At 47.8% G+C, this 44,416-nt stretch carries 33 protein-coding genes; 21 read left to right on the top strand and 12 right to left on the bottom strand.

What is annotated here, in order from left to right:
* Window positions 1-22: 22 nt before the first annotated feature.
* From QM717_RS19410 to QM717_RS19400, 3 genes are read right to left on the bottom strand one after another with little or no spacing between them, the layout of a single operon-like run.
* Window positions 23-445 (bottom strand): hypothetical protein, encoded by a 423-nt coding sequence (locus QM717_RS19410; RefSeq protein ID WP_415040079.1) that lies wholly within the window; start codon window positions 443-445, stop codon window positions 23-25.
* Window positions 420-737 (bottom strand): hypothetical protein, encoded by a 318-nt coding sequence (locus tag QM717_RS19405; RefSeq protein ID WP_415040078.1) that lies wholly within the window; start codon window positions 735-737, stop codon window positions 420-422. Before QM717_RS19405 ends, QM717_RS19410 begins: the two co-directional genes overlap by 26 nt.
* Entirely contained in the window at window positions 728-1,855 is a 1,128-nt protein-coding gene (locus QM717_RS19400; protein ID WP_415040076.1) for a glycosyltransferase, read from the bottom strand. Before QM717_RS19400 ends, QM717_RS19405 begins: the two co-directional genes overlap by 10 nt.
* A gap of 41 nt (window positions 1,856-1,896) precedes the next feature.
* On the opposite strand from QM717_RS19400, the gene QM717_RS19395 reads away from it, so the two are divergent.
* Together QM717_RS19395 and QM717_RS19390 are read left to right on the top strand one after the other, a co-directional pair.
* Entirely contained in the window at window positions 1,897-2,985 is a 1,089-nt protein-coding gene (locus QM717_RS19395) for a glycosyltransferase (protein WP_415040074.1), read from the top strand.
* A complete protein-coding gene (locus QM717_RS19390; RefSeq protein ID WP_415040072.1) occupies window positions 2,958-3,395 on the top strand; it encodes a sugar 3,4-ketoisomerase in 438 nt (145 codons plus the stop codon). Before QM717_RS19395 ends, QM717_RS19390 begins: the two co-directional genes overlap by 28 nt.
* On the opposite strand, the gene QM717_RS19385 is transcribed toward QM717_RS19390, so the two are convergent.
* Window positions 3,372-4,301 (bottom strand): glycosyltransferase family 2 protein, encoded by a 930-nt coding sequence (locus tag QM717_RS19385; RefSeq protein WP_415040070.1) that lies wholly within the window; start codon window positions 4,299-4,301, stop codon window positions 3,372-3,374. The two genes, QM717_RS19390 and QM717_RS19385, sit on opposite strands and share 24 nt — an antisense overlap.
* 72 nt (window positions 4,302-4,373) lie before the next feature.
* On the opposite strand from QM717_RS19385, the gene QM717_RS19380 reads away from it, so the two are divergent.
* Genes QM717_RS19380 through QM717_RS19365 form a run of 4 tightly spaced genes read left to right on the top strand, consistent with a single transcriptional unit; the run spans window position 4,374 to window position 7,609 of the window.
* A complete protein-coding gene (locus QM717_RS19380) occupies window positions 4,374-5,492 on the top strand; it encodes a hypothetical protein (RefSeq protein ID WP_415040068.1) in 1,119 nt (372 codons plus the stop codon).
* Window positions 5,492-5,830, top strand: a complete 339-nt coding sequence (locus QM717_RS19375; RefSeq protein WP_415040067.1) for a hypothetical protein — start codon at window positions 5,492-5,494, stop codon at window positions 5,828-5,830. The genes QM717_RS19380 and QM717_RS19375 overlap by 1 nt, the downstream gene beginning before the upstream one ends.
* On the top strand, window positions 5,751-6,320 hold the full coding sequence (locus QM717_RS19370) for a 2OG-Fe(II) oxygenase (RefSeq protein WP_415040065.1): 570 nt from the start codon (window positions 5,751-5,753) through the stop codon (window positions 6,318-6,320). Before QM717_RS19375 ends, QM717_RS19370 begins: the two co-directional genes overlap by 80 nt.
* Before the next feature lie 35 nt (window positions 6,321-6,355).
* Entirely contained in the window at window positions 6,356-7,609 is a 1,254-nt protein-coding gene (locus QM717_RS19365; RefSeq protein ID WP_415040063.1) for a hypothetical protein, read from the top strand.
* Here the strand turns inward: QM717_RS19365 and QM717_RS19360 are convergent.
* Entirely contained in the window at window positions 7,606-8,289 is a 684-nt protein-coding gene (locus QM717_RS19360) for a cell division ATP-binding protein FtsE (RefSeq protein WP_415040061.1), read from the bottom strand. The genes QM717_RS19365 and QM717_RS19360 overlap by 4 nt on opposite strands.
* A 174-nt stretch (window positions 8,290-8,463) precedes the next feature.
* Between QM717_RS19360 and QM717_RS19355 the strand changes: the two genes are divergently transcribed.
* The 12 genes from QM717_RS19355 to QM717_RS19300 all read left to right on the top strand — a co-directional run bounded on the left by QM717_RS19355 (window position 8,464) and on the right by QM717_RS19300 (window position 27,915).
* Window positions 8,464-11,478, top strand: coding sequence for a tetratricopeptide repeat protein (locus QM717_RS19355; RefSeq protein ID WP_415040059.1), 3,015 nt, complete (start codon window positions 8,464-8,466; stop codon window positions 11,476-11,478).
* Between the two features lie 107 nt (window positions 11,479-11,585).
* A complete protein-coding gene (locus tag QM717_RS19350) occupies window positions 11,586-13,370 on the top strand; it encodes a TonB-dependent receptor (protein ID WP_415040057.1) in 1,785 nt (594 codons plus the stop codon).
* An 81-nt stretch (window positions 13,371-13,451) separates the two neighbouring features.
* Window positions 13,452-13,901: a hypothetical protein gene (locus QM717_RS19345; protein WP_415040056.1), complete on the top strand. Its 450-nt coding sequence runs from the start codon at window positions 13,452-13,454 to the stop codon at window positions 13,899-13,901.
* 25 nt (window positions 13,902-13,926) lie between these two features.
* Window positions 13,927-15,468, top strand: coding sequence for a hypothetical protein (locus tag QM717_RS19340; RefSeq protein ID WP_415040054.1), 1,542 nt, complete (start codon window positions 13,927-13,929; stop codon window positions 15,466-15,468).
* 172 nt (window positions 15,469-15,640) lie between these two features.
* Window positions 15,641-17,257, top strand: coding sequence for an asparagine synthase B (asnB, locus tag QM717_RS19335; RefSeq protein WP_415040052.1), 1,617 nt, complete (start codon window positions 15,641-15,643; stop codon window positions 17,255-17,257).
* A 74-nt stretch (window positions 17,258-17,331) separates the two neighbouring features.
* Entirely contained in the window at window positions 17,332-18,354 is a 1,023-nt protein-coding gene (locus QM717_RS19330; RefSeq protein ID WP_415040050.1) for a dipeptide epimerase, read from the top strand.
* Window positions 18,355-18,467: 113 nt separating this feature from the next.
* Complete coding sequence (gene gyrB, locus QM717_RS19325; protein ID WP_415040048.1) at window positions 18,468-20,408, top strand: DNA topoisomerase (ATP-hydrolyzing) subunit B; 1,941 nt, start codon at window positions 18,468-18,470, stop codon at window positions 20,406-20,408.
* Window positions 20,401-21,429, top strand: coding sequence for a DUF6588 family protein (locus tag QM717_RS19320; RefSeq protein WP_415040046.1), 1,029 nt, complete (start codon window positions 20,401-20,403; stop codon window positions 21,427-21,429). Before gyrB ends, QM717_RS19320 begins: the two co-directional genes overlap by 8 nt.
* Window positions 21,430-21,457: 28 nt before the next feature.
* The gene (mdh, locus tag QM717_RS19315; protein WP_415040044.1) at window positions 21,458-22,393 is read left to right on the top strand and encodes a malate dehydrogenase; all 936 of its coding nucleotides are present in this window, start codon (window positions 21,458-21,460) and stop codon (window positions 22,391-22,393) included.
* 386 nt (window positions 22,394-22,779) lie between these two features.
* Window positions 22,780-25,770, top strand: coding sequence for a protein translocase subunit SecDF (gene secDF / locus QM717_RS19310; RefSeq protein WP_415040043.1), 2,991 nt, complete (start codon window positions 22,780-22,782; stop codon window positions 25,768-25,770).
* Between the two features lie 209 nt (window positions 25,771-25,979).
* Complete coding sequence (locus QM717_RS19305) at window positions 25,980-26,720, top strand: helix-turn-helix domain-containing protein (RefSeq protein WP_415040041.1); 741 nt, start codon at window positions 25,980-25,982, stop codon at window positions 26,718-26,720.
* A gap of 34 nt (window positions 26,721-26,754) precedes the next feature.
* Window positions 26,755-27,915 (top strand): FAD-dependent oxidoreductase, encoded by a 1,161-nt coding sequence (locus QM717_RS19300; protein ID WP_415040039.1) that lies wholly within the window; start codon window positions 26,755-26,757, stop codon window positions 27,913-27,915.
* Window positions 27,916-27,995: 80 nt separating this feature from the next.
* Here QM717_RS19300 and lgt read toward each other — a convergent pair whose 3' ends face one another.
* The 5 genes from lgt to folE all read right to left on the bottom strand — a co-directional run bounded on the left by lgt (window position 27,996) and on the right by folE (window position 31,828).
* Entirely contained in the window at window positions 27,996-28,931 is a 936-nt protein-coding gene (lgt, locus tag QM717_RS19295; protein WP_415040037.1) for a prolipoprotein diacylglyceryl transferase, read from the bottom strand.
* 64 nt (window positions 28,932-28,995) lie between these two features.
* Window positions 28,996-29,244, bottom strand: coding sequence for a membrane protein insertion efficiency factor YidD (yidD, locus tag QM717_RS19290; RefSeq protein ID WP_415040035.1), 249 nt, complete (start codon window positions 29,242-29,244; stop codon window positions 28,996-28,998).
* Window position 29,245: 1 nt separating this feature from the next.
* Window positions 29,246-30,724: a cysteine--tRNA ligase gene (cysS, locus tag QM717_RS19285; RefSeq protein WP_415040033.1), complete on the bottom strand. Its 1,479-nt coding sequence runs from the start codon at window positions 30,722-30,724 to the stop codon at window positions 29,246-29,248.
* Between the two features lie 96 nt (window positions 30,725-30,820).
* Window positions 30,821-31,114 carry a four helix bundle protein gene (locus tag QM717_RS19280; protein ID WP_415040031.1) on the bottom strand — a complete coding sequence of 98 codons (294 nt, stop codon included), beginning with the start codon at window positions 31,112-31,114 and terminating at the stop codon, window positions 30,821-30,823.
* Window positions 31,115-31,156: 42 nt separating this feature from the next.
* On the bottom strand, window positions 31,157-31,828 hold the full coding sequence (folE, locus tag QM717_RS19275) for a GTP cyclohydrolase I FolE (RefSeq protein WP_415040029.1): 672 nt from the start codon (window positions 31,826-31,828) through the stop codon (window positions 31,157-31,159).
* A 157-nt stretch (window positions 31,829-31,985) separates the two neighbouring features.
* Here folE and QM717_RS19270 point away from each other — a divergent pair, with 157 nt between their 5' ends.
* Entirely contained in the window at window positions 31,986-38,366 is a 6,381-nt protein-coding gene (locus QM717_RS19270; protein WP_415040028.1) for a hypothetical protein, read from the top strand.
* A 1,051-nt stretch (window positions 38,367-39,417) separates the two neighbouring features.
* The gene (locus QM717_RS19265; protein WP_415040173.1) at window positions 39,418-40,653 is read left to right on the top strand and encodes a T9SS type B sorting domain-containing protein; all 1,236 of its coding nucleotides are present in this window, start codon (window positions 39,418-39,420) and stop codon (window positions 40,651-40,653) included.
* A 352-nt stretch (window positions 40,654-41,005) separates the two neighbouring features.
* On the opposite strand, the gene QM717_RS19260 is transcribed toward QM717_RS19265, so the two are convergent.
* The gene (locus QM717_RS19260; RefSeq protein ID WP_415040026.1) at window positions 41,006-42,202 is read right to left on the bottom strand and encodes a pyridoxal phosphate-dependent aminotransferase; all 1,197 of its coding nucleotides are present in this window, start codon (window positions 42,200-42,202) and stop codon (window positions 41,006-41,008) included.
* A 196-nt stretch (window positions 42,203-42,398) separates the two neighbouring features.
* Between QM717_RS19260 and QM717_RS19255 the strand changes: the two genes are divergently transcribed.
* Window positions 42,399-43,718: a PDZ domain-containing protein gene (locus QM717_RS19255; protein ID WP_415040024.1), complete on the top strand. Its 1,320-nt coding sequence runs from the start codon at window positions 42,399-42,401 to the stop codon at window positions 43,716-43,718.
* A gap of 34 nt (window positions 43,719-43,752) precedes the next feature.
* On the opposite strand, the gene QM717_RS19250 is transcribed toward QM717_RS19255, so the two are convergent.
* On the bottom strand, window positions 43,753-44,196 hold the full coding sequence (locus QM717_RS19250) for a DUF1573 domain-containing protein (RefSeq protein WP_415040022.1): 444 nt from the start codon (window positions 44,194-44,196) through the stop codon (window positions 43,753-43,755).
* Between the last annotated feature and the right edge of the window lie 220 nt (window positions 44,197-44,416).

Here is a 44,416-nt window from a genome sequence, read left to right as displayed (position 1 = left end):
TGTGTCGTGTTACTTCGTTCAGTTACGTATTGCTAAGGTTAATAGGGAAACACAATAGAATCCGAACAGCACCGATACCATCGTTTGCAACAATCGGCAAATACAACAAGGAAACGACCAGAACCACAGAAAATCCGGTTGCCAATTGCGGCCAAAGGTTCGCACGCCGGAAATACAAAATAAGCACATTGAGCGTCACAAACGGATACAAAAACGACGGCATCGCATAAAAACCCAACACCGAAGCGATCCCAAAAAACACCCAGTGTTTGCGGTTGTTTTCCAACTTGATTGTATCGAATGAAGCCTGCAAAGCCAAAATGAAAAATAAAGTCACGAGCGAATAACCGCGCGACATATAACTGTAATACAAATTCAGGAACAGCACCGACGAGATGGCCACCACCACGAGCGCCAGTTTATAATCGAAATGTTTGCCGCACAAAGCGATAGAGCAAAACCATCGAAACCAAATTCACGCACAACACCGAAATCCGCATCTTGAACAAATTGGAAAGTCCGGGCAAATGGTACGTCAGATTCGTAACCAACGAATGCAGGACATGGTTGTTCGGCGCGGGATAGTGCGAGGCCGAAGCGACAAAACCTTTCCGGGTGAAATTCAGGAAAGTCCACGCCTCGTCATAAGAAACCGGCATCTGTAAAGCATAATAAACCGAAGCGGCCAAAGGAATCGCAAGCAATAACGCTAGGTATTTCTTTTCCGTTATCGCCATGTATTGAGGTATTGCTGGGCGATTTGGATGTAATCGTGTTCGTTTTCGATGAATTGTCGGGCGCGTTTGCCGATGGCGGTGATTTCCGCTGGATTCTCAATGAGTTCCGACAGCGATTCCACAATCGAATCGACATCGGGGACGACATGGATGTTGACACGCTGGGTCAATCCGTAATGCGCGGTAAAATCTTCGCCGGCGCCCGTAAAAACGACTTTGCCACGCGCCATCGCTTCCAACGCATTGTAACCCTGGTCAAGCGAAAAAACCTGGTCGAGCACAATATGGGCGCGATTATACAATTGAATGTATTGTGCGTATGGAACGCTTCGGGCAACAATGATTTCGACCTTTTCAGGATATTTTTGACGGATGATTTCAAGCGCTTGTTCAAAATAATCCGAACCTTTCTTGTAATAATTCTCGGTGTTGATGCCGAGGAAAAGGACAATTTTATCCAAAGGCAAACTTTCAAAATCGAATTTCGTCACATTGACCGGATTCGGGACCAATCCCAAAAATTTCTGATTTCCCTTTAAGGCCGGGACATAATCGAAATCGGTCGCAATCACACCGGCAATATTGCGGTAAATGAAATCGTGCAGTTGCTTGAACCCGGGTAAACGGAATTTGAGCACATTGATGAATGCCTTGTCCTTGATTTTGCCCATCAAATAAGGCTGTACCACCGATTTTTGCTCGGGATGCGCAAAATTGTACGTTACATTGCTGTAATCGTCTCCGCACGACAAAAGGAACGTCTTTGGGTTGTTTTTGAAGATAAAATCGAGAATTTTACGCTCGTGTTTCGGGTCGCAATAAAAACTATTTTCGTTGATGAGCTGCACGACATCGAAACCTTGTAGTTCCTTTTTGTACCGAAGGAATTGTCTGTAAGTCCAATACGAACTCAAATCGAAGCCCGTCAATTTCAAAAACCCGAGCTTGATTTTCTTCAAAATCCCCGAATCCCATTGCTTATAGAGCGCAAAATCCACCGGATAATCCTTAAATCCGTCGTTGAATCCGAACAGCACCACCTGGTGGCCAAGGGCTTGCAAACCTTCCTTCAAAGAATTGTGCAGCCTGCTGTATTCGCCTATAAGTAAAATGTTCATATATCGTTATATTTGACAAATATATTTACAATTGCGCAATAATGGAGCAGCCCAAAAGCAAAATAGCACTCATTTCCCATTCGCTCGGCAAGGGCGGGGCAGAGCGGTTTGCGGCGGGTTTGAGCTTCCTGTTGACCGATTTGGGACATGAAATCCACCACCTCATTATTGAGGATGCGGTCGATTATGATTACGCAGGAAGTTTGTACAATCTGGGCGAGATTTGTTCCAATGACAACGCGTTCCAACGCAAAATCAACAAAGGAATTTTACTCAAAAAATATTTAGAGCAACACCAAATCGATGTAGTAATCGACAACCGCTCGCGCAACAATTTTATCCGCGAATGGTTTGCCCAACGCATTTATGGAAACCGCAAACGCATTTGCCTCGTGCACAGTTTCAAGCTCGATGAATATTTTCCGTCTTCGCCGATGCTGGCCAAAATCCTTTACAGCGACGCCGAGAAAATCGTCTGCGTTTCCCAAGCGATCGAAGCTGAAATCCACCGAAAATATAAACTTCGCAATACCGTCACGATTTACAATTCTATCGATTTTTCCAAATTAAAGGCGGAAAACAAACCCAACGAATTTGGAAATTATGTGCTCTATTTCGGGCGACTAGACGAGAAAGTCAAAAATTTCAGCCTCATGCTCGAAGCGTTTTCGCTTTCCAAGATTTATGAAAGTGGCTTTAAACTGTTGATCATGGGCGATGGACCGGATTCAGATTTCATCAAAACCGAAATTGCCAAATGGAATTTGGCGCAACATATTCAGTTGATCCCGTTTCAAAACAATCCGTACGCTGTGGTCGGTCAAGCCAAATTTACGCTGCTCACGAGTCGGCATGAAGGTTTCCCGATGATGCTGATCGAATCGCTCGCACTCGGCGTCCCGGTGGTTTCGGTCGACTGCCAGTCTGGCCCGAAAGAAATCATCCAGAATGGCCAAAACGGATTGCTCGTGCCCAACCACGATGCGCATGTACTGGCCCAAGCCATACACAAACTTGCGACTGATTCCAATTTATATGATATTTGCAAACAAAATGCAGCAACCAGCGTGGCGCATTTGTCCGTGGAAAACATTTCCCGGCAATGGCAGCAAATCCTAACCCAACCATGACCAGCCTCAACGACATCCGACTGATCGACATTCCCAAAATCCACGACGCCAAAGGCAACCTTTCGGTCGTCGAAGGACCAACCCTTCCTTTCGAAATCAAACGCGTGTATTACCTGTACGATGTGCCCAGCACGGCCGAACGCTACGGCAATGCCCACAAACTGCAGCAACGCGTGTTGATTGCGCTCAGCGGTAGTTTTGAGATTACGCTCAAAGATGGGAAAAATGAGAAGGTGGTCACGCTCAACAAACCCAACCAAGGCTTGTACATTCCGAACGGGATTTGGCGCGAGATGCGCAATTTTTCTTCGGGCTCGGTCTGTCTCGTGATTGCATCGGATGACTATGACGAAAGTGATTACCTGCGCGAATTTGAAGATTTTCAATCATTTAAAAACAGAACTTCCTAAACCGTTCTCGGCCAGTAACGTCTTGATTTTGACCAGCACCTGCAATTGGAAACGCGTCAAATGCAGTAAAATGCGTTTTTTGACGTTAAGGTTCTTGAAATCGATCGCGTCGTAGCATTTCCTGAAGTTCTTTTTGTCGCCCGCGAGCTTGCTTTTGATCGCGACCGAAAAACGGTTCAGGTCGAGAAATTTCTTGAGCTTCGGGTTCGTTTTTTCGGCTTCGGCGTATTTGGCGAAACTGCTTTCCTCAAAGAAATACTGCTGGCCGCGCGAGACGCTTTTGCCGTCGTAGACATAACGCGCCAGGATTTTCCAATCGAACACCACTTTAAAATCGAGTCCGACGCGGATCCACAAATCGGTGTCCTCTGCAAATTTAACATTCGTATCAAAAACACCCGATTGCTCGAAAACACTTTTGTGGAACACGGCCGCCGAGGTCCAAATGACGGCTTCTTTTGAACTCGCATCGAAGAAATCGACCACTTCGCAATAGCCGGTCTGTTCGATCGAATAGTCGGCGGGAAACACGTTTTTGGCAGTTTCGATTTCGATTGCAGAACTGAAAACCTTGTGTCCGGGCGCATATCGGCCGATGTTGCGGTGCATGGTCTGCAAAAAATCGGGATACCAGTAATCGTCCGAATCGAGAAAAGCGATGTAATCGGCATTCGATAAAGTGATTCCGAAATTGCGCGCCGCGGCGACGCCCTTGTTTTCGCGCAGGTAATACCGGATGCGCGGATCGTCGAAAGCGTTGACTTTTTGCTCACTCGCATCGGTCGAGCCGTCGTTGACGATGATGATCTCGAAATCGTCGAAAGTCTGCGCCAATACACTTTGGAGCGTCTGCGAAATGAAGCGTTCCTTGTTGTAAAGCGGGATGACGACGGAGAAAAATGGCATGTCCGAATTTTAAACCAAATATAGGCAAAAGTTGCGATTGCCGATTTTAATGTGTTATTTTTGTGCGACGCCATGCAAAACCGAACGCTACATATTGTCAGTTTCGACAATCCTTTTCCCCCGATTTATGGCGGAATCATCGAGGTTTTTTACAAGCTCAAACCGCTCAAGGATTTGGGCATTGCGGTGCATCTGCATTGTTTCGTCGAAGAAATCCCGACACGCGAAACCGAATTGGAACAACTCGCCGCGCGGGTTTATTACTACAAGAATTCGAAACATCCGTTCAGTTTTTTTTCGTGGCTGCCGTTCTCGGTGCAATCGCGCGACGACAAGACGCTTTTGAAAAACCTGCAGGCCGTCGACGCGCCGATCCTTTTCAAAGGCTTGAAAACGACCTATCTCGTTTACCGTGGCTTTTTGACCGACAGGAAGAAATTGCTGCGGCTGCACAACATCGAGCAGGATTATTTCGGCGGAATTTCGAAAAGCGAGACGCGTTGGCACAAGAAGTTCGTGTATTGGGCCGAAGCCATCAAGTTCAAGCGGTATGAGAAAATCATCGGGCGGTTCGAAAAAGTGGCGGCCTTGTCGAAATTCGAGAACGAATACATCAATGCGCAATTCGGCAATTCGGTGTATGTGCCCGTTTTCCATGGCAATCCAACCGTTTCGAAGCTCGATGGAGTTGGGAAGTACGCGATTTACCACGGCGATTTGCGCATGTCCGACAACATCCGCGTGGCCGAAAACCTGATCGATATTTTCAAGAAAATTCCCGATGTAAAATTGGTCATCGCCTCGAACAGCAATGAAGATCATTTCAATAATCTGATCGGTGAGGCGGCGAACATTTCCTATGTTTCCATCGAGAATTTTGAACATTTGAAACAATTGCTCGAGCAGGCGCACATCAACCTGATTTTTTCGTACCAAAGATCGGGAACCAAGCTCAAGTTGATGAATTCGCTGTATTACAGCCGTTTTTGTCTCATCAACCAAAACATCATGGACGATGAAAACGTGAGCCAATTGTGCGAATTTGCCAATTCCAACGAAGAAATTATCAACAAGGTCAATATTTTGAAGAATTTGGCGTTTAATGATTATGAGCAGCGGAAGCGGGTGCTCGAAACAGAAATGAACGACCATAAAAACGCGGAAATCCTTGCAAAAATAATACTCGGGTAATGGAATTGAACAGACAAAAACTTTCAAAGCTGATCGTAAGTTCGCTATCGGCCCACAAAGAGACATTGAAGCGGCAATATGCCGAAAGCCAATCGGGCATCGGTTATTTCTTTTTGGATGATGTTTTGCCCGAGGAAATCACGCGTGAAATCTTTGCGTTGTTTCCCGATCCATCCGAGATGAAACTCAAGAACACCATTCGCGAACGCAAGTACATTGCCGTGCAGATGGACCAATACCATCCGTTGCTCGAAAGAAATGGTCTATGCGTTCCAGGCGCCCGAAGTCGTCCGGATCGTTTCCGAAATCTGCCAGATCGAACATTTGATTCCCGATGAAAACCTTTATGCCGGGGGCATTTCGATGATGGGTAATGGACATTACCTGCATCCGCACCTCGACAATTCGCACGACAAGGACCGCAATTTCTGGCGCGTGCTCAACCTGCTGTTTTATGTGACGCCCGATTGGAAACTTGAAAATGGCGGCAATCTCGAACTCTGGCCCGATGGACTCGAAGGCAAGCCAATTACAATCACCAGTAAATTCAATCGTTTGGCCGTAATGGCCACGCACAACAATTCGCTGCATTCGGTATCGCCGATTGATTTCGAAGGCGAACGTTGCTGCGTGTCGAATTATTATTTTTCGGAAACGCCGTTGCTCGAGGACGATTCGTTCCATGTGACTTCGTTTCGCGCACGTCCCGGAAATACGATGACCGACGCCTTGTTGCAGGTCGATACGGCCTTGCGCATGAACCTGCGCAAATTGTTCAAGAAAGGCATCAAGGAAAATCCGCACGTCTACAAACGCAAGGACAAATAAGCGGTTTCATCCGAATATTATGCTATTTTTGTGGCATGCCAAACCTCGGGAATTCCTTTAGAAAATACCAGTTTCATTTGCTGCTCTTGGGCATTGGGCTGGTTTGGATTTCGGTTTTCGATCATTTGCTGCAACTGCACCTTCAGACGTATATTTCGCACGACGCGTTGAGTTACCAGCAATCGGCTGAAAATTTATACGTTTACCACCGCGGCCACAATTACCGTCCGATGTTGATGGCAGCCCTGACTGGAATTCCTTATTTATTCGGTGGCGGCAATGCATCGGTTTACCTGTTTTCTTATGGGCTTAATTGGGTTTGCTGGCTGGGTTCGATCTTGGTTTTGTTTGAAATATTGCGGTTTTTCCTGAAGCCGAAATTTGCTTTTGTTTTCACGTTAGCCAGCATTTTTTTGGTCGGAATCAATGCGTTGGTTTTTGAATTGTGCACCGAAATCATTTACTTGTTTTTGATACTGTCGGCCGTTTATTTCCTGTTCAAATACCAACGAACGGAAGTGTTCAAATATTTGGCTTTTGCCTTGTCGCTTTTGGTATTGAGTATGTTGATCAAGCCTGGCTCAAAATTCCTGGCCATCTTATTGACGGTTTATTTTGTCAAGCAGCTTGTTTTCAATTACGGCTCCAGATTTGCGTGGCTGCTTTACGGCAGTTATTTTTTGGTTTTGGTGCAATGCGCCGGGGTCAAATACCAATTCGGAAATTTCACTTTGGGCTACATCGATGCGGTCACTTACTACGATTATCTGGGCGCCAAGGCCGAAAGTTTGCGCACGAACCAAACATTTGAAACCGTCTGGAAACAACGCGCCGATTACATCTACAGCCTGCCCAATCCCGAGCAAAAAGTCATCGCCTCGCGGGATTTTACCGACCAATTGCAGTACAACACCGCGCACTTTTTCAGGGCCTATTTTTATAATTTAGGGGAAAATGCCAGCACGGGAAGCGTCAAGATCGCTATTTTGGAGAATCTTCAAGGAAAAGTAAACCATGGCACGATTAAAACACTGGGATACACGATTTCTGAGTGGCAGAATAGGCTTTTGTCTATCGTTGGTTTTTTGCTGTCCGTACTGCTTTTACTGAGGTTTAAATCGACAGAAAAACCATTATTGGTCACCGCTTTTTTTGTAATCTACATCATGTTACTTTCGGGCATATCGTGCAATGAAGGCGACCGTTTCCACATCGTCACTTTTCCATTCGTACTGATGCTCATCAGCCAATGGAGTTCTCGAAAAATAAAAGGAATCCGAATCGATTAAACGGTTCTTTGTACGACCTCAAAAATCTTGTGGTCCTCGCATTTGAGCGTTTTGGCCGGGAATTTCATGAGCGAAGCGTAATCGTGCGTGGCCATGATGACCGTCTTGCCGTTCTCGTTGATCTTGCGCAATACGTTCAGGACTTCCACGCTTGTTTGCGGATCGAGGTTTCCGGTCGGTTCATCTGCTAAAATAAATTCCGGATCGTTGAGCAGGGCGCGCGCAATGGCTACGCGTTGTTGTTCGCCGCCCGAGAGTTGGTGCGGCATTTTGGAAGCAATCGAATGCAAACCGACGCGTTCGAGCACCTCGTCGATCTTGTTGTCCATGTCGGCCTGGTTTTTCCAGCCGGTGGCTTTGAGCACGAATTCCATGTTGTCCTTGACGCTTCGGTCGGGCAGCAACTTGAAATCCTGGAACACGATCCCGATTTTTCTTCTCAGGAACGGAATCTGGCTTTCCTTGAGTTTGGCCAGGTCGAATTCCACGATGTGTCCTTCGCCTTCGGTCAGCGGCAAATCGGCGTAAAGCGTCTTGAGGAAACTACTTTTCCCGGTGCCTGTTTTTCCAATGATGTAAATGAATTCACCGTGGTTTACCTCGAGGTTGACATTCGATAAAATGACTTTTTTGTCCTGGTAAATGGAAACATTTTTTAAAGAAAGCACAGGTTGCGACATGGTAAGATTGCGTTTAAAACTGCGGTAAAAATACTAAGATAACGCGCGGTTTCAAAATAAATTTTAAAAGGTTATCAAGAGCCATTTGTTAAAAAAAATGTTCATAATAAAACGCTAAAAAGGTTCGTTATAGAAACGAGAAAAGATATTTTTGAAATTATTAAATCTACAGAAATGCGAAAACTACACTGGCTTTTCCTCTTTTTTTTACTGGTAAAAACGGCTTCGGTTTCGGCACAGAAATCGGCTATTTATACCCATGAACTCGAGGATTTCAACCGGGCCGTCAATTTATACAAAGAAAGCCAATACCAATCGGCGCAAATCATCTTTGATAAAGTCAAAACACAAAATGTCAGTCCCGACGTCAAGGCCGATTGTGCCTATTACAGCGCCAATTGCGGCATTCGCCTCAACCAGGCCGGTGCAGATGAACTGATGGAAAATTTCGTCCGCGATTATCCGACGAGCCCCAAACAAAACCAAGCGTTCATCGAAGTGGCGCACTATTATTTCGAACAAGGCAAATACCCGCAGGCTTTGGAATGGTTTGACAAGGTGGACGAAGGCACGTTGAGCTACGAAGAACAGGACAAATTCAACTTCCAGAAAGGCTATGCGTTTTTCAACGCCGGCAAGAAAAAAGAGGCGACGCCTTATTTCAACAAGGTCTTGAATTCGAAGGAATATGGCTCGCAGGCCAAGTATTACCTCGGATTCATGTCTTATGAAGCCGACGATTACAAAGAGGCGACGAAGTATTTCGACGAAGTGTCGGGAGAGGAAAAATACAAGGAAAAATTGTCGTATTTCGAAGCCGACATGAATTTCAAGCTCGGCAAATTCGACCAGGCGATCAAGTCGGGCGAGAAGGCGATGGCCAAATCGTCGGCTCTCGAAAAATCGGAACTCAACAAGATCATCGGCGAGAGCTATTTCAACCTCAAGCAATACGACAAGGCAATCCCGTATCTCAAAGAATACCGCGGCAAGAAAGGCAAGTGGAACAACACCGATTACTACCAACTCGGTTATGCCTATTACAAACAGGGCGATTATGAAAATGCGATCACGCAGTTCAATAAAATCATCGGCGGCAACGATTCTGTCGCACAGAATGCCTACTACCATTTGGGGGAAAGTTACCTCAAAACCGACCGCAAGCAACAGGCTTTGAATGCGTTCAAGAATGCCTCGGAAATGGATTTCGATGCGAAAATCCAGGAAGATGCCAATCTCAATTACGCCAAATTGAGCTACGAAATCGGCAACTCGTACCAACCGGTGCCGGACGTACTGGCTGGTTTCTTGGCCAAATACCCGAATTCACCGAGCAAGATTGAAGTCGAAACTTTGCTCATCAATTCCTACATCACGTCGAAAAACTACAAAGGCGCGCTCGACCTGCTCGAAAAGAACAAGAGTTTCGCCAACAAGGAAGCGTATCAAAAGGTCACGTTCTACCGCGGACTCGAATTGTACACCGACGGCAGCTACCAGGAAGCGCTCGCGATGTTCAAGAAATCTCTGGGCGAACCGAGAAACCCGAAATTCACCGCGCGTGCCACGTTCTGGAAAGGCGAAACCGAATACGTACTCGACAATTTCAACGAAGCCCTGCTCAGCTTCAAACAATTCGCTTCTTCGCCTGAATCGAAGTCGACGCCAGAAAACAAAAACATCAACTACAATATCGCTTATGCGTATTTCAAACTCAAGGAATACGACCAGGCCGGCAACTTTTTCCAAAGCCACATCGATGCGGTCAAGGACGACAAGGTGCGTCTCAACGATGCCTATTTGCGTCTCGGGGACAGCCGTTTCGTATCGGCGAAGTATTGGCCCGCGATGGATGCCTACAACAAGGCGATCGAGATGCGTGGTATCGATGCCGATTATGCGGCGTTCCAAAAAGGCATCAGCTACGGATTTGTGGCCAGAAACGACAAAAAGATTGAAGATTTGACCAAATTCATCTCGGCGTTTCCGAAATCGCAATACCGCGACGATGCGTTGTTCGAACTCGGAAATACCTATGTGACCGAAAAGAAAAACGACCAAGCGATCCGCACCTACGACCAATTGATTGCCGAATACAAAGGCGGTTCTTATTCCGCAAAAGCGATCCTGCGTCAAGGTTTGATTTACTACAATTCGGAGAACGACGCACAGGCGTTGGGCAAATTCAAGAAAATCGCAGCCGAGTATCCGAAAAGTCCCGAAGCGGTCGAAGCGGTGGCCACGGCACGTCTCATTTATGTCGACAACGGCAAAGTCGATGAATATGCGACTTGGGTCAAAACGCTCGATTTCGTAGAGGTTTCGGATGCCGATCTCGACAACGACACTTACGAAGCCGCCGAAAAACAATACATGCAAAACAACATCAAACAGGCGATTTCGACCCTGAGCGGTTATGTGGCCAAATTCCCGAACGGCATCCATGCCCTCAAGGCAAATTTCTATCTGGCACAATCCTATTACAACGACAACCTCAAGGAACGTGCGGTGCCGCATTACGAGTTTGTGGTGTCGAGGCCGCGCAATGAATTCACCGAACAATCGCTTGCGCGTCTGGCCGAGATTTACCTCAAAGGCAGCGACGATACCAAGACAATCGCCGTGCTCAAGCAACTCGAAACCGCCGCCGATTACCCTCAAAACGTCACTTTTGCACAGGCCAATTTGATGAAAACCTATTACGAGCAGAAAGATTACCCGAACGCGGTGATTTATGCCGACAAGGTTTTGGCGAATCCGAAAATGGACGACAAGGTCAAATCGGATGCGCAGATCATCGTGGCGCGTTCGGCCTGGAATTCGAATGACGAAGCCAAGGCCAGGACGGCTTATGCCAAATTGCTCACCATTGCCAAGGGCGAACTCGCCGCAGAAGCCCTGTATTATGACGCTTATTTCAAAAACAAGGACGGCAAATTCGAGGCGTCGAACACGACGGTTCAAAAATTGACCAAGGATTATTCGGGTTACAAATATTTCGGGGCCAAAGGTCTGGTCATCATGGCCAAGAATTTTTATGGCTTAAAGGACAGTTTCCAGGCGACCTACATTCTGGAAAGCGTCATCAAGAATTTTGCGGCTTATCCCGAAGTCGTGCAGGAAGCGCAAACGCAGCTCAACACGATCAAGGCCGCCGAATCGCAAACGAATTCATCGATCCAGAATTAGATTATAGAACCAAGAATCAAGAACCAAGATTTGGAATAATCAGATAAATAATAAGCGACGTAAGTCTTGGCTTCTGGCTCTAGGCTCTTGTCTCTAAACAAAAAAGTATGAAATTCAACATCCAATATAAAATTGCAGCGCTCTTTTTAATCGGCGGGATCACTTTGGTCACGGCGCAGAAAAAAGACGAAAACATCGGAACCGAAGTCGTCAATGTCGTCAAACCGTACACGCCGACGATTTCCGATGCGTTCAAGGTCAAGGAAACGCCGGTGCTCGACGACGAAGAAACCTCGAAGAAAGAGAACATCAAATACGACATCTTTTCGTTTCCGGTAGCCTCGACGTTTACGCCGTCGAAAGGCCGGGCGGCTGGCGTCGATAAAACGAAACAGGAAACGCTTTACCGCAATTATTTCACATCCGGTTTCGGAAATTACGCGACGGCTTTCGCCGAATTGTATGTCACACACGATGTGGGCGACAACGATTATGTGGCCGCGATGGTCAAGCATTTGTCTTCGAACGGCGGCATCAAGGATGTCGAAGTCGATGATAAGTTTTTGCGCACTTCGATCGATTTGACCTACGGCAGCAAGCAACGCGAGTTCGCCTGGAATGCCGATGCGGGTTTCGAATACAAAAGAAACTACTGGTATGGCGTGCCTTCCGATTATGGGATGCCACCGACACTCACGCCCGAGCAACGCGATTTCGTGATTGGGAGAATCGACGATTGGCAAACCTATTACAACGGTTATGTGGGCGGAAAACTGACGTTCAACGAAAGCATGTTCAGCGGCGTCGAACTCAAGTATAACCGTTTTTGGGATGCCTATGATGCGTCGGAAAACCGCTTCTTTTTGAAGCCGGCGATCCAGGTCGATCTGGACCAGAATGTCTTGAAAGCCGAGTTTATCGCCGATTACAATGGTGGTGAAGTAGGAAAGGCATTCGGCAGTACTTCGGCGCTCAAGTATGCGTTTGCCAATTTCGGCGTGCACCCGAGTTATGCGATGACGCGCGACGACTGGTCTTTCGACATCGGGGCCTCGGTGTTTTACAGCGCCGATATGGAATACAGCGACAACAAATTGTTCTTTTATCCGAACGTAACGGCTTCACTCAAAGTCGTGGGCGACCTGATGGTATTTTACCTCGGAGCCGATGGCGGACTGCAACAGAATTCGTGGCGCGATCTCACGACGACCAACCCGTTTTTGTCGCCGTCGTTGCTCGGAACCAACCCGAGTGCGTTTGAAGGCATCAAACCGACCGACCGCCAATTGGATGGTTTTGCGGGACTCAAAGGAAAACTGTCGAACTACATCAGTTACAACGTACGCGGTTCCTTGGTAGCCGAACGCAACAAGATTTTGTTCCGCCACAATTCTTACGACGAAACGATCCTTGAACAGGAAATGTACGATTATGGCAATTCATTCGGGATTGTGTATGACAATGTGCGTACGCTGACGTTCTTTGGCGAACTCAAGGCCGATTTCAGCAAGAACATTTCGTTCGGGATCAATGGTTCCTTCCACAAATACACGACGAAATTCGAAGAAGAAGCGTGGAATTTGCCCGAGATCGAATTCGGCGCCAACCTCGATTTGACGATCACACCGAAATGGTATGCAGGTGCCAATTTGTTTTTCGTAGGCGAGCGCAAGGATTTCGAATCCAGGAACAACGCGCCATTGTTGGCCAATATCAAGACGCTCAACAGTTATTTCGATGCGAACATGCACGTGGGCTACAAATACAGCGAAAGGCTCTCGATTTGGCTGCGCTTGAACAACATCGCCAACCAGACTTATGAAAGATGGCTCAACTATCCGACGCAGGGATTCCAGGGCATGATCGGCGCGAGTTATAAATTCGATTTTTAATTAGTCAATTAGATAATGAGAAAATGAGCACAGCGTATCAATTGGCTAATTATCTAATTGACTAATTGTCACATTCCTTCAATGGCTTTCAAACAACAGGTTTACGCGCGTTACCAGCAGTTGGTCCAGGACCGGATCGATGCGTTCCGTGACATGATTTCGGCCCTGACCGAAGATGCCCAAAACGACGCCAAAGGTTCGGCGGGCGATAAGCACGAAACGGCCTTGTCGATGATGCATCTCGAACAGGAAAAGCTCAACCACAAGCTCACGGAAATTTACGGACAGAAAGCCATTCTCGACAAAATCGACCCAATGGCAATGCACCAGAAAATCGCGTTGGGCAGTTTGGTGGAAGCCAATGGGATGTTGCTTTTTATCTGTGCGGCATTGCCCAAAATAAATATCGAAGGAAAAACCGTGATCGCCGTGTCGCCCCAATCACCGCTTGGGCAGAAATTATTGGGCCATGAAGTCGGATTTTCTTTTGAGATTCACCCAACCGTATACACTATTTCCGCACTCTGTTGAGTTATAGCTTTATAACCAATTTAACGTGAAAAGACTTCTTATTTTTCTCGGTTTGCTGGCGGGAGCCGGTAGCTGGGCGCAGGAATTTACGGTCCATGAAAACGGGTTGATTTATTCGGATCATTCCGTTGGGAAACTCAAGCACATTGTCGATTCGCTGAACCTCAAGTTCAAGGTTTGCAAGGCGAACAAAGTGTATTATGCCGTGCCGCAGGCCAAAGTCCATTATGTCGAACTCCAGGATGAAAAGATAAAGCAAGCGCGTGCCGATATGGAACGCGGGATTTCATTCAAGGATTTTGTCCGGAAATATAAAAAGGCGGTCACCGAGCAAAACCTGTTGGTGACCCGTTCCGAATATACCGATTACGAGAACACCCGATTCATTGTACTCAGTTCACTGTCGTTTGGGGACGATTACGGTCGCGAGATGGACTTGAGAAAAGGTGAGGAAGCCGATCAAATCAAGGCCAATCTCAAAGGCAAATGGGTTTTGGAGCATTATTCGAATGTAGATTTGAGCGATGAGACGCTTTCGGCCTTCTATTTCCTTACCGATTTCGAAAGCAAGCCTTTGCCCCAGTCGTATGCGCGCATGGTGCAATATTCGGACTGCCTGGTCGATACCACTGCGCAGTTTTTTCTTAAAACCGCTTCCGATACGAGAAGGCTCTTTTTGGCCGATACGGTCCGAGATAAGATTGGCGATTTCCTGAATTATGTGCACCAGACGACCCATAAACCGCAATTCGATTATAAAAGTTACCGCATTGACAACAACATGACCGAGGAGGCCCAAGAGAAAATCCACAAGGAAAGGGAAGTGGCTTACGATATTTACTATAACGCCCTGCAAAAATGGGATTCCACGCGAATGGCCAAAATCGATTTCCTCAAAATGCACGATCCGTCGTTTGACCAGTTGCTGCAGCAGGCAATCGATGAAGCCAAGGACAATAAACCCACCGATGATGAATTCGAATGGTATGTAGCCCGTTACGTTTCTCCCGAACTGGCACTGCATATGAAACGCAACCGTCGGGTGATTGGGGGGTGCAGCCAGGACGACGGCCCGCGGCTGCATGCGCTCAGTATTGCCATGCTTTCTGCCGAGGCTACCCAATGGGAAGTTTTCCTGCGCGCGCACCTCGACATCATGAACGACCGTTTCGACCGCATGAGCGACGGCAGTTATGCTTATGGCGCCCGGCAGACTTACATCAAGGAACTGGAAGTGCTCGACATCAATGTGCCGGATTTGATTTTTGGCATTTCCCTGCGGGTCGGTAATCCTGCCGAGAACCATTATTTCGGGAGTATCCGCAGGATCGGGCGCGCGTTGTCGGAAAGTGCCCAAGCCAAAGCGATGGAATCAAGCCTGCTCCGGATGATTGCCGACAATGGCCTGGACGATTACAATCGCGTGCTGATGTATTATTTGTTCGACAACTACAATTATTACCTCAAGGACCCAAAAAGCAAGGCGCAAAACAGGAAAAAACTCAAGGCGGTCGTAGCCCAAATGCCGGCGTACCTGTCTTCCAAAATCAAGGTCCAGGAACCATAAAATTTAAAGATTGTAAGTGCGGCCATTTGATTTGGCACAGAAGCTTTATATAATTGTCTAAAAATACAGGTGTAGGTTTTAAATTGAAACTTATATCTGTATTTTGGTTTTATAATTATAATCATAAATACATCTTTGCTTTATCGAAATAATAGAATTTAAGACAAAGCGTATGTGTGGAATATTAGCCATCATTGGAAAAGGAAAAGACGAAGAACTGGTCAAGACACTCTCGAAAAGAATGTCGCACCGAGGTCCTGATGAAAGTGACCTTCATCTTACAGCAAACGGACATATTTTAAGCCACGAACGCTTATCGATCATCGACCTGCATTCCGGCCGACAGCCGATCAAAGGAACCAAGACCGCTTACATGGTCCACAACGGCGAAATCTACAACCACCAGCAATTGCGCGAAACGGTTTTGAAGCACCATACTTTCCGTACCAAATCGGATTCGGAAGTGATCGTGCACCTGTATGAGGAATTCGGCTATGACTTCCTCGACAAACTCGACGGCGATTTTGCTTTCGTCGTGGTCGATGGGGACGATTTCATCGCCGGGCGCGACCCGATGGGAGTCAAACCTTTGTATTATGGACTCGACGAACGCGGTCGCATTTATTTCGCTTCGGAAATGAAGCCGATTGCCGACCAGTGCAAGACCTTTGCGACATTTCCCCCAGGACATTTCTACACCCCGAAAACGGGATTTGTCAAATATTACCGACCGGAATATGAGGACCATACTTCGGCGGTACAAGATTTAAATTTGAGTTTGATAAGAGAAACCTTGACCGAAGCGACACGCAAACGCCTCATGAGTGACGTGCCGATTGGCGTGTTGCTTTCGGGGGGACTCGACTCATCCTTGACGTCATCCATAGCGGCACGTTTACTGGCTGCCGAAGGCAAGACACTGCATTCGTTCTCTATTGGGTTAGATAAGAGCGCCCCCGATGCCGTCGCTGCCCGTAAAGTTGCCGCTTTTTTAGGAACCGAGCACCACGAGGTTCATTTTACGATCGAACAGGGGATTGAGATCCTCGAAAAATTGATTTGGCATTTGGAAACCTACGACGTGACTTCCGTCAGGGCCAGTACACCGATGTATTTCCTTTCCAAGGCCATTACCGACAAAGGCATAAAAGTAGTTTTATCAGGCGAGGGCGCAGACGAGATTTTTGGTGGGTATTTATACTTTCGAAATGCGCCTTCAACTGAGGACTTCCAAAAAGAAACCATCGAGCGTGTCCAGAAATTGTTCACGGCCGATCTATTGCGCGCCGACAAATCGACGATGGCACACGGACTCGAAGCGCGTGTTCCGTTCCTCGACAAGGCATTCCTCGATATGGCCATGACGATCAAGGCCGTCGAGAAGCAGCCCAAAACGTACGACGGGGTTGAAAAATACATCCTGAGAAAGGCGTTCGATACACCAGAGCAACCGTACCTGCCGGATGAAGTATTGTGGCGTCAGAAGGAACAGTTTTCCGATGGCGTGGGTTACAGTTGGATCGATACCTTGATTGAATATTGCGCATCCAAAGTCACCGACGGACAACTGGAAACCGCCGCGGAAAGATTCCCGTACAACACGCCCACGACCAAAGAGGCGTATTTCTATCGCGATATTTTCCACAAGCATTACCCACAGCTCAGCGCCGCGCAAACGGTGCGCAAATGGATCCCCAAGTGGCAGGAGAACCAGGATCCGAGCGGAAGGGCCAACGCAGCGCACGTCAAGGCCGATACAGATATCGCCAAAACGGGCATTACAATTTAGGAGTTATTAGGTTTGTTATATATTGTTTGTATTTTTGAGACGCCGGTTGTGCAAAGCCGGCGTTTTATTTTTTTATGGCCTTACAGTTCGCTTACCGTTTTTTCGAATTGCCGCTCGCGCATCCGTTTACGATTTCGCGGTATACGGTCGTGGTACAGAAAACCGTCGTGGTCCAAATCGGGGACGGGGAATTTTTTGGATACGGCGAAGCGACGGTCAATCCGTATTACCATTCTACCGTGGAAAGATTGACGCAAAGTTTTTCAAAAGTTCGACATTTGATTGAAAACTTGTCGCCCATGCATCCAACGGAATTTTGGCCAATTCTCGCACCACATTTATCCGAAGATTATTTTGCCCTGTGTGCGATCGATATGGCCTATTGGGATTTTTATGCACGCAGCCAAAAGCGAACCGTGCGCAGTTATTTCTCCGATGCCGATGCATTGGTGCCATTGACTTCCTATACGATTGCGATCGATTCCGTCGCAGTCATGCAGCAGAAAATCCTCGAGAAACCCTGGCCTATTTACAAAATCAAATTGGGCGCTGCGCACGATCTTGAAATTGTGCGAAAGTTGCGTGAAGTAAGCGATGCGGTTTTCAGGATCGACGCCAATTGTGCCTGGACCGCCGAGCAAACCATCGAATATGCCCAAACGCTTCAGGATTTAAAAGTCGAATTCATCGAACAGCCATTGAAAGCGGATGATTTCGAAGGCATGAAAAAAGTACGCGCCCATTCGGTTTTGCCAATCATCGCCGATGAAAGTTGCCAACGCGAAGCCGATGTCGAAACCTGCAATGGACTGTTTCACGGCATCAACATCAAATTGATGAAATGCGGCGGTATCACACCGGCGCTGCGCATGATCGACAACGCCAAATCCAAGGGTTTGCTTTTGATGGCGGGCTGCATGACCGAATCGACTGTTGGTATTTCGGGCCTCGTACAAATCGCGCCGCTGCTCGATTACCTCGACGCCGACGGGGCCATGCTGATGGCCAGCGATATCGCCGATGGGGTGTCGTTCGATTTCGGCAAAATCCACTTTGCAAATGGGGCAGGAACCGGCGCCGAATTGCACGCATTTTAGTCGATAAAATGTTAATAACTTCCTAGGTTGACAGGGCAATTTCCGGTCAATATCACCTTCGTTTTTATATATTTGCCTGTTAGACAAAAAATACATTTTTTAGAATAAATTTTATGAGCGAAGAAATCAAGAAAAACAATTATTCGGCAGACAGTATTCAGGCGTTAGAAGGAATGGAGCACGTAAGGATGCGTCCTTCCATGTATATTGGAGATGTAGGTGTGCGAGGTTTGCACCACTTGGTTTATGAAGTAGTTGACAACTCGATCGACGAGGCGATGGGCGGATGGTGCGATACCATCGGTGTCACGATCAACGAAGATGGCTCAGTAACCGTAGAAGACAACGGCCGTGGTATTCCGGTCGACATGCATAAAAAAGAAGGGGTTTCCGCACTCGAGGTCGTCATGACCAAAATCGGTGCAGGGGGTAAATTCGACAAAGACTCGTATAAAGTTTCCGGTGGTTTGCACGGGGTAGGGGTTTCGGTTGTGAACGCTTTGTCCGAAAGGATGAAGTCGACCGTATTCCGCGAAGGCAAAATCTACGAACAGGAATACGAAAGAGGAAAGGCGATGTATCCGGTGAAAACCGTTGGCGAAACCGAAAAACGCGGTACACGCCAAACATTTTACCCAGACCATAAAATCTTTACACAGACTTTAGAATTCTCTTACGATACGCTTTCTGCGCGTATGCGCGAACTGTCCTTCCTGAACAAAGGAATCACAATCACGTTCACCGACATGCGTGAAACGATGGAAGATGGCAACCCGCGTTCAGAAACGTTTTTCTCTAACGAAGGTCTCAAGGAATACATCCGTTACCTCGATGGCAACCGCGAACCATTGATCGCGAGCGTCATCAGCATGGAAAACGAAAAGGGAGAAATCCCGGTCGAGGTCGCTTTGATCTACAATACCAGCTATTCCGAAAATATTTTCTCGTACGTCAACAACATCAACACGCACGAAGGCGGAACGCATTTGCAAGGTTTCCGTGCCGGACTCACGCGTACGCTCAAGAAATACGCCGATGCTTCGGGCTTGCTCGACAAGCTCAAGTTCGAGATCACGGGCGACGATTTTCGCGAAGGATTGACGGCGATTATTTCGGTAAAAGTAGCCGAGCCGCAATTCGAGGGACAAACCAAAACCAAACTCGGTAACCGCGAAGTCGTTTCGCCGGTTTCGCAAGCGGTGGGTGAAATGCTCGAGAATTATCTCGAGGAAAACCCGAACGACGCCAGGACGATTGTCCAAAAAGTCATCTTGGCGGCACAGGCGCGTCATGCGGCGAAAAAAGCACGCGAAATGGTGCAAAGAAAAACCGTCATGGGCGGCGGCGGATTGCCAGGGAAATTGTCTGACTGTTCAGAACAAGACCCGGCAAGATGTGAGGTTTACTTGGTCGAGGGTGACTCGGCGGGTGGAACGGCCAAGCAAGGCCGCGACCGTAACTTCCAGGCGATTTTGCCATTGCGTGGTAAAATTCTCAACGTCGAGAAAGCGATGCACCATAAAGTATTCGAAAACGAGGAGATTAGAAATATCTTTACCGCTTTGGGCGTGACGGTTGGAACCGCTGAAGATTCCAAAGCGCTCAACCTCGAAAAATTGCGTTACCACAAAGTCATCATCATGTGTGATGCCGACGTCGACGGTAGCCACATCGCCACTTTGATCCTGACCTTCTTCTTCCGTTTCATGAAAGAACTCATCGAGGAAGGACACGTATATATTGCAGCACCACCATTGTACCTTGTCAAAAAAGGAAACAAGAAAGAATACGCCTGGAACGATGACCAGCGCGATGCGGCCAACGAAAGAATGGGCGGCAGCGCGAACATCCAACGATACAAAGGTCTCGGTGAGATGAACGCCGAGCAACTCTGGGAAACCACGATGGATCCAAACGCAAGGACTTTGCGCCAGGTCAACATCGACAGTCTAGCCGAAGCCGACCGCATCTTCTCGATGCTGATGGGCGACGAGGTTCCGCCAAGACGTGAATTTATTGAAAAGAATGCCGTTTATGCGAACATAGATGCATAAGCGTTTCCTGACCATACTGGCGCTCGGGTCTTGCCTCTTGACGGGTAACAAAGCCGTATCACAAGATTTTCAGACGTTTTTGGATGTGAGCAATTTCCTCCAGGACGCCTTGTGGTACGCCGATACCTTCATCACACCGGCAACCGATGCGGCCGTATATCAGGCTTCTTCAAGCTGGGTTGCGACCCCGCAGAAAAAAAAGCTTTGGGATGTAAACGTCAGTATACACACCAACGCTTTTTTTGTTCCCAAGAAAAACCGCGAATTTACCGTGACCAATGACGATCTGGCGTTTTTCCGCATCGAGGACGGACGGGAATCGGCGACGGTGCAGACCGCACTCGGAAACGACGAGCAGATTTACCTCGTGGGTGAACTCGGCGAAGGCGAAGATGCGCAGCAAGTGCGTCTCAAAACCCCCGAAGGTATTGACATGTCTACCGTCGTTTATCCGTACATCCAAGCATCACTCGGAATGTGGTACGGGACGGAAATCATCGGGAAGTATTCCTATAAGGTCAAGCTCAAACGGGGCTATTATCGGGTTTATGGTGGCGGGATCAAGCACAACCTGAGCCAATATTTCAAAAGTCTCGAGGCCAAGAACCTTCACTTTTCTGCCTTTGCGGGTTATTCGAATGAAGAAATCAGTTTTGGTTTCCTCAATGCGCAGACCGAGCAGTATGGCCAATTCGGGCTCAACGAGATCACGGGTTTTGTCGATACGTATCAATTTCAGCTCAACGGGTCCAAAAAATGGCAAAACGTGGAGGTCATGGGGGCGCTCATTGCCAACACGAGCGACATCAAATATGAAGTCGGCGGCACCTCGGGGACACCATTCTTTATTGCGCCGATCAAACAATACGTCAACGACCAACTCGAGCAGATTTACAAGACGCGCACCAATGTGATCGGAGAAGTATCAGGGCGTTATCAATTTGGGCATTTTTTCGCGCAGGCTTCGTTTGCTTTTGGTAAATTTGCAAACTCAAATCTGTCCATTCAATACGAATTATAATTGTTTTACCAACTTAATATATATCAAAATGAAAGTTACAATAGTAGGAGCAGGGAACGTAGGGGCAACCTGCGCTGACGTGATCGCTTACAGAGGAATTGCCAGCGAAGTGGTGTTGCTCGACATCAAGGAAGGATTTGCAGAAGGAAAAGCGATGGACATCTCGCAATGCAAGACCAGCACCGGATGGAACACCAATGTGACCGGCGTGACCAACGATTATTCGAAGACGGCCGACAGCGACGTGGTCGTAATTACTTCGGGGATTCCTAGAAAGCCAGGAATGACGCGTGAGGAATTGATCGGCATTAACGCGGGGATTGTAAAATCGGTGGCGGACAATGTGCTCAAGTATTCTCCGAACACGATTATTGTTGTGGTTTCCAACCCAATGGACACGATGACTTACCTGACCTTGAAAGCAACCGGCTTGCCGAAAAACCGCATCATCGGAATGGGTGGCGCGCTCGACAGCTCGCGTTTCAAATATTATTTGTCAAAAGCCTTGGACAAACCGGCCAACGATGTTTCGGCTATGGTGATCGGTGGCCACGGCGATACGACGATGATTCCGCTCACAAGATTGGCGGCTTACAACGGTATTCCGGTTTCTGAATTCCTGTCGCAGGACGCGCTCGATAAGGTAGCGGCCGATACGATGGTAGGCGGAGCGACCTTGACTGGATTGCTCGGTACTTCGGCTTGGTATGCACCGGGTGCTTCGGTGGCTTACTTGGTCGATTCTATCCTGAATGACCAGAAGAAAATGATTGCTTGTTCGGTCTTCCTTGAAGGCGAATACGGACAGAGCGACATCTGCATCGGCGTACCGTGCATCATCGGTAAAAACGGTGTGGAGCAAATCCTCGACATCCAACTCGATGACAAAGAAAAAGGCTTGTTTGCGAAATCTGCCGATGCGGTGCGCAACATGAATGCCGACCTCAAATCGGTCCTGGCATAAAAGCTTTTCATCATAATAAAAAGAAGGCTGCGAAAAGGCGGCCTTTTTTTTGAATCCAGATCAACTTTTTTGATTGCGACAGGAAATAAAGATTTTTGTTTTATTTGGAATATTTTACGCGTTGCATAGCAGTGCTACGGAATAAGGAAAATATTTCAAATTGGGCAAAAAGATTATTTTGCTGGCCAATTGAAAAAAGTTTATCTGGGTTCACGATTAATCGAAATAAAAATTGGTTAATCATCACGTATATTATATATTTGCTCGTTTTAAAAAAATGGGGATGTGTCCGCTTTTTGAAAATATGCAACGTTTTTAAAAATTCATCACATTTTTTGCAACAAAATAGCATTGAACAAACAAAAATTAATTAATTATTAGTAATAATGCAGAATAGAGGACTAGTTAAATTTTTTGCAATTTTATTTGCATTGGTAAGTATTTACCAGCTTTCTTTTACGTTCGTGGCGCACAATGTGGAAAGTGATGCCAAGGCGTTTGCGAAAGGTGATTCCGAGAAAGAAGTCAAATACCTGGATTCCATTGGGAAAGAGAAAGTATTGAATCTTTGGGTTGCTGATTTTACTTACAACGAAGTAAAAGACAAAAAAATCAACAAAGGTCTTGACCTTGAAGGGGGTATCAACGTCCAGCTTCAAATCTCGGTTAAAGACATTTTAAAAGGACTGGCGAACGAATCCAAAAATCCAGTCTTCAACCAGGCTTTGGACGAAGCGACCAAAAACAGAAAAGGAAATGAAAATTACCTCGATGTATTTTTCAAGGAATTTGAAAGGGCTTTGAACGGAACCGTACAATTAGCCTCCCCTGATATTTTCGCCAACAGAAACCTGCAAGGCGAAGGCGGTATCGATGTCAAGATGACCAACGCGCAGGCCGAGAAAGTCATCCGCAAAAAAGTGGACGAATCGGTTGATTCGGCTTTTGAGGTACTCAGAAAGCGTATCGACAAATTCGGCGTAACCCAGCCGAACATCCAAAAGATTGGAACTTCGGGAAGAATCCTCGTGGAACTTCCCGGTGCCAAGGACGTAGACCGTATCAAAAAATTATTGCAAAGTACTGCCCAGCTCGAATTCTGGGAAACGTATAAAATTGACGAGGTAGGCAACTTCTTGATGGCTGCCAACAACGCGCTCAAGGCTACCGAGAAAAATGTAGAGGTTAAAGAAACGACTACTTCGGCTACCGACTCGATCAGCAACCTGTTGACCGATAAAACCAAAGATTCTACCGCAACCGATGCCAAAAAAGGCAACAACCCATTGCTCGACAAATTCGTGGCACCGGGTGGCGGACCAGTTCTCGGGGTGGTCAATACAAAAGACACGGCCAAGATCAACAGTTGGATGAAGCGCCAGGACATCAGAAATCTTTTGGGGCCTGACCAGCGTTTTGCCAAATTCGTTTGGGGCAAACCTAAAACGGTTGTAGATGAAAAGACCAAAAAAGAAACCGAGACCGTAGAATTCTACGCGCTCAAAGGAAACAAAGACAACCGCGCAGCGATGGGCGGTGGTGTGGTAACCGATGCCAAAGATTCATTTGACCAATTGGGCAAGCCATCCGTAACCATGCAGATGAACGGAGCGGGCGCGAGAGCTTGGGAAGAATTGACCGGAAAAGCCTACACCCAAAAAAGCAACATCGCGATTGTACTCGACGATATCGTTTACTCGGCTCCGGGTGTTTCAAGTGGACCGATTTCGGGCGGAAGATCTGAAATCTCAGGCGTGTTCGACGTAGCAGAAACCAAAGATTTAGCGAACGTTTTGCGCGCGGGTAAATTGCCTGCTGCAGCAGAAATCGTACAATCAGAAGTGGTAGGGCCATCATTGGGTCAGGAAGCGATCGACAACGGTACGACTTCGGCACTCATCGGATTGCTCATCGTGGCATTGTGGATGCTCGTATATTATGGTAAAGCAGGTTGGTTCGCCAACGTGGCGGTTATCGTCAACTTGTTGTTCATCTTTGGTGTGATGGCAAGCTTCGGTTTCGTATTGACCTTGCCGGGTATCGCGGGTATCGTTCTCACTATGGGTACGGCCGTCGATGCGAACATCATCATCTACGAACGTGCCAAGGAAGAATTGCGCGCCGGAAAAACCATCGAGGAGGCCATCAAGGCGTCATTCGGTTGGAAAGGGGCGATGCGTTCAATCGTTGATGCCAACGTAACCCACGTATTGACCGGTGCGGTGTTGTTCATCTTCGGTACTGGACCGATCCAAGGTTTCGCCTTGACGCTCTTGATCGGTATCGCGACTTCGTTGTTTACTTCGATTTTCATCACCAGAATCTTGTTGGATTGGAGCCTCAACAAAGGCAACAAATTGACTTTCGTGACCAATTTCTCTAAGAACTTCTTTACGAACTTCCATTACGACTTCTTGGGTGCCAAGAAATACACTTATATTTTCTCTAGTATCGTGGTTATCGTGAGTATTGTTTCACTCGCTACCAACGGACTCAACGAAGGCGTAGATTTCAAAGGAGGAAGAACTTTCCAGGTGCGTTTTGAGCAACCGGTTCAGGCCGATGAGATTCGTCACGAACTCGAGCAGGTTTTCGGTTCGGCCGAAGCCAAAGTATTCGGTGCCGACAACCAATTGAAAATTACGACCAAGTACAAAGTAGAAGACCATAGCGAAGCGATTGACCACGAAGCCAACCGTTTGTTGTACAACGCGCTCAAAAAGCACTTCAAGGACATGAGCTATGAGAACTTCGTAAATATTTACGACGGCAAGAAAGTGGGTGTACTCAACGCTTACAAAGTAACGCCGACCGTAGCCGACGACATCAAGACGAACTCTTACTGGGCGGTTCTCGGGGCGATGGCCATTGTATTCCTTTACCTGATGATTTCGTTCCGCAAGTGGCAGTATTCACTCGGTGCGATCGCAGCGGTGGCACACGACGTAATCTTCGTTTTGGGAGCTTACTCATTGTTGTGGAAATACATGCCATTCGGTATGGAAATCGACCAGCACTTCATCGCGGCAATCCTGACTGTTATCGGTTACTCGATGAACGATACGGTAATTGTATTCGACAGGGTGCGTGAATACCTTGGCGGTAAGGCCAGAGGTAACTTCAACCAGATCGTGAACCAGTCGGTCAACTCGACCATGTCTAGAACCATCAATACCTCGCTCACGATGATCTTGGTATTGTTGATTATGTTCATTTTCGGTGGCGAATCGATCCGTGGATTCATCTTCGCGATGTTGATTGGTATTGTGATCGGAACGTACTCGTCGTTGTTCATCGCAACACCGGTATTGTGCGACACCATTCCAGATGCAGAACACAAGAGAATCGAGGAGGAGCACGCCAGAGCGAACGCTTAATCCTGTTTCAATATAAATGAAAGCCCGTTTTTATGACGGGCTTTTTTATTTTTAGGAGCTTGTTCCCGCTTTCCGCTTTATCTTTTGTTTCGTAAACTCCACAAAAGGATGCCGCTGCACACGAGCGAAGCGACTGCCAAAGGAATCGGGGCTAGGCATTCGGTTAAAAATATTACCTTTGGGTTGTTTGAGCATGCAATCCACTAAAAATGAGCCAAGCCCTTCAATACAAACTGGTCAAACCGGATGCGCCGCTTTCCGATTTTGTCTATTGTTTTTCGTCTCTGGAGAACCTTTCCGGCTTTAGTGACGGCGTTATCATTCCAAACGGAAAGATTGACCTGCTGTTTTGCAAAACCACAACCAACAGCTTTCAAATCATGTTGATGGGCTTGGAAACAAAACCCAAGCCGATGCCCAAAGGGTTTATCGATACTTTTTTTGCCATCAGCTTTAATCCGTTGGCGTTGGAGTCTATTTTACATCAATCAACTGCCGAACTGGTCAATTCTGGAAAAGAACTTCCCAACGATTTTTTGGGATTTGAGGCTTCCGATTTAAATGATTTTGATGCATTTTGCGAAAAGGCCACAAAAATACTCGAATCAATATTGTCATGGGAAATTGACGGACGCAAACGACAATTGTTTGCGCATATTTTTGCCACCGATGGGGAAATCGGCATCAAAGAGCTTTCTCAAAAAATCTGCTGGAGTGAGCGTCAAATCAACCGCTATTTTAACCAACAATTGGGTATTTCATTGAAGACTTATTGCGGAATCCTGCGTTTTCAGGCTTCGCTTGCGCACATCAAATACGGCCAACTTTTTCCGCAACTCAATTTCACCGACCAATCCCATTTCATCAAGGAAATCAAAAAACTTTCAGGCGTTTCACCCAAAGAATTGTTTAAAAATCAAAATGACCGTTTTACAATTTCTGGTCTATGACGCCAACTAATTTTGCAGCATAAACGATAAAGTTATGTTGATAGAAAATAAAAAAATCGCCATTGTAGGCGGTGGTCCTGGCGGGCTTACTTTGGCGCGTCTGCTTCAATTAAAAAAGACAAACGTAAAAGTCTACGAAAGAGATTTGAACAAAGAAGCACGTGTGCAAGGTTCTCCACTTGACCTGCACGAAGATTCGGGTTTGGCGGCAATGACCAAAGCCGGCCTGCTCGAAGCATTCAAAAACAATTTCATGCCAGGTGCCGATCGCATGCTCATCATGAACGAGCAAGCCCAAATTTTCCTGAGTGATCACAATGACAAACCTGATAAGAATTTCGGGCATGAACATTTCCGGCCCGAAATTGACCGCGGTGTCTTGCGCAAAATATTGCTCGAATCACTCGAACCCGAAACGGTGGTTTGGGACAGCCATTTCATTTCCATGGAAAAGCATGGCGAAGGTTGGCTGTTGCATTTTAAGGGCGGGCAGTCCGAATATGCAGATGTGGTCATCGCCGCCGACGGAGCCAATTCCAAAATCCGTTCGTATGTTACCGATGTCAAGCCTTTTTATTCGGACATTATGATGCTTGAGGGCAATATATACGATGCCCAAAAAACAGCGCCTCAAATCCACGCCATGTTGCGTGGCGGAAAAATAATGGCTTTCGGAAACGAAAAAGATATACTGATGGGGCAGAAGGCCAACAAGGAAATCGGCTTTTATGCGAGTTTCAAAACAAATGAAAACTGGGCTGCGGATAGTGGTTTGGATTTTTCAGATAAATCCCAAATGTTGGATTGGTTCAAGAAAGCCTATCCAGAGTGGAGCAATGTCTGGCATGAGCTGTTCGAAAGTGCCACAACACCTTTTATCCCACGCCCCATTTATTGCATGCCCTTGAATCAGTATTGGGAAGCCTTGCCCAATTTGACCTTACTTGGTGATGCTGCACACATCATGCCGCCATTCGCCGGAGAAGGAGTCAATATGGCCATGCTCGATGCGCTGGAATTGAGTGAATGCTTGACTTCGGAAGCGCATCCGACAATACAGGAAGCCATTGCAGACTACGAAACGAATATGCGCAAGCGGGCATCAATCATGGCACAGGAATCACTTGAAAATGGCAAACGGATGCATGCTGAAAATGCGCTGGAAACCATGTTGGCTTTTTTCGGAGGACATTAAATGGAGTGCCAACGGTGAGATTGTGAAATAAAAAATCCTGATGGGATGCATCAGGATTTTATTATTGTTAAGGGCATTTGTCAATTGTCAATTCCGGCTATCGGCTTTTCCGCATTCCACATAAAATACAACCCGATCAGGATAAACGGGATGCTGAGCCATTGCCCGGTCGAAAACAATCCCAGCGATTCCTCAAATCCGCCCTGGCTTTCCTTGACGTATTCGACGACAAAACGCACCGTCCAAAGCAATACCAGGAACAGCCCGAAAAGATACCCCAAGCGTTCACGGACATTGGTTCTCCAATACAGGAAAAACAGGATCGCAAACACAAAAACGTAGCATACGGCTTCGTACAATTGCGCCGGATGTTTTGCGGGGATCTGCTCTAAAAGCGTAGCGAATTTAGGATCATTGGTGATGGCATGATAAGCATCGTTGACTTTGGGCAAGCCCGTTTTTTGTACGGCATCGCGTGCACTGATTCCATCGCGTACAAACTGGACGCCGAACGCAGAATCGGTTTTGTGGCCCACAATTTCTGAATTGAAAAAATTCCCCAGACGCACGAAAATCGCACCGCTGGCCACCGGAATCACGACGCGGTCGAGTACCCAAAGCATCGGGCGTTTCATTACTTTCTTGCTGAAATAGTACATCGCGACAATAATGGCAATCGCCGCCCCGTGGCTCGCCAAGCCCTGGAAGCCGGTAAATTCAAACGAAGGCGTGAATTTGAATGGCAGCAGGATTTCGGACAAATGGTTGCGGTAATATTCCCAATCGTAAAAGAAAACGTGCCCGAGGCGCGCGCCGAGCAAGGTGGCGAGCACCGTCCAGATGAACAGCGAATCGAGCTTCTCGAGCGATTCGCCCTCGCGTTCAAAAATTTTCTTCATGATGTACCAACCCAAACCGAACGCGACCACAAACATCAGGCTGTAATAGCGGATTTGGAAAAAGCCCAGATCGATCCCTTCGGTCGGATTCCAGACGAAAGCTAAAAAATGTGTCATTTACTTTGGAAACTTAGTTGTCGTAAAAATAAAGATATAAATTTTATGCGAATCTTAAAATTCGTTAATGTTTGTGCGTACAACTTTTTGGAGGTACTGGATCATATCCTTTTCCACCCCAAGGGTTGCAGCTTAGGATGCGTTTGAACGCGAGCCAGCTTCCATAAAACAATCCATGGATTTTCAAGGCGTCAAGGGCATAAGTCGAACAGGTCGGCTCATACCTACAGGCCGACGGCAGCAAAGGCGAAATAACGACTTTGTAAAACTTGATCAGGAAAACAAAGGGCGCTATGAGGATGTTCCGCAACACTTTAATAAGTGAATGTGGTTCCTTCTTTGCCGTCCTTGAGATTGATGCCGAGCGCGGTCAACTGGTCGCGGATCTGGTCTGACATCGCAAAATCCTTGTTCGCACGCGCCTCATTGCGCATCCCGATCAGCATGTTGACCAAGCCTTCGAGTTTGTCGTTGTTGTCGGCCACGGCTTTTTCGTCCTTGAGTCCCATGACATCGAACAAGAAGACGTGCATCGTTTTGGAAAAGCTTTCCAAATCGGCTGCGGTCAATGTTTCGGTACCGATTTTCAACAAGTTGATGAACTTGACCCCTTCGAACAATTGCGCGACGAAAATCGGACTGTTGAAATCGTCGTTCATCGCGTCGTAGCAAGACTGTTTCCATTTGGCAATGTCAATCGTGGAGGTATTTCCGGGTACAATTTCGCCGATTCCATCCATCGCATCCATGAGTCGGTTGTAGCCTTTCTCGGCTGCCACGATCGCGTCATCCGAAAAATCGAGAATCGAACTGTAATGCGCCTGCATCATAAAGAAACGCGCCACATTGGCCGAAAACGCCTTGCTCAAAAACGGACTCTCACCTGTGAAAATCTCGCCCGGCAAAATGTTGTTCCCGGTCGACTTCGACATTTTCTTGCCGTTGAGCGTGAGCATGTTCGTGTGCAGCCAATAATTGACCGGCGTGTTTCCGGTGCAAGCCTCGTTCTGTGCAATCTCGCATTCGTGGTGTGGGAATTTGAGGTCCATTCCGCCGCCGTGGATGTCGAAGTGCTGTCCTAAATATTTGGTGCTCATCGCAGTACATTCGAGGTGCCAACCCGGAAAACCGTCGCTCCAAGGCGATGGCCAACGCATGATGTGCTCGGGTTCGGCTTTTTTCCACAACGCGAAATCCTGTGGGTTTTTCTTGTCCGATTGTCCGTCGGTATCGCGCGTATTGGTGAGCATTTCTTCGATATTTCTACCGCTCAAAACCCCATAATGCTTGGTTTCGTTGTATTTCACGACGTCAAAATACACCGAGCCATTCGACTCATAGGCGAGTCCGTTGGCGATGATTTTCTTGACGATTTCGATCTGTTCGATGATGTGTCCCGTCGCGGTCGGCTCGATGCTCGGCGGCAGGAAGTTGAGTTTGTTCAGGATGTCGTGGAAATCCACCGTGTAGCGTTGCACGATTTCCATCGGCTCTAACTGCTCGAGACGCGCTTTCTTGGCGATTTTGTCCTCGCCGTCGTCTACGTCGTCCACGATATGGCCTACATCGGTGATGTTTCGCACATAGCGAACCTTATAGCCCAAATGGGTCAGATAGCGATAGATCATGTCAAACGACATGAAGGTGCGCACATTGCCCAAATGCACATTGCTGTACACCGTCGGGCCGCACACATACATCCCGATGTTTCCCTCGTGGATGGGCGTGAAATCTTCCTTCTTCCCGGATAGGGAATTGTAAACTTTGAGCTGGTTGGTTTTGTACAGTGGCATTTTTTTATGTTTAATCGGTTAATCGGTTAATCGGTTTGTGTAAGATAGTATTTTTTGAGATTGTTGATCTGATTGCAGATTTTTTCGATTTGTTCCCTACACATCAAATAATTTTCTTCGGAAAGATAGTTTAAATCTTTTGCAATAATCATTTAAAGTTTCCATCGCTGAAGAATAAGATACGGTAAGAAAATGCGCCTTATCTTTTTTTGTATTTCTGGATGTGCCTTCTGCTATGTTAGTGGCAATTGAACTGGAACTCCGTTTGATTTGAGAAGTAATTCCGTAAGTTTCATTTGTAGGAAAATCATTGGTCAACTTGTATACAATCAAAATGAGAGATTTGGCATTTTGCCATACATCTAACTTTTCAAATGAAAAAACATACATGACTTTCGGTTGAACGATTAAACAAATAAACGATTAAACTTTTTAAAACTTCGTATCGAGCTTAATGTAGTTCAAAAATTCCTTGCGAACATTTTCATCTTTAAACTTCCCGCCAAACTCACTCGTTACCGTGCTGCTTTCAATGTCACGTATCCCGCGTGAATTCACGCACAAGTGCTTGGCGTCGATTACGCAGGCCACGTCATCGGTACCCAATGCGCGTTGCAATTCCTGTACGATTTGCATCGTCAAACGCTCCTGAACCTGCGGTCTCTTGGCATAATAATCGACGATGCGGTTCATCTTGGAAAGTCCTATAACGCGACCATTCGAAATGTAGCCCACATGCGCACGTCCGATGATCGGCAGCAAATGGTGTTCACAGGTCGAGTAGACGGTGATGTTTTTCTCGACGAGCATCTCGCCGTATTTGTAATTGTTGGCAAACGTCGACGGATTCGGACGTTTATTGGGGTTCAGTCCGCCGAAAAGCTCCTTGACGAACATTTTGGCGACGCGGTTCGGCGTGCCTTTGATGCTGTCGTCGGTCAAGTCCATTCCGAGGGTCTGGAGGATGCTTTCGACGTCTTTTTTGATGAGTTCGATTTTTTTGTCGTCAGGAATATCAAAAGCATCGGGTCTGAGGGGATTGTTTGCGTTTGATGAGAAGTGGTCGTTTCCAGTTTCGTCCTGAAATTCTTCGTGAGTAATCATTAATGAAAAATTATTTGAAATAGCGTATTTTTTGAGGAACAAAGATAAATAATTAAAATCAAAGTCGATATAGGTGTTAAATATTAAATTAATTTAAAAATTGCGATAAATCTTTATTAATAATTTTGTAAATTTCGCTGCCAAAAAAAACTATAAAATGAAAAGAATATTACTATTTGCCGTACTGGCTCTAGCCTCGGTACCTATCCTTTCAGCCCAAAACTTATTGACAAATGGAAATTTCGAGACCGGTGGAAACGGGGTCGGATTCAACGTCAGTGGGGCTGGATACGTCCAACTTGTGGCCCCCTTTTCGGGAAGCACCGTCCAGGGTAATTTTGCCCTGACCAACAACCCAGCGCAATTCAACACTTCATACCTGGCCGTGGGTGACCACAGCACCGGGACTGGGGCGATGTTGATGGTTGATGGGAATGCTTCTGCGGTGGGCCAACCTTTGTTTTGGCAGACCGGGAATGCGGCAGGTGGTAATGTTTGCGGATTGACCGTCGGAAACAATTACCAGTTCACTTACTGGGTAAGATCGCTTTCCAACGCGGTGACCAATCCGGCAACGCAGGCCAACATTCTTTTGGTGAGCAACAACGCGACCGCCCCGGTACTGACCGTCGGCAATACGGCGGCACCACTGCCGGCGGCCGGATGGCAACAAGTAAGCTATACGTTTACGGCTTCGGCGGCCTGTGTGCAAATCGGACTTTGGAACAACAACACCAGCGCAACTGGAAACGATTTTGCGGTAGACGATTTTTCGCTAGTGGCTTTACCGACGGCGACCATCGCTGCGGCTCCGGCCAGCGTTTGCGTAGGTGGTGCAAGCCCGGTGATTACCTTTACGGGAGCCAATGGAACGCCGCCTTATACTTTTAATTACACGTTGAATACCGTTGCGCAAACGCCAGTAACTACTACAGCAGCAAGCAACACGGTAACGGTTCCGGTTCCGACCGCTGTGGCAGGAACATTTACTTATGCCTTGACGAGCGTGTCCTATGGGACTTCTCCGACCTTTACACAAAACCAGACAGGCAGCGCCGCCGTAGTGGTCAAGCCTTTGCCGACTGGAACCATTTCGGGGACGGCGACAGTATGTAAAGATGCGGTGGGTACATTCATCACATTCACGGGGTCTGGCGGAACAGCCCCGTACTTTTTTTGGTACAGTATCAACGGAGGACCAACACAAATTGTATCTTCAGGTTCCTCGAACAGTGCGGCGGTGTTGGTACCGACAAACACGACCGGTACTTTTACTTATGAATTGATCAAAACGACCTATAGCAGTGGGCCGCCATGTGAAGATGTTAATCCGGCAGGTTCTCAAACCGCTGCCATTACAGTGCTTCCGGTGCCAACAGCCACCATCATGGGGACCACCAATGTATGTGTAGGCGCTCCGGGTATTTTTATTACTTTTACAGGTGCTGGATCAACCGCTCCTTATACATTCAATTACACGCTCAATGGCTCGGGCCAAACGGTTACGACCACTTCGGGCAATAGTGTTTCGGTTCCGGTAAACACTTCGGTGGCGGGAACTTTTACTTATGAACTCGTGTCGGTATCGACTGGTTCTGCGCCCGTTTGTACGCAACCGGCAAGCGGTACCGCGGTGGTTACGGTAGGACAACCTACGGCTACCATCAGTGGAAACACGACCATCCTGGCTGGAGGCGCCGCGACCATCACTTTTACAGGGACGCCGGGTGCAACAATCAGTTTCAATACCGTAGCCAACAATCCAGGTGGACCTCCGGGAGCACCGGTGCCGGCTGTGGCGACAGTGGTCATTGGGCCTGATGGAACGGGTACTTACAATATTCCTTACATCGCGCAAACGACCACATTCAGCTTGAACAGTGCTACCTCGGGATTCCCGCCTTTCTGTACGCAGCCCCTTTCGGGAAGTGTTACCGTTACGGTGAATACGGCTACCTGTGCTTTGCCGCTTGCCGAAGTAACGATCGATGTGCCGCAGCCGATTTGTAATGCAGGGGAATGTTCCGAATTGCTGGCGCATTTCTCCAACGTAGGCCGTACGAATGACTATGTGGTACAATCGATTCCGTATTGCCCGAGTTTCCCATTTACGGGCGGTACACAGATCAACGTGCCTTGTGACGACGTTTGGTCTAATATCGTTACCCTGCCGTTCAATTTCAGTTTTTACGATGTTTGTTACAACCAGGTGAGGGTAGGATCGAACGGGGTGATTACGTTTGACCTTGTCGGGCCACCTTACACTGCCGGTGGATGCGGGCTTTTGTATTGCAACTGGCCGTTTACCGCTACCATCCCGAACACGGCTTTCCCAATCAAGAATGCCATTTACGGGGTGTACCAGGATACCAACATGGCACAACCGCCAATCACCAACCCGGCCATCCAGAACGTAAACTATTATGTCTTGGATACGGGACCCAATGCGGCACCAAACCGTGTATTTGTAGCCAACTTTAACGAATTGCCACAGTTTTCTTGCAACAACGGGGTAGGCTTGCAAACCAGCCAGATTGTCATCCATGAAACGACCAATATCGTCGAGGTATTTGTAAACAAAAGGACTTCTTGTACCGGATGGAACAGCGGTAGCGGACTCATCGGTGTGCAAAACCAAGCCGGAACATTGGCTGCCGTACCGCCGGGAAGAAATACCGGTATATGGGCTGCCAACAACGAAGCATGGCGTTTCTATCCTAAAAATATTCCGGCCATCCCAACAGAAATCAGATGGGAGCAAGGCGGAGGACCGGTGGGTGCCATCAACGAAAACCCACTCAGAATTTGTCCGACTGGACCAACCACTTACACGGCCATTGTAAAATATACCAATTGCGGTATCTCGGAAGTGCGCGAAAACATCTTTGTCGATGTAGCGCCACCATTGCCGGTAGCCAATCCGGTAAACATCGATATCTGCTCGAATCTTCCTGGACCCTATACGGTAAACATCAACCAGACACCGGCAATGACTTCGGCCATTCCTAACCCTACCGATTACTGGATCAAATACTATGAGAATGAAATCGACGCACAAAATGATGCGCCGGGTAACATTCCGCCAGCCCAATTGACGAACTATGTGACCAATGGGCCATTCCCTAAAACCATTTATGTAAGGATTGAAGATTTGGTCACCACGGGTTGTTTCAACATCAGGCCATTTGTGCTGAATGTGGGTGGACCTTCCGGAACTTTCACGTACCAGAATTCACCGTATTGCAACAATATCGGCACGCCGGAAGCGCCTACACTGGCCTCACTTACGCCAGGCGGCTCTTATTCGGCCCAATCCGTTCCTGCAGGTTCGACGCTTATCTTGGATCCTGTCACGGGAGCGGTTACGCCAGCCGGCAGTGATCCGGCGCAATACATCGTGACCTATTCGATACCGGCCAATCCACCTTGTCCGGCTTATTCTACGCAGACTTCGGTTGAAATTGTGCTTTGTACGTGTACGGTTACGGCTTCGGCCAATGCCGCTACCTTGTGTGCCAATACTGCTTTAACGCCGATAACTTATACGACATCGGGTGCCACCAGTGGCTCGGTCACTTCGGGTACTTTGCCACCTGGAACCACCGGAGCGTTTGCCGGAGGAATCTTCACCGTTTCGGGAACACCAACCACACCTGGCGTTTACACCTATACCGTTTCGATTGTTTCGGGGCCGGATACTTGTACGGCCACTACGACGATTACGGTCAATGATATCGTTGATGTGTCGTTGTCTTCGGCTGTTGGAACCAACAACCAAACGGTATGTATCAATGCACCGATCACCAATATTACTTATGTCGTAGCCAATGGAGGTACGGGGGCAACCGTTACGGGATTGCCTGCCGGATTGACGCAAAATTTTGCTGCAGGTACCTTGACCATTTCAGGATCGCCTTCTGCAACCGGAACATTCAATTACACCGTGACTACAACAGGCGGCTGTGGTACAGATACCGCAACCGGAACGATCATTGTCAATCCTGTGGTAACCATCGCACTGACATCGGCCATTGGAACCGATGCGCAGACGGTTTGTATGAATACGGCCATTACGCCAATCCGATATACAGTTGGAAATGGGGCAACGGGCGCCACCGTGCTCGGTTTGCCAACCGGTGTCACGGGAACATTTGCCGGAACTGTATTTACGATCAGTGGTACTCCGCCAACGGCAGGTACTTATAATTATACGGTCACGACAACAGGCGGCTGTTCTTCGGCATCACTTTCGGGCAGCATCATTGTAAGTCCGAATGTAACGATTGTCCTTACATCGGCTGTAGGAACAGACAACCAAACCGTTTGTATCAATACCCCAATTACCAATATCGTTTATGGAACGGCTAATGGTGTCACAGGAGTCAATGCGACCGGACTGCCACCAGGTGTAACCGGAAACTTTGTAGGCGCGACTGGCGTATACACCTTAAGTGGTTCGCCATCCTCTGCGGGAACTTACAATTATTCATTGACTACCGTAGGAGGTTGTTCTACCGCGACCATAACCGGAACCATCATTGTCAATCCAAATGTAACCATCGTACTGACTTCACCGGCGGCAACAGCCAACCAGACGGTTTGTATCAATACCGCGATTGCCAATATTGTCTACACTACGGCCAATGGCGCAACGGGTGTAACCCCTACCGGATTGCCTACGGGAGTTACTGGGGCATTTGTTGGAGGCGTGTATACTTTGAGTGGATCGCCATCGACAGCCGGAACCTTCAATTATTCGTTGGTGACTACCGGCGGATGCTCGAGCGCAACGATCACGGGAACCATTACAGTGAACCCGAATGTCACCATTGCTTTGACTTCTGCTGCCGGAACCGATGCACAGACGGTTTGTATCAGCGCGCCGATTACCAATATCGAATACACAGTCGGAAATGGAGCGACCGGGGCAACCGTTACCGGCTTGCCTACCGGAATCACCGGAACTTATGCAGGTGGTGTCTTCACTATTAGTGGGGCTACAGCATCGACAGGAATTTTCAATTACACCGTAACCACTTCGGGAGGCTGTGCCACAGCATCCTTGAGCGGATCGATCACCGTCAATCCAGATGTGACCATCTCCTTGACTTCGGCTGCAGCGACTGCGAACCAAACGGTTTGTATCAATGACGCGATAGTTAATATTGTGTACACTACGGCCAACGCGGCCACCGGAGTAACCGTAACCGGATTACCGACAGGGGTGACCGGAACATTTGCTGCGGGTGTGTTTACGATTTCAGGCGCACCTACTGTGGATGGCATTTTCAATTATACCGTGACCACTACGGGTGGTTGTGGTGTGGACAGCAAAACCGGCACGATTACCGTGAACCCGGCCGCCACAATTACACAAACCTCAGCAACGGGAACCGAAGCGCAAACCGTTTGTATCAATACCCCGATTGCGACTATTACCTATGCGATTGCCAATGGGGGAACGGGGGCAACAGTACTTGGTTTGCCGGCCGGCGTAACAGGAGCTTATACGGGTGGTGTATTCACCATTAGCGGTACGCCAACTGCATCCGGAACATTCAGCTATACGGTTTCTACTACCGGCGGTTGCGGAACGGCCTCTTTAAGCGGAACCATTATCGTGAATCCAGATGTAACGATTGCCTTGACTTCGGCGGTTGGAACCGACAACCAAACGATTTGTATCAACACGCCGATTACCAATATCGTTTATACGACAACCAATGGCGCAACCGGGGTCAATGCCACCGGATTGCCTGCCGGGGTAACCGGGGCTTTTGTCGGGGGTGTTTATACCCTGAGTGGTTCGCCATCGGCCGTTGGAACGTTTAATTACAATTTGGTGACCACAGGCGGTTGTTCGACCGATTCTGCATCGGGAACGATTATCGTAAACCCGGATGTCACCATCGTACAGACCTCGGCTGCGGGTACCGAGGCACAAACACTTTGTATCAATACACCGATCACCAATATCGTTTATACCGTTGGAAATGGGGCAACAGGAGCCACCGTAACCGGATTGCCAGCGGGAGTAACAGGTGTTTTTGCGGCGGGAGTATTCACCATCTCGGGCTCGCCAAGTGCAGCCGGAACATTTAATTACACCGTGACTACCGCTGGTGGTTGTGGATCGGCATCCTTGAGCGGAACGATTACGGTAAATCCAAATGCGACCATTGCGCTGACCTCGGCTGCCGCTACTGCAAGCCAAACGGTTTGTATCAACGCAGCGATTGCCAATATTGTTTATACGATTTCAAATGGCGGAACCGGAGCAACCGTTACCGGTTTGCCAGCCGGAATTACTGGAACCTATGCCGCTGGCGTATTCACGATCAGTGGGGCTACGGCATCGACCGGAACATTCAACTACACCGTGACGACTACCGGTGGTTGTTCTTTCAAACAGCGAATCGGGAACGATTACCATCAACCCAGATGTGACCATTGCGCTCACATCGGCACCGGCTACGGCTGCACAGACGGTTTGTATCAATACGCCAATCACCAATATCGTTTACACGATTGCCAATAACGCTACAGGTGCAACTACTACCGGATTGCCGGCTGGTGTGACCGGAACGTTCGTTGCGGGTGTCTATACCTTAAGCGGATCGCCTTCTGCATCTGGGGTGTTCAATTACACGGTTACCACATCGGGTGGTTGTGGATCAGCATCGATCAACGGGACGATTACCGTCAACCCGAATGCGACTATTGCCTTGACTTCGCCACTGGCTACATCATCGCAAACGGTTTGTATCAACACGCCAATCGTGAGCATTGTGTACACTGTTGCCAATGGCGCAACGGGAGCATCGGCTACCGGATTGCCTGCAGGGGTAACCGGAACTTTTGCTGCTGGGGTATTTACCATCAGTGGAACGCCGTCGGGTGCTGGAATATTCAATTACACCGTGACGACCTCTGGAGGCTGTGCTACGGCATCGCTGAGCGGAACCATCACCGTAACGCCAAATGTGACCTTGACCTTGACATCGGCACCGGCAACAACCAACCAATCCGTTTGTATCAATACAGCGATTGCCAATATTACCTATGCGATTGCCAATGCTGGAGCGACCGGTGCAACCGTAACCGGATTGCCGGCCGGCGTTTCAGGAAACTACAATGCAACAACAGGCGTTTATACCATTAGCGGTACACCAACGGCAGTGGGTACATTCAATTACACCATAACTACGGCCGGCGGCTGTTCTTCGGCTGCATTGAATGGAACCATTATCGTAAGACCGAATGCAACATTGACACTCACTTCTGCCGCAGCAACTGCCAACCAGAATGTTTGTGTCAATACCCCGATTGTGGCTACGACTTATGCCATAGGAAATGGCGCGACGGGAGCATCTATTACTTCTGGCGGATTGCCGGCAGGGGTAACCGGAACTTTTGCGGGCGGTGTGTTTACCGTTAGCGGTACACCAACAGCGTCGGGAACATTCAACTACGCGGTAACGACTACGGGCGGCTGTTCGAGTGCAACGCTTACCGGTGTAATTGTCGTGAAACCGAATGTCACTTTGGTATTGACATCATCGGCCAGCACAACAAACCAGATTGTTTGTATGAATGCGGCCATCAGTCCGATTACCTACACGCCTGGAAATGGCGCGACCGGGGCAACCGTAACTGGATTGCCTGCTGGAATCACAGGAAGTTATGCGGGAGGCATCTTTACGATTACCGGATCTTCGGCAATTGCGGGAACTTACAACTATACCGTGACGACCGTTGGCGGTTGTTCGACCGCCTCGTTGAACGGTATTATTCAGGTTACGCCTAATGTAACCGTTACCAGAACTTCGGCTGCAGGAACCGATGCGCAACAGGTTTGTGTGGTTCAGCAAGCATTGGTGAACATTACCTATGCGGTTGGAAACGGTGCTACTGGCGCTTCTGTGGTGGCAGGTACATTGCCGATCGGAATCAGCCAAAGTTTCTCGGGTGGTGTATTGACCATCTCGGGTACGCCAACAGAATCGGGAACATTCACCTATACCGTGACCACTACAGGAGGTTGCGGTGTGGCTACGGCTACGGGAACCATCCGTGTGAATCCGTTGCCGGTCATTACCTTGCCACAAGGTTTCATTTGTGTGGACCAATCAGGCAACCCATTGCCGGGATCGAATTACTTGTTGACAACCGGATTGAATGCGGCCAACCATACGTTCCAATGGTCTGATGTGAGTGGTCCTATTCTTACCGCTACCGGAAGCAGTTATTTGGCCGAAGCGCCGGGAACTTATACTGTGGCCGTGACCAACAACCTGACCGGATGCTACAACACCGGTTCGACGACGATTATCACTTCATTCCCGCCACAGGTCGTGAAGGCTTCTGCCTCGTTGTATTTTGCCGAAGACCAGTCGGTCAGCGTAGCCGTATTGCCGGTAGGAAACTACGAGTACCAATTGGACAACGGCCAATGGCAAGACAGCAACCAGTTCCACAACCTTTCCTCGGGCTATCATACGATTACCGTAAGGGATAAAGTCGGTTGCGGTGAGTTGTCGACCGAAATCAGGATCATCGATTATCCGAAGTTCTTCACGCCGAACAACGATGGTTACAACGATACCTGGAACATTTCTGATTTGAGCGACCAACCATTGGCTAAGATTGAAATCTTTGACCGTTACGGAAAACTCCTCAAGGAAATCAGCCCACAAGGTGCAGGCTGGAACGGGATGATGAACGGCTATCCGTTGCCTTCGACCGATTATTGGTTCAAGGTGCATTACAGCGACGAGAACGGCAACATGACCGAATTTAAGGCGCACTTCTCGCTCAAGCGATAATAGATTGAAATAAGAAAAGGCTGTCCATTCGGGCAGCCTTTTTTGTTGTTTTTTTTCGATATTAATGCGACTCCCATCTGAAAATCGGTTGCCTAGCCCAGAGAGGGCCGAGTGTTAAAAAATTGTCCAGTGAACTATTTAGCTTCGCTCAGTTCGGCTTTTCAGCCTGGGGTTAGCGAAGGAGCAGGCGGCGCGTTGGCATAGGAAGATTGGGCTTAAATTGGGCACATACTCCAGCCCGCGGCATCCTTTAAAAAAAATGCGCCCCAAAAAAGGGCGCGTTTTTTTAAAGATAAAACGGATAGCCGGAACGAGCGCCAGCGAACTGGCGAAGCAATTGTCTGGCCAAAAATTACTTGTTATTATAAGCCTTCAACGCCTCTTTCAAAATCTGAACCGAACGGATCAAATCTTCTTTCTTGAGTACATAAGCGATACGCACTTCATTGAGGCCGACGCCCGGGGTCGAATAGAAGCCCGCAGCCGGAGCGACCATAACGGTTTCATTTTCGAGGGCATACGATTCGAGCAACCACTGCGCGAAATCATCGGCGTTGTCGATCGGCAATTGCGCGATGCAATAGAATGCGCCTTTCGGGGTGGCCACTTTGACGCCTTCGATTTTTTGGAGCTCGGCAATGAGCGTATCGCGACGGTCCTTGTATTCGGTGATGACTTCGTCGAAGTAACTTTTTGGGGTGTCGAGTGCGGCTTCGCTGGCAATCTGTGCGAACGTAGGCGGACTCAAACGCGCCTGCGCAAATTTCATAGCCGCGGCCATCACTTCCTTGTTTTTCGAAACGATGCAACCGATACGCGCCCCGCACATGCTGTAACGCTTCGAAACCGAATCGATCATGATGGCGTGGTCTTCGAGACCCGGAACGTTCATGACCGAGAAATGCGATTCGCTGGCATCGTAGATGAATTCGCGGTACACTTCGTCGGCAATCAGGAACAGGTCGTGTTTTTTGACGATATCGGCCAGTTGCATGATTTCTTCTTTCGAATACAAATAACCGGTCGGATTGCCTGGGTTACAGATCAAGATGGCTTTGGTTTTTGGTGTGATCAGTTTTTCGAAATCGGCAATCGGAGGCAACGCAAATCCCGTGTCGATTGTCGAAATGACCGGAACCACATTGACACCTGAAGCCGTCGAAAATCCATTGTAATTGGCATAAAAAGGTTCGGGGATGATGATTTCATCGCCTTGATCCATTGTCGAGCCCATCGCAAAAAGCAGGGCTTCTGAACCGCCGGTGGTAATGATGATGTCGGCTACGTCAACCGGCAGGCCGTGTGTTTTGTAATAATCGGATAATTTGGTGCGGTAGCTTTCGAATCCGGCAGAGTGGCTGTATTCCAAAACCTTGATGTGGTTGTTCTTGATCGCGTTGAGCGCCACATCGGGCGTCTTGATGTCGGGCTGGCCGATATTGAGGTGGTATACTTTGTGTCCTTTCTTTTTGGCAATTTCCGAATACGGCACCAATTTTCTGATTGGCGATTCGGGCATCTGTTTTCCTTTGTTCGAAACTTTTGGCATGATGTGTTATTTTAATTTATTTCGCGGCGATGATTGATTTACCGAATGTCCACTGGACATTCTCCTCTTAATATCAAATGCCTCGGGTTTTGAAACGCAAATTTGCAAATTTTTTAGCTGCAAGCCAACTCTTTTGCTTTATATTGCATCATCTGTTTGGCAGATTTTTTTCTTATTTTTAAACCAAACCTTTTGCATGCGTTACAAACTGCTTTTATTGTTTTTCTTTCTTTGGTCTGTTGGCGCAAAGGCACAGAAAGGCTTCCAGTTTGAAACCCATAAAGACAAAGTCGTCATCCCTTTCCAGTTCATCAACAACCTTATTTTTATCCCGGTTACCGTCAATGGGGTTGAATTGATTTTCCTGCTCGATACCGGTGTCGAGGAAACCATTTTGCTCAGTCTTGACGATAAAAGCGAAGTGCGTTTTTTTAATGTCGAAAAAATCAAACTCAAAGGTTTGGGTAGCGATGAAGCGATAGAAGGTTTGCGTTCGTCCAATAATGTGCTTTCGATCAATGGGATCACCGACAAACAGCATGACCTGTACATCGTCATGGACCAAAGTTTCAATTTTTCGTCCCACGTAGGCATCCCGGTCAATGGTATCATTGGCTATCATTTTTTCAAGGACAACCTGGTGGAAATCAACTACGACAAGCGCAAGATCATCGTCTACCAGGACAATGCGAAGGTTCGCAGCAAACTCCATACAAAATACACCGAATTCCCGATCACCGTCGAAAAAGGAAAACCCTATTTGGTAGCCGATGTCACCGTTGGCCACCAAACCGCACCGGCCAAATTACTGCTCGACCTGGGCAACAGCGATGCGCTTTGGCTGTTCGAAAACAACAAACTGTTCCAAGTCCCTGAAAAGAATTTCGAGGATTACCTCGGCAAGGGGTTTAGCGGGGATATTTTTGGCAAACGCGCACGCATCGACAACCTGCGCATCGATCAATTTTCGTTCGACAAGCCCATCATCGCGTTCCCGGATTCGACTTCGATCAAAAGTGTCAACATGGTCAAAGGAAGGGTGGGATCGATAGGAGGAGAAATTTTCAAACGATTCGGCGTGGTCATGGATTATGAACACCACAAAGTATACCTCAAAAAAGGCGGACACTTCTACTCGGACTTCCATTACAACATGAGCGGCCTCGAATTGCAGAACGACGGCATGCAATGGGTGCAGGAAACCGTGACGCTGCAAACCGTTCATAAGGAAGATTCGTTCGATATCGGCGGAAACAAGAAAGACAATTTCAAGTACAAGTTTTCGCTCAAGCCGATCTATTCCATCAGCAATGTGCGCAAAGATTCGCCGGCCGATGCGTGTGGAATCCAAAAAGGCGATGTCATCGTGAGCATCAACGGCACGGCCGGTTACCGGTATACGTTACAGAAAATCAACGAAATCCTCAAATCTGAGGACGGCAAATGGATTTACCTCGAAGTGGAACGCAGCGGCATCCCGATGAAATTCAAATTCCAGCTCCAAAATACATTATAAAAAAAGGGCCTCATTCGAAGCCCTTTCTGGTGTTTTAATAGTCGCTCGTCGGAACGCCTTTTTTCTTTTCAAGGATGTTCACATCATCTTTGGCGATGACTTCCCCCTTGATCTTGATCGCGACGCGGCCGCCTTCCACATTCACCGCATTCGATTCTACGGTAATCGTTTTGCGGATCGGTCCCGGATTCATGTTGTACTTCACCTCAATCTTTCCGGTTTTCCCAGGCGCAATCGGTTCCTTGGGTTTCGAGGGTACCGTACAGCCGCAAGTCGATTGTACGTTGGTGATGATCAAAGGCGCGTCGCCTGTGTTTTTAAATTCAAAAGAACGGATGCCGTTGTCGGTGTCTTTAGAGACCTTGCCGTAATCGATCGTGTTGTCTTTGGCCAGGAACTCAATCTTGGGCCCCTGTTGTGCCATCGCACCCACACTAAAGGTTACCGCTGCAAACAGCCATAATAGTTTTGATTTCATTTGGGTAAATTTTAATTTTTGGTAAGTAAAAATACATTGTTTGAATCAATGTGCAAATTATTAACTCTTAATTTTTTATCAGCCCGTAATTCTTTACTTTTGCAGTCCGCGCCTTGCAAAGCACATGCCAAACGGTTTTTGTATGTTTTCAAGGAGCTGGTTCCCGCTTTCCGCTGCAATCTTTTTTTATCCCGTTTGTCATTTCGACCAACGGGAGAAA

Source organism: Flavobacterium sp., from assembly GCF_047602195.1.
In the GTDB taxonomy this organism is placed as follows: Bacteria; Bacteroidota; Bacteroidia; order Flavobacteriales; family Flavobacteriaceae; genus Flavobacterium.
The sequence above is the reverse complement of the archived record's forward strand: the minus strand, read 5'-3'. Positions and strand labels throughout refer to the sequence as shown.

Excerpts from the sequence above, each read along its gene's own strand:
- QM717_RS19405 (WP_415040078.1), bottom strand. The coding sequence starts at position 737 with ATGGCGATAACGGAAAAGAAATACCTAGCGTTATTGCTTGCGATTCCT.
- QM717_RS19400 (WP_415040076.1), bottom strand. The coding sequence starts at position 1,855 with ATGAACATTTTACTTATAGGCGAATACAGCAGGCTGCACAATTCTTTG.
- QM717_RS19395 (WP_415040074.1), top strand. The coding sequence starts at position 1,897 with ATGGAGCAGCCCAAAAGCAAAATAGCACTCATTTCCCATTCGCTCGGC.
- QM717_RS19390 (WP_415040072.1), top strand. The coding sequence starts at position 2,958 with ATGGCAGCAAATCCTAACCCAACCATGACCAGCCTCAACGACATCCGA.
- QM717_RS19385 (WP_415040070.1), bottom strand. The coding sequence starts at position 4,301 with ATGCCATTTTTCTCCGTCGTCATCCCGCTTTACAACAAGGAACGCTTC.
- QM717_RS19380 (WP_415040068.1), top strand. The coding sequence starts at position 4,374 with ATGCAAAACCGAACGCTACATATTGTCAGTTTCGACAATCCTTTTCCC.
- QM717_RS19375 (WP_415040067.1), top strand. The coding sequence starts at position 5,492 with ATGGAATTGAACAGACAAAAACTTTCAAAGCTGATCGTAAGTTCGCTA.
- QM717_RS19370 (WP_415040065.1), top strand. The coding sequence starts at position 5,751 with ATGGTCTATGCGTTCCAGGCGCCCGAAGTCGTCCGGATCGTTTCCGAA.
- QM717_RS19365 (WP_415040063.1), top strand. The coding sequence starts at position 6,356 with ATGCCAAACCTCGGGAATTCCTTTAGAAAATACCAGTTTCATTTGCTG.
- QM717_RS19360 (WP_415040061.1), bottom strand. The coding sequence starts at position 8,289 with ATGTCGCAACCTGTGCTTTCTTTAAAAAATGTTTCCATTTACCAGGAC.
- QM717_RS19355 (WP_415040059.1), top strand. The coding sequence starts at position 8,464 with ATGCGAAAACTACACTGGCTTTTCCTCTTTTTTTTACTGGTAAAAACG.
- QM717_RS19350 (WP_415040057.1), top strand. The coding sequence starts at position 11,586 with ATGAAATTCAACATCCAATATAAAATTGCAGCGCTCTTTTTAATCGGC.
- QM717_RS19345 (WP_415040056.1), top strand. The coding sequence starts at position 13,452 with ATGGCTTTCAAACAACAGGTTTACGCGCGTTACCAGCAGTTGGTCCAG.
- asnB (WP_415040052.1), top strand. The coding sequence starts at position 15,641 with ATGTGTGGAATATTAGCCATCATTGGAAAAGGAAAAGACGAAGAACTG.
- QM717_RS19330 (WP_415040050.1), top strand. The coding sequence starts at position 17,332 with ATGGCCTTACAGTTCGCTTACCGTTTTTTCGAATTGCCGCTCGCGCAT.
- gyrB (WP_415040048.1), top strand. The coding sequence starts at position 18,468 with ATGAGCGAAGAAATCAAGAAAAACAATTATTCGGCAGACAGTATTCAG.
- QM717_RS19320 (WP_415040046.1), top strand. The coding sequence starts at position 20,401 with ATGCATAAGCGTTTCCTGACCATACTGGCGCTCGGGTCTTGCCTCTTG.
- mdh (WP_415040044.1), top strand. The coding sequence starts at position 21,458 with ATGAAAGTTACAATAGTAGGAGCAGGGAACGTAGGGGCAACCTGCGCT.
- secDF (WP_415040043.1), top strand. The coding sequence starts at position 22,780 with ATGCAGAATAGAGGACTAGTTAAATTTTTTGCAATTTTATTTGCATTG.
- QM717_RS19305 (WP_415040041.1), top strand. The coding sequence starts at position 25,980 with ATGAGCCAAGCCCTTCAATACAAACTGGTCAAACCGGATGCGCCGCTT.
- QM717_RS19300 (WP_415040039.1), top strand. The coding sequence starts at position 26,755 with ATGTTGATAGAAAATAAAAAAATCGCCATTGTAGGCGGTGGTCCTGGC.
- lgt (WP_415040037.1), bottom strand. The coding sequence starts at position 28,931 with ATGACACATTTTTTAGCTTTCGTCTGGAATCCGACCGAAGGGATCGAT.
- cysS (WP_415040033.1), bottom strand. The coding sequence starts at position 30,724 with ATGCCACTGTACAAAACCAACCAGCTCAAAGTTTACAATTCCCTATCC.
- QM717_RS19280 (WP_415040031.1), bottom strand. The coding sequence starts at position 31,114 with ATGTATGTTTTTTCATTTGAAAAGTTAGATGTATGGCAAAATGCCAAA.
- folE (WP_415040029.1), bottom strand. The coding sequence starts at position 31,828 with ATGATTACTCACGAAGAATTTCAGGACGAAACTGGAAACGACCACTTC.
- QM717_RS19270 (WP_415040028.1), top strand. The coding sequence starts at position 31,986 with ATGAAAAGAATATTACTATTTGCCGTACTGGCTCTAGCCTCGGTACCT.
- QM717_RS19265 (WP_415040173.1), top strand. The coding sequence starts at position 39,418 with ATGAATGCGGCCATCAGTCCGATTACCTACACGCCTGGAAATGGCGCG.
- QM717_RS19260 (WP_415040026.1), bottom strand. The coding sequence starts at position 42,202 with ATGCCAAAAGTTTCGAACAAAGGAAAACAGATGCCCGAATCGCCAATC.
- QM717_RS19255 (WP_415040024.1), top strand. The coding sequence starts at position 42,399 with ATGCGTTACAAACTGCTTTTATTGTTTTTCTTTCTTTGGTCTGTTGGC.
- QM717_RS19250 (WP_415040022.1), bottom strand. The coding sequence starts at position 44,196 with ATGAAATCAAAACTATTATGGCTGTTTGCAGCGGTAACCTTTAGTGTG.